57 protein-coding genes and 3 pseudogenes (1 of these 60 cut by a window edge) are annotated in these 54,599 nt (G+C 66.1%); 18 read left to right on the top strand and 42 right to left on the bottom strand.

Annotated features, from left to right (window positions below; all coding sequences use genetic code 11):
• Positions 1-64: 64 nt before the first annotated feature.
• The 3 genes from prpF (at position 65) to AC1Q7H_RS33790 (ending at position 4,088) form a co-directional block, all read left to right on the top strand.
• The gene (gene prpF, locus AC1Q7H_RS33780) at positions 65-1,255 is read left to right on the top strand and encodes a 2-methylaconitate cis-trans isomerase PrpF (protein ID WP_013956857.1); all 1,191 of its coding nucleotides are present in this window, start codon (positions 65-67) and stop codon (positions 1,253-1,255) included.
• Between the two features lie 26 nt (positions 1,256-1,281).
• Positions 1,282-2,736, top strand: a complete 1,455-nt coding sequence (locus AC1Q7H_RS33785) for a bifunctional 2-methylcitrate dehydratase/aconitate hydratase (RefSeq protein WP_492382202.1) — start codon at positions 1,282-1,284, stop codon at positions 2,734-2,736.
• A gap of 227 nt (positions 2,737-2,963) precedes the next feature.
• Entirely contained in the window at positions 2,964-4,088 is a 1,125-nt protein-coding gene (locus AC1Q7H_RS33790) for an asparaginase (RefSeq protein WP_013956859.1), read from the top strand.
• A 28-nt stretch (positions 4,089-4,116) separates the two neighbouring features.
• On the opposite strand, the pseudogene AC1Q7H_RS33795 reads toward AC1Q7H_RS33790, so the two are convergent.
• The 3 genes and pseudogenes from AC1Q7H_RS33795 to AC1Q7H_RS33805 all read right to left on the bottom strand — a co-directional run.
• Positions 4,117-4,554: pseudogene (locus AC1Q7H_RS33795) on the bottom strand (helix-turn-helix transcriptional regulator); the annotation flags it as partial.
• Positions 4,555-4,621: 67 nt separating this feature from the next.
• Positions 4,622-4,900 (bottom strand): cation diffusion facilitator family transporter, encoded by a 279-nt coding sequence (locus AC1Q7H_RS33800; protein ID WP_153955946.1) that lies wholly within the window; start codon positions 4,898-4,900, stop codon positions 4,622-4,624.
• A gap of 225 nt (positions 4,901-5,125) precedes the next feature.
• Positions 5,126-5,596, bottom strand: a complete 471-nt coding sequence (locus tag AC1Q7H_RS33805) for a PaaI family thioesterase (protein ID WP_013956862.1) — start codon at positions 5,594-5,596, stop codon at positions 5,126-5,128.
• A 211-nt stretch (positions 5,597-5,807) separates the two neighbouring features.
• On the opposite strand from AC1Q7H_RS33805, the gene AC1Q7H_RS33810 reads away from it, so the two are divergent.
• Complete coding sequence (locus tag AC1Q7H_RS33810; protein ID WP_013956863.1) at positions 5,808-6,059, top strand: DUF1289 domain-containing protein; 252 nt, start codon at positions 5,808-5,810, stop codon at positions 6,057-6,059.
• Positions 6,060-6,070: 11 nt separating this feature from the next.
• Here the strand turns inward: AC1Q7H_RS33810 and AC1Q7H_RS33815 are convergent, their stop codons facing one another.
• The 4 genes from AC1Q7H_RS33815 to AC1Q7H_RS33830 all read right to left on the bottom strand — a co-directional run bounded on the left by AC1Q7H_RS33815 (position 6,071) and on the right by AC1Q7H_RS33830 (position 11,634).
• Positions 6,071-6,790 carry an MOSC domain-containing protein gene (locus AC1Q7H_RS33815; RefSeq protein WP_211979758.1) on the bottom strand — a complete coding sequence of 240 codons (720 nt, stop codon included), beginning with the start codon at positions 6,788-6,790 and terminating at the stop codon, positions 6,071-6,073.
• A complete protein-coding gene (locus AC1Q7H_RS33820; RefSeq protein ID WP_153955948.1) occupies positions 6,787-7,494 on the bottom strand; it encodes a glutamine amidotransferase in 708 nt (235 codons plus the stop codon). Before AC1Q7H_RS33820 ends, AC1Q7H_RS33815 begins: the two co-directional genes overlap by 4 nt.
• A 121-nt stretch (positions 7,495-7,615) precedes the next feature.
• Positions 7,616-10,078 carry a penicillin acylase family protein gene (locus AC1Q7H_RS33825; protein WP_211979759.1) on the bottom strand — a complete coding sequence of 821 codons (2,463 nt, stop codon included), beginning with the start codon at positions 10,076-10,078 and terminating at the stop codon, positions 7,616-7,618.
• A gap of 122 nt (positions 10,079-10,200) precedes the next feature.
• The gene (locus AC1Q7H_RS33830) at positions 10,201-11,634 is read right to left on the bottom strand and encodes an aldehyde dehydrogenase family protein (protein WP_153955949.1); all 1,434 of its coding nucleotides are present in this window, start codon (positions 11,632-11,634) and stop codon (positions 10,201-10,203) included.
• A 206-nt stretch (positions 11,635-11,840) separates the two neighbouring features.
• On the opposite strand from AC1Q7H_RS33830, the gene AC1Q7H_RS33835 reads away from it, so the two are divergent.
• Entirely contained in the window at positions 11,841-12,470 is a 630-nt protein-coding gene (locus tag AC1Q7H_RS33835) for a hypothetical protein (protein ID WP_153955950.1), read from the top strand.
• A 46-nt stretch (positions 12,471-12,516) separates the two neighbouring features.
• Here AC1Q7H_RS33835 and AC1Q7H_RS33840 read toward each other — a convergent pair whose 3' ends face one another.
• From AC1Q7H_RS33840 to AC1Q7H_RS33865, 6 genes and pseudogenes are all read right to left on the bottom strand, one after another.
• Positions 12,517-14,139, bottom strand: coding sequence for an ABC-F family ATPase (locus AC1Q7H_RS33840; protein ID WP_013956869.1), 1,623 nt, complete (start codon positions 14,137-14,139; stop codon positions 12,517-12,519).
• 274 nt (positions 14,140-14,413) lie between these two features.
• Positions 14,414-15,373, bottom strand: a complete 960-nt coding sequence (ldcA, locus tag AC1Q7H_RS33845; protein ID WP_492382203.1) for a muramoyltetrapeptide carboxypeptidase — start codon at positions 15,371-15,373, stop codon at positions 14,414-14,416.
• A complete protein-coding gene (tadA, locus tag AC1Q7H_RS33850; RefSeq protein WP_013956871.1) occupies positions 15,370-15,972 on the bottom strand; it encodes a tRNA adenosine(34) deaminase TadA in 603 nt (200 codons plus the stop codon). Before tadA ends, ldcA begins: the two co-directional genes overlap by 4 nt.
• A 9-nt stretch (positions 15,973-15,981) precedes the next feature.
• A complete protein-coding gene (locus AC1Q7H_RS33855) occupies positions 15,982-16,458 on the bottom strand; it encodes a 6-pyruvoyl trahydropterin synthase family protein (RefSeq protein ID WP_013956872.1) in 477 nt (158 codons plus the stop codon).
• Between the two features lie 123 nt (positions 16,459-16,581).
• A complete protein-coding gene (gene queE / locus AC1Q7H_RS33860; RefSeq protein ID WP_013956873.1) occupies positions 16,582-17,217 on the bottom strand; it encodes a 7-carboxy-7-deazaguanine synthase in 636 nt (211 codons plus the stop codon).
• A 286-nt stretch (positions 17,218-17,503) separates the two neighbouring features.
• A pseudogene (locus AC1Q7H_RS33865) lies at positions 17,504-17,742 on the bottom strand (hypothetical protein); the annotation flags it as partial.
• 137 nt (positions 17,743-17,879) lie between these two features.
• Between AC1Q7H_RS33865 and AC1Q7H_RS33870 the strand changes: the two are divergent.
• The 3 genes from AC1Q7H_RS33870 (at position 17,880) to AC1Q7H_RS33880 (ending at position 19,848) form a co-directional block, all read left to right on the top strand.
• The gene (locus AC1Q7H_RS33870; RefSeq protein WP_013956875.1) at positions 17,880-19,088 is read left to right on the top strand and encodes an MFS transporter; all 1,209 of its coding nucleotides are present in this window, start codon (positions 17,880-17,882) and stop codon (positions 19,086-19,088) included.
• 12 nt (positions 19,089-19,100) lie between these two features.
• The gene (locus AC1Q7H_RS33875) at positions 19,101-19,388 is read left to right on the top strand and encodes an aldo/keto reductase (RefSeq protein ID WP_371827371.1); all 288 of its coding nucleotides are present in this window, start codon (positions 19,101-19,103) and stop codon (positions 19,386-19,388) included.
• Positions 19,389-19,620: 232 nt separating this feature from the next.
• A complete protein-coding gene (locus tag AC1Q7H_RS33880) occupies positions 19,621-19,848 on the top strand; it encodes a hypothetical protein (RefSeq protein ID WP_080569570.1) in 228 nt (75 codons plus the stop codon).
• A 517-nt stretch (positions 19,849-20,365) separates the two neighbouring features.
• Here the strand turns inward: AC1Q7H_RS33880 and AC1Q7H_RS33885 are convergent.
• From AC1Q7H_RS33885 to AC1Q7H_RS33915, 7 genes are all read right to left on the bottom strand, one after another.
• Positions 20,366-20,839 carry a hypothetical protein gene (locus AC1Q7H_RS33885; protein ID WP_492382208.1) on the bottom strand — a complete coding sequence of 158 codons (474 nt, stop codon included), beginning with the start codon at positions 20,837-20,839 and terminating at the stop codon, positions 20,366-20,368.
• Positions 20,840-20,974: 135 nt separating this feature from the next.
• Positions 20,975-21,748 carry an anti-sigma factor family protein gene (locus tag AC1Q7H_RS33890; RefSeq protein WP_013956878.1) on the bottom strand — a complete coding sequence of 258 codons (774 nt, stop codon included), beginning with the start codon at positions 21,746-21,748 and terminating at the stop codon, positions 20,975-20,977.
• Positions 21,745-22,266, bottom strand: coding sequence for a sigma-70 family RNA polymerase sigma factor (locus tag AC1Q7H_RS33895; RefSeq protein ID WP_013956879.1), 522 nt, complete (start codon positions 22,264-22,266; stop codon positions 21,745-21,747). The genes AC1Q7H_RS33890 and AC1Q7H_RS33895 overlap by 4 nt, the downstream gene beginning before the upstream one ends.
• A 37-nt stretch (positions 22,267-22,303) precedes the next feature.
• The gene (locus AC1Q7H_RS33900; protein WP_153955951.1) at positions 22,304-22,462 is read right to left on the bottom strand and encodes a hypothetical protein; all 159 of its coding nucleotides are present in this window, start codon (positions 22,460-22,462) and stop codon (positions 22,304-22,306) included.
• Positions 22,463-22,673: 211 nt separating this feature from the next.
• Positions 22,674-23,180: a DUF1993 domain-containing protein gene (locus tag AC1Q7H_RS33905; protein ID WP_492382204.1), complete on the bottom strand. Its 507-nt coding sequence runs from the start codon at positions 23,178-23,180 to the stop codon at positions 22,674-22,676.
• 103 nt (positions 23,181-23,283) lie between these two features.
• Positions 23,284-24,027 (bottom strand): LysR substrate-binding domain-containing protein, encoded by a 744-nt coding sequence (locus AC1Q7H_RS33910; RefSeq protein ID WP_319609857.1) that lies wholly within the window; start codon positions 24,025-24,027, stop codon positions 23,284-23,286.
• Complete coding sequence (locus AC1Q7H_RS33915; RefSeq protein WP_319609856.1) at positions 24,014-24,226, bottom strand: LysR family transcriptional regulator; 213 nt, start codon at positions 24,224-24,226, stop codon at positions 24,014-24,016. The genes AC1Q7H_RS33910 and AC1Q7H_RS33915 overlap by 14 nt, the downstream gene beginning before the upstream one ends.
• 93 nt (positions 24,227-24,319) lie before the next feature.
• On the opposite strand from AC1Q7H_RS33915, the gene AC1Q7H_RS33920 reads away from it, so the two are divergent.
• A complete protein-coding gene (locus AC1Q7H_RS33920; protein ID WP_249221176.1) occupies positions 24,320-24,454 on the top strand; it encodes a hypothetical protein in 135 nt (44 codons plus the stop codon).
• 168 nt (positions 24,455-24,622) lie between these two features.
• A complete protein-coding gene (locus AC1Q7H_RS33925) occupies positions 24,623-25,024 on the top strand; it encodes a hypothetical protein (RefSeq protein WP_013956882.1) in 402 nt (133 codons plus the stop codon).
• An 18-nt stretch (positions 25,025-25,042) separates the two neighbouring features.
• On the opposite strand, the gene AC1Q7H_RS33930 is transcribed toward AC1Q7H_RS33925, so the two are convergent.
• From AC1Q7H_RS33930 to AC1Q7H_RS33955, 6 genes and pseudogenes are all read right to left on the bottom strand, one after another.
• Positions 25,043-25,663, bottom strand: coding sequence for a DUF2239 family protein (locus AC1Q7H_RS33930; protein ID WP_211979765.1), 621 nt, complete (start codon positions 25,661-25,663; stop codon positions 25,043-25,045).
• 94 nt (positions 25,664-25,757) lie between these two features.
• Positions 25,758-27,371 carry an ABC-F family ATP-binding cassette domain-containing protein gene (locus tag AC1Q7H_RS33935; RefSeq protein ID WP_492382205.1) on the bottom strand — a complete coding sequence of 538 codons (1,614 nt, stop codon included), beginning with the start codon at positions 27,369-27,371 and terminating at the stop codon, positions 25,758-25,760.
• 182 nt (positions 27,372-27,553) lie between these two features.
• On the bottom strand, positions 27,554-29,326 hold the full coding sequence (locus AC1Q7H_RS33940; RefSeq protein WP_492382209.1) for an alkaline phosphatase D family protein: 1,773 nt from the start codon (positions 29,324-29,326) through the stop codon (positions 27,554-27,556).
• A gap of 179 nt (positions 29,327-29,505) precedes the next feature.
• Entirely contained in the window at positions 29,506-30,447 is a 942-nt protein-coding gene (locus AC1Q7H_RS33945; protein WP_013956886.1) for a nucleotidyl transferase AbiEii/AbiGii toxin family protein, read from the bottom strand.
• On the bottom strand, positions 30,431-31,252 hold the full coding sequence (locus AC1Q7H_RS33950; RefSeq protein ID WP_013956887.1) for a type IV toxin-antitoxin system AbiEi family antitoxin domain-containing protein: 822 nt from the start codon (positions 31,250-31,252) through the stop codon (positions 30,431-30,433). The genes AC1Q7H_RS33945 and AC1Q7H_RS33950 overlap by 17 nt, the downstream gene beginning before the upstream one ends.
• Positions 31,253-31,369: 117 nt before the next feature.
• Positions 31,370-31,561, bottom strand: a pseudogene (locus AC1Q7H_RS33955) (Zn-dependent oxidoreductase); the annotation flags it as partial.
• 19 nt (positions 31,562-31,580) lie between these two features.
• On the opposite strand from AC1Q7H_RS33955, the gene AC1Q7H_RS33960 reads away from it, so the two are divergent.
• Positions 31,581-32,162, top strand: coding sequence for a TRAP transporter substrate-binding protein (locus AC1Q7H_RS33960; protein WP_371827372.1), 582 nt, complete (start codon positions 31,581-31,583; stop codon positions 32,160-32,162).
• Between the two features lie 137 nt (positions 32,163-32,299).
• Here the strand turns inward: AC1Q7H_RS33960 and scpA are convergent, their stop codons facing one another.
• The 9 genes from scpA to AC1Q7H_RS34005 are packed head-to-tail and all read right to left on the bottom strand — an operon-like array spanning position 32,300 to position 41,004.
• Positions 32,300-34,393 carry a methylmalonyl-CoA mutase gene (gene scpA / locus AC1Q7H_RS33965; RefSeq protein ID WP_153955955.1) on the bottom strand — a complete coding sequence of 698 codons (2,094 nt, stop codon included), beginning with the start codon at positions 34,391-34,393 and terminating at the stop codon, positions 32,300-32,302.
• Positions 34,390-35,226 carry a Pnap_2097 family protein gene (locus AC1Q7H_RS33970; protein ID WP_153955956.1) on the bottom strand — a complete coding sequence of 279 codons (837 nt, stop codon included), beginning with the start codon at positions 35,224-35,226 and terminating at the stop codon, positions 34,390-34,392. Before AC1Q7H_RS33970 ends, scpA begins: the two co-directional genes overlap by 4 nt.
• A 1-nt stretch (position 35,227) precedes the next feature.
• On the bottom strand, positions 35,228-36,514 hold the full coding sequence (locus AC1Q7H_RS33975; protein WP_153955957.1) for an MSMEG_0569 family flavin-dependent oxidoreductase: 1,287 nt from the start codon (positions 36,512-36,514) through the stop codon (positions 35,228-35,230).
• A gap of 35 nt (positions 36,515-36,549) precedes the next feature.
• Positions 36,550-36,837 carry an MSMEG_0570 family nitrogen starvation response protein gene (locus AC1Q7H_RS33980; RefSeq protein WP_153955958.1) on the bottom strand — a complete coding sequence of 96 codons (288 nt, stop codon included), beginning with the start codon at positions 36,835-36,837 and terminating at the stop codon, positions 36,550-36,552.
• Positions 36,838-36,845: 8 nt separating this feature from the next.
• Positions 36,846-37,841 carry a sll0787 family AIR synthase-like protein gene (locus AC1Q7H_RS33985; protein WP_492382206.1) on the bottom strand — a complete coding sequence of 332 codons (996 nt, stop codon included), beginning with the start codon at positions 37,839-37,841 and terminating at the stop codon, positions 36,846-36,848.
• Positions 37,838-38,392 (bottom strand): MSMEG_0567/Sll0786 family nitrogen starvation N-acetyltransferase, encoded by a 555-nt coding sequence (locus AC1Q7H_RS33990; protein ID WP_153955960.1) that lies wholly within the window; start codon positions 38,390-38,392, stop codon positions 37,838-37,840. The genes AC1Q7H_RS33985 and AC1Q7H_RS33990 overlap by 4 nt, the downstream gene beginning before the upstream one ends.
• Positions 38,389-39,492, bottom strand: coding sequence for an MSMEG_0568 family radical SAM protein (locus AC1Q7H_RS33995; RefSeq protein ID WP_228772643.1), 1,104 nt, complete (start codon positions 39,490-39,492; stop codon positions 38,389-38,391). The genes AC1Q7H_RS33990 and AC1Q7H_RS33995 overlap by 4 nt, the downstream gene beginning before the upstream one ends.
• Positions 39,485-40,501: a Nit6803 family nitrilase gene (locus AC1Q7H_RS34000; RefSeq protein WP_153955962.1), complete on the bottom strand. Its 1,017-nt coding sequence runs from the start codon at positions 40,499-40,501 to the stop codon at positions 39,485-39,487. Before AC1Q7H_RS34000 ends, AC1Q7H_RS33995 begins: the two co-directional genes overlap by 8 nt.
• 20 nt (positions 40,502-40,521) lie before the next feature.
• Entirely contained in the window at positions 40,522-41,004 is a 483-nt protein-coding gene (locus AC1Q7H_RS34005; RefSeq protein WP_022537350.1) for an MSMEG_0572/Sll0783 family nitrogen starvation response protein, read from the bottom strand.
• A gap of 415 nt (positions 41,005-41,419) precedes the next feature.
• Between AC1Q7H_RS34005 and AC1Q7H_RS34010 the strand changes: the two genes are divergently transcribed.
• A complete protein-coding gene (locus AC1Q7H_RS34010; RefSeq protein ID WP_249678722.1) occupies positions 41,420-42,811 on the top strand; it encodes an aminotransferase-like domain-containing protein in 1,392 nt (463 codons plus the stop codon).
• 87 nt (positions 42,812-42,898) lie between these two features.
• On the opposite strand, the gene AC1Q7H_RS34015 is transcribed toward AC1Q7H_RS34010, so the two are convergent.
• From AC1Q7H_RS34015 to catA, 6 genes are all read right to left on the bottom strand, one after another.
• The gene (locus tag AC1Q7H_RS34015; protein WP_013956899.1) at positions 42,899-43,594 is read right to left on the bottom strand and encodes an alpha/beta hydrolase; all 696 of its coding nucleotides are present in this window, start codon (positions 43,592-43,594) and stop codon (positions 42,899-42,901) included.
• Between the two features lie 96 nt (positions 43,595-43,690).
• On the bottom strand, positions 43,691-44,476 hold the full coding sequence (locus AC1Q7H_RS34020) for a 1,6-dihydroxycyclohexa-2,4-diene-1-carboxylate dehydrogenase (protein ID WP_211979770.1): 786 nt from the start codon (positions 44,474-44,476) through the stop codon (positions 43,691-43,693).
• A 17-nt stretch (positions 44,477-44,493) separates the two neighbouring features.
• A complete protein-coding gene (gene benC, locus AC1Q7H_RS34025) occupies positions 44,494-45,513 on the bottom strand; it encodes a benzoate 1,2-dioxygenase electron transfer component BenC (protein ID WP_211979771.1) in 1,020 nt (339 codons plus the stop codon).
• 21 nt (positions 45,514-45,534) lie between these two features.
• Entirely contained in the window at positions 45,535-46,050 is a 516-nt protein-coding gene (gene benB / locus AC1Q7H_RS34030) for a benzoate 1,2-dioxygenase small subunit (protein WP_013956902.1), read from the bottom strand.
• Positions 46,047-47,471, bottom strand: coding sequence for a benzoate 1,2-dioxygenase large subunit (gene benA / locus AC1Q7H_RS34035; protein WP_492379692.1), 1,425 nt, complete (start codon positions 47,469-47,471; stop codon positions 46,047-46,049). Before benA ends, benB begins: the two co-directional genes overlap by 4 nt.
• A gap of 103 nt (positions 47,472-47,574) precedes the next feature.
• Positions 47,575-48,498 (bottom strand): catechol 1,2-dioxygenase, encoded by a 924-nt coding sequence (catA, locus tag AC1Q7H_RS34040; protein ID WP_041227938.1) that lies wholly within the window; start codon positions 48,496-48,498, stop codon positions 47,575-47,577.
• 147 nt (positions 48,499-48,645) lie between these two features.
• On the opposite strand from catA, the gene AC1Q7H_RS34045 reads away from it, so the two are divergent.
• The 5 genes from AC1Q7H_RS34045 to AC1Q7H_RS34065 all read left to right on the top strand — a co-directional run bounded on the left by AC1Q7H_RS34045 (position 48,646) and on the right by AC1Q7H_RS34065 (position 52,823).
• Positions 48,646-49,563, top strand: a complete 918-nt coding sequence (locus AC1Q7H_RS34045) for a LysR family transcriptional regulator (protein ID WP_010811734.1) — start codon at positions 48,646-48,648, stop codon at positions 49,561-49,563.
• Between the two features lie 113 nt (positions 49,564-49,676).
• Positions 49,677-50,822, top strand: a complete 1,146-nt coding sequence (locus AC1Q7H_RS34050; protein WP_013956905.1) for a muconate/chloromuconate family cycloisomerase — start codon at positions 49,677-49,679, stop codon at positions 50,820-50,822.
• A 45-nt stretch (positions 50,823-50,867) separates the two neighbouring features.
• Entirely contained in the window at positions 50,868-51,146 is a 279-nt protein-coding gene (gene catC, locus AC1Q7H_RS34055; RefSeq protein WP_153955966.1) for a muconolactone Delta-isomerase, read from the top strand.
• A gap of 13 nt (positions 51,147-51,159) precedes the next feature.
• On the top strand, positions 51,160-51,942 hold the full coding sequence (gene pcaD / locus AC1Q7H_RS34060; RefSeq protein ID WP_013956907.1) for a 3-oxoadipate enol-lactonase: 783 nt from the start codon (positions 51,160-51,162) through the stop codon (positions 51,940-51,942).
• A gap of 26 nt (positions 51,943-51,968) precedes the next feature.
• Positions 51,969-52,823, top strand: coding sequence for a 3-oxoadipate:acetyl-CoA acetyltransferase (locus tag AC1Q7H_RS34065; RefSeq protein ID WP_013956908.1), 855 nt, complete (start codon positions 51,969-51,971; stop codon positions 52,821-52,823).
• A gap of 241 nt (positions 52,824-53,064) precedes the next feature.
• Here AC1Q7H_RS34065 and AC1Q7H_RS34070 read toward each other — a convergent pair whose 3' ends face one another.
• Complete coding sequence (locus AC1Q7H_RS34070; protein WP_013956909.1) at positions 53,065-53,760, bottom strand: TetR/AcrR family transcriptional regulator; 696 nt, start codon at positions 53,758-53,760, stop codon at positions 53,065-53,067.
• A 291-nt stretch (positions 53,761-54,051) separates the two neighbouring features.
• Here AC1Q7H_RS34070 and AC1Q7H_RS34075 point away from each other — a divergent pair, with 291 nt between their 5' ends.
• A protein-coding gene (locus AC1Q7H_RS34075) for an AMP-binding protein (protein WP_153955967.1) crosses the window boundary here: on the top strand, positions 54,052-54,599 show its beginning. The gene runs 1,177 nt beyond the window's last position; the window shows 548 of its 1,725 coding nt (coding positions 1-548); it begins with the start codon at positions 54,052-54,054; its stop codon lies off the right edge, out of view.

A 54,599-nucleotide genomic window follows, 5' to 3' on the forward strand; every position in this document is an offset into this window, starting at 1 on the left:
ACAAGCTGTGACGTGGGCCTGGGCGGCGGGGCTCCCCCCCGGGCCAACCAGGACAATGATTTCCATGGCTCACGTACCCCAGATCAAGATTCCCGCCACCTATATCCGTGGCGGCACCAGCAAAGGCGTGTTCTTCCGCCTGCAGGATTTGCCGGAAACGGCACAAGTGCCCGGCCCGGCGCGCGACGCGCTGCTGATGCGCGTGATCGGCAGTCCCGACCCCTATGGCAAGCAGATCGACGGCATGGGCGCGGCCACGTCCAGCACCAGCAAGACGGTGATCGTGTCCAAGAGCAGCCGGCCCGACCACGATGTCGACTACCTGTTCGGCCAGGTCTCGATCGACCAGCCCTTTGTCGACTGGAGCGGCAACTGCGGCAACCTGTCGGCAGCGGTCGGTCCCTTTGCCATCAGCGCCGGCCTGGTCGATGCCAGCCGCATCCCGCGCAACGGCGTGGCCGTGGTGCGCATCTGGCAGGCCAATATCGGCAAGACCATCATCGGCCATGTGCCCGTCACCAACGGCGAAGTGCAGGAGACCGGCGATTTCGAGCTGGATGGCGTGACCTTCCCGGCCGCCGAAGTGCAGCTTGAGTTCATGGACCCGGCCGCCGAGGAAGAAGGCGCCGGCGGCGCGATGTTCCCCACCGGCAACGTGGTCGACGACCTCGAAGTGCCGGGCGTGGGCACGCTCAAGGCCACCATGATCAACGCGGGCATCCCGACCATCTTCGTCAACGCCGAGAGCATCGGCTACACCGGCACCGAGCTGCAGGACGCCATCAACAGCGACACCAAGGCGCTGGCGATGTTCGAGACCATCCGTGCCTATGGCGCGCTGCGCATGGGCCTGATCAAGAACGTGGACGAGGCCGCCAAGCGCCAGCACACGCCCAAGGTGGCCTTTGTCGCCAAGCCGGTCGACTACGTCGCCTCCAGCGGCAAGAAGGTGGCCGCGGCCGATGTGGACCTGCTGGTGCGCGCGCTGTCGATGGGCAAGCTGCACCACGCCATGATGGGCACGGCAGCGGTGGCGATTGGCACCGCCGCGGCCATCCCCGGCACGCTGGTCAACCTGGCCGCCGGCGGCGGCGAGCGCAACGCGGTGCGTTTCGGGCATCCGTCCGGCACGCTGCGCGTGGGCGCCGAGGCGCAGCAGGTCGATGGCGAATGGGCGGTCAAAAAGGCCATCATGAGCCGCAGCGCGCGCGTGCTGATGGAAGGCTGGGTGCGCGTTCCCGGCGACGCGTTCTGAGCTGAGCCGCACCCGCGAGGCCGTTCATGTCCACCGACACACCGTCCGCGCAACGCCCCGATCCGGACCAGGTGCTGGTCGACATCGTCGACTATGTCACCCGGTACGAGATCAAAAGCGGCCTCGCCTACGACACCGCCCGCAACTGCCTGATCGACACGCTCGGTTGCGGGCTCGAAGCCCTCTCCTACCCGGCCTGCACCAAGCTGCTGGGTCCCATCGTTCCGGGCACGATCGTGCCCAACGGCGCGCGCGTGCCGGGCACCCAGTTCCAGCTCGATCCGGTCCAGGCCGCGTTCAGTATCGGGACGATGATCCGCTGGCTGGACTTCAACGACACCTGGCTCGCGGCCGAATGGGGTCATCCGTCGGACAATCTCGGCGGCATCCTGGCCACCGCTGACTGGATCTCGCGCAACCACATCGCCGCCGGGCGCAAGCCGCTGACGATGAAGACGGTGCTGGCGGCGATGATCAAGGCGCACGAAATCCAGGGCTGCATCGCGCTGGAGAATTCGTTCAACCAGGTCGGGCTGGATCACGTGGTGCTGGTCAAGGTGGCTTCCACCGCCGTGGTCGCGCAGATGCTCGGCCTCACGCGCGACGAGATCCTCAATGCCGTGTCGCTGGCCTGGGTCGACGGCCAGAGCCTGCGCACCTACCGCCACGCCCCCAACACCGGTAGCCGCAAGAGCTGGGCCGCCGGCGACGCCACCAGCCGCGCAGTGCGGCTGGCGCTGATCGCCCGCACCGGCGAGATGGGCTATCCGTCGGCGTTGACGGCAAAGACCTGGGGCTTCTACGACGTGCTGTTCAAGGGGCAGCCGTTCCGCTTCCAGCGGCCGTACGGGTCGTATGTGATGGAGAACATCCTGTTCAAGATCTCGTACCCGGCTGAATTCCACGCGCAGACCGCGGTGGAGGCCGCGATGCAGCTGCACGGTGCGCTGGCGCTCGCGGGGCGCAGCGCGGCGGATATCGCCGCCATCACCATCCGCACCCACGAGGCCTGCCTGCGCATCATCGACAAGCAGGGTCCGCTCAGCAATCCGGCAGATCGCGACCACTGCATCCAGTACATGGTGGCCGTGCCGCTGCTGTTCGGCCGCCTGACCGCCGCCGACTACGAAGACAAGGTTGCAGCCGACCCGCGCATCGACGCGCTGCGCGGCAAGATCACCTGCGTGGAAGACCCCTCACTGACGCGCGACTACCACGACCCCGGCAAGCGCTCGATCGCCAACGCGCTGACCGTGACGCTGGCAGACGGCACCGTGCTGGACGAGGTGCTGGTCGAATACCCGCTCGGCCACAAGCGCCGCCGCGCCGAGGGCGTCCCGCTGCTGGTGGAAAAATTCCGCACCAACCTCGCCCGCCGCTTCCCGCCGAAACAGCAGCAGGCCATCCTGGCCGCGTCGCTGGACCAGGCGCGGCTGGAGGCCATCCCGGTCAATGAGTACCTCGATATGTATGCGATTTGAGTTATCGCCCAGGCATCTTCATGCCGAATCGGCATAACCCTTGCAGCGCCCCTCCCGCGCCAAATTCTCCTCACGTATAGTCACTGCCGCTGCCTGAACGGGCCCTGCACCACAGGCCCCGCTGCCGGCAGCCACCGACTGAACACGGACGGCACCATTCCACCCATAAGGTATGTCGTGCCGATTCCAGTACGGGCCACACGTTCGTATAAATACCGAGGAGAAACATGAAACACTTCGCCCGCGTCACCACGCTGGCCGCCGCCCTGCTGTCGGCGAGCCTGATCACCGGCACTGCCCACGCGCAGCTCGCACCCGCCGCACAACCAGGCGTCGCACCCGCCACGGCCCAGGCCGAAGCCCGCAAGGCCAATATCGTCATCATCGGCACCGGCGGCACCATTGCCGGCGCCGGCGCATCGGCGACCAACACCGCGGCCTACCAGTCCGCCGTGGTGCCGGTCGACAAGATCATCGCCTCGGTGCCCGAGATCTCCAAGGTGGCCAACGTCAAGGGTGAGCAGATTTTCCAGATCGGTTCGGAGAGCTTCAATAACGAACGCCTGCTGAAGCTGGCCAAGCGCGTATCGGAACTGCTCAAGCAGCCGGACGTGGACGGCATCGTCATTACGCACGGCACCGATACCATCGAGGAAACCGCTTACTTCCTGAACCTGACGCTCAAGAGCGACAAGCCGGTGGTGGTGGTGGGCTCGATGCGCCCGGGCACCGCGCTGGGCGCCGATGGCGCGCTCAACCTGTACGACGCCGTGCTGGTCGCGTCCAACCCTGCCTCCAAGGGCAAGGGCACGCTGGCCGTGCTGAACGACGAGATCCACACCGGCCGCGACGTCACCAAGAGCAACACCTTCAAGACCGAGACCTTCCGCTCGCCGTTCGGCCCGCTGGGCTACGTGGTCGAAGGCCGCACGCTGTTCTATCGCCTGCCGGCGCGTCCGCACACGCAGCAGACGCAGTGGGACATCGACAAGATCGACAAGCTGCCTGAAGTGGCAGTGCTGTACGCCTACGGCAACGCCAATCCGGCCGCGGTCGACGCCGCGGTGAAGAGCGGTGCCAAGGCCATCATCTATGCCGCCACCGGCAACGGCAGCGTCGGCGACTACATGGTCGAGTCGCTCAAGGCCGCGCGCGCCAAGGGCGTGCAGATCGTGCGCGCCTCGCGCACCGGCAGCGGCGTGGTGGTGCGCAATGCCGAGCAGCCGGACGACAAGTACGACTGGATCGTCACCGACGACCAGCTGCCGCAGAAGGCACGCATCCTGATGGCGCTGGCGCTGACGCAGACTAACGACTCCAAGGCACTGCAGCAGGTCTTCTGGAAGTACTGATGGGGTCGTGGAGCAAGCGGTATCGCCGCTAGACGCTCCTGCCCTCTCCCCCCGCCCCTCTCCCGCACGCGGGAGAGGGAAGCAAACCGGCGGCTGCATCGGCTGGCACCAGTTTCCCGGCCTCCTCCCCTGCGTTTTCCCCTTCTTCCCGTTCCAGCCATTGCCTTGGCGATTGGCCCATCCGTGCCGTAAACGCGCGCGACAGCGCCGACGCATTGGCATAGCCCAGCTCCAGCGCCACGGATTTAACCGGGCGGCCCAGCCGCAGTTGCGCCTGCGCCAGCGTCAGGCGCCAGTCGGTCAGGTAGTCGGCCGGCGGCTGCCCCACAGTGCGCCGGAAGCTCGCGGCAAAGGCGCTGCGCGACATGCCTGCGCGCGCCGCCATGCGCGGCAGGTCCCACGGCTCGCCCGGCGCCTCGTGCAGCGCCACCAGCGCACGTGCCAGGCGCGGGTCGGACAGCCCGGCTGACTGGACCGCGGGGTCGTCCAGCACGATCTGGCGCATCGCCACCGCCATCTCCTTGTCGATTCCCTCACCCACCAGCAGGCAGGATCAGCAGCGTGGCCACGCCCGCCAGCAGCAGCCCGATCAGCAGTGATGGCGCCCCATCCAACACCGGCATATTGAGCCGATGGCTCACATACACCCCCAGTGCGGCGATCACCAGGCCGGCCAGCGCCGTGGCGTCCTCGGCCAGCACGGTCACCGTGGTCGGATCCTTGCTATTGCGCACTGCCCGCCAGAACGGCACATCACGCTTTTCCTGCAGGAACGCGCGCAGCGCAATGCTGAAGCTGATGCTTTCGAACACCAGCGCAAAGCCCAGCGCGATGTAGTTCCAGTACGGCTCATAAGCCGAGATGCCGCCGCCGTTTCAGGCCCATGCTGCATCGCTTTCCTCCAGGAAGCTGCCCCTTTGCATTGGAAGCAGTTCGCGCCAGCGTACTGGCGCGCTTGGGTGTGAAGGTGAAAATACGGCGGTTAATTGCGTTTTATGGACTGAAAAAAACGGACCTCCGATGCATCCACTCCGGAATCAGAACATGGCGCTGCTCATCAATGCCTTGGCCACCAGAACGCCCTCGTCCGGGGCTTGCGCATAGACCGACACGTCCGTGACCACCTGCCGGCGCCCACGCCGCACCACCATCGCCACCGCGCGCAGCGCCGCTCCCTGTGCCGGGGCCAGGTACTGGATAGACAGCGAACTGGTCGCCCCGCCCTTCACGTCGTCGGCACTGGCGCCAGAAGCTGCCGCCGCGGCGCCGGCGATATCGATCAGCGTGGCAATGACGCCGCCATGGACGATGCTGCCGTGGGTCACGTTGGTCGGCAGGAACGGCATTTCCAGCTCGACATGATCGGGCGCCAGGCTGGCCAGCCGCACGCCGAGGGCGCGCGCCACCGGGGAGCCTATCAGGACGTTGTCGATCATGGCACGCATGCGGGGGGCAACGGAGGCTTGGCGATCACATTGGCGAGGGAAGCTGGCAAGGGCTTGGGACATGGCTGGGCTCCTGGTTCAGGGTGGAGCGTAGCGAGTGAGAGGAACTCGCTCAATTACATAAGACGTAGTTGTCCGTCCATGCATGCCAGCCGTTGGCAGCTCTCACCACATAGACGACGGGACATTGCGGGCGCAGTAGCGACCCCAGAGAGCCGCCCCCTTCCGACCCCGTATAATATCCCCCCGTTTCACCCCAATCCCTCCCGCCATCATGCCGTCGCCCTCAGAATCCGCCCCGCTCCGCTCTGAACCGGATCACGGCACCACGGATTCCACGCTGTCCGAGCGCCCGGACAGCCCCTGCATCGGCATCTGCTCGACGCTGTTCGACGATATCTGCCAGGGCTGCGGCCGCACCGCGGCCGAGGTCAGCAACTGGGTGTTCTTCAGCGAAGAGGAAAAGCAGGTGGTCTGGGAGCGCATTACCCGCGAGGGCACGGGGAAGCGGTTCCGCCAGGGCTGAGGCTGCGGCATTCAGCCGCCCGCCAGCCGCCGCTCCATATCTTCGATTTCGCGCCGTTCCACGCGCTGCCGGGCAAGCTTGCGCCAGTTCTCGGCCAGCGGTGCCAGCTCTGACATTTCCGCGAGCGCGGCATAGTCCAGCCGGTCGACATACAGCACCTGCAGCAGGCGCTGCAGCGACCATCGCGGACAGGGGCGCGCCACCAGTTCCAGCGTATCCCCCGCCGCCACGTCGCCAGTCTCCAGTACACGGTAGTACCAGCCGGTGCGCAGGCTTTGCTGCACGGCGCGCGACATGCCTGCATAGCCGAATCGATGATTGAGCTTCCAGCATGGCTGGCGCGCCTGCGATACCTCCACCAGCGCCGTGCCCAGACGGAAGCGGTCGCCGATGCAGACGGCGGCCTCGGTCAGCCCGGTGGTGCTCAGGTTCTCGCCGAAGGCGCCCGCAACGTCAAGCACACCGTTGCCTTGCGCACCCTGCGCAGCCAGTTCCTCACGCCACGCCGGGTAATGATCGAAGGCGTAGTGGTGCAGTGCCTTTTCCGGGCCACCGTGATGGCGCGGATCGCCCTGCCCATCGCCTTCAAGTCCAAGCGCAGTCACGCGAATCCGATCGAATGCCGCGGTCTTGGCGATGCCGCTGGGCACGCCCTTGGGCCCGAACGGGCGCACCTGTCCCATCAGCACAGCGCCGATCACCGCGCGCACGGGCGATGCCGGCTGGCTCATAGCCCGGCTTCCTCCAGCCAGCGCGCGAACATGCGCTCGCCCGCGGCCGCCACGGTGGCGCCGACTTCGGCAGTACGCGCGCGGATGGTGCGCGGATCGACGCCGGCCTTGGCCAGCTCGACGGTATGGCCGATCAGCCAGGCCTCGATATCGCGCGGCATGACCTCGGGGTGGAATTGCAGCGCCAGCACCTGGTTGCCGATGGCATAGGCCTGGTTCTGTACCGCGGCGGTGGACGCCAGCAGTTGCGCGCCGGGAGGCAGGTCGAAGGTATCGCCATGCCAGTGCAGCACCTCCCAGTGGGCGCTGGCCAGTTCGGCCAGCGCGGAATCCTGTCCCGCCGGCGTGGGCAAAATCGGCGCCCAGCCGATCTCGCGCGTGCCCGCGTAGACCCGCGCGCCGGCAGCACGCGCGATCAGCTGCGCGCCCAGGCAAACCCCGATCATCTTGCCGCCAGCCGCCAGGCGTTGGCGGATCAGGGCGATCTCGGCCTCCAGCCAGGGATAGGCATCGGTTTCATAGACACCGATGGGGCCGCCGAGGATCAGCAGCAGGTCGGCGGGATTATCCGCGATGGGTGCCAGGTCATCGACACCGGCCTGAAACACCTGCAACGTGTGCCCGCGCGCGCGCAAGGCATTGCCGATCACGCCCGCATGTTCAAATGCGACGTGCTGGATCACATGAGTGGTACGCGTTGCCATCCGGGACTCCTGCCAGTCGAAAGGGGTCCCCATGGTAGCGTCAATTGCTGCGCCCCGCGAAGACCATGGCAGGATCTCGCCTATTTGCGAGCATTCTCAGCACGACATGTCATGCCCTGCGCTATTTTTTCCCAGCCGGCACCAGGATCAGCGTATCCGGCGCAGCCTGCTGCGGCAGCGATGGCACGGGCGGGATGGTCACGTACTCGACCGCCGCCCATTTTCCGGTCCAGTCGCGGTAGCGCGGCAACAGCGCGTTGCCTGACTGCCCGGTGGAGTCCATGAACCGCGACGCCTCCAGGTTCGCCAGGTCATAGAGCGCACGCACGCTGGCCGCGTGGGTGTTCTCGAACGGCGCCTTGTCGTCGCGCAGGTTATGCCGGCCGACATTGACCGTATAGGTATCGCCGCCGGTCGGCACGCGCAGGTTGAACAGCGGCGACAGGTGCGCGATCTTGCCGAAGGGCTTGTGCTCGGAGCGGGCCGTGTGCGCCTCGCCCCAGCGCCAGCGGGCGGCGTCGTCGCCGTAGCGGCGCGACAGGTCCGCCATGGCCTGGGTCCAGGCGTCTGCGATGGCGTCGTCGCAGGTCTCGGCCGGGCGCGTATGCTGCCGGTCGCACCAGAACGCGCCCAGTGTGCGCGGATCGCGCAGGATGTTGAGCATGGGCTGCTGGACGTTACGCTGCTCCCACAGGCGGACAAAAATCGCCTCGCCCGCTTTCTCCTCGAACAGCCGCCGCGACAGCTCGCGCAGCCAAGCGGTGACCACCAGCGGCTCGGCGCGCGCCGGGTCCATGGTGCCGTCCCACTTGCGCAGCGCTTCCAGCAAGGCGCGTTCGCGCTCGGGCCGCGCTGCGTCCCGGCCGACGGGCGCGGCCAGCAGCAGCGGCAAGGCATCGCGCACGGCCAGCGAGACTACGTCTTTCTGGATCGCCGCAAAGCTGTCGAAGCTGTGCCTGGGCGTGGCCGCCAGCAGCGACTGGATCCGGTCAAAGCGATACGGCACGGTCCATTCGCTGGTGATGAAGTACGGGTAGTCCGGCGCAACGATGCGCTGGTTGGCCGTCACGATCACGCCGTCGGCCGGGTTGTAGCGGTGCGGCAGTGCCTCGAACGGAATAAAGCCGGTCCAGTCGTAGCGCGCATCCCAGCCGGGCGCCGGAGCCAGCCCCTTGAGGTCGTTGTCGGCACGGCGCAGCGGCACGCGTCCGGGCGCATAGAAGCCGATATTGCCGTCGACATCGGCATAGACAATGTTCTGCTGCGGCGAATGGAAGTCGCGCAGCGCCGCGGTGAAGCCGGCCCAGTCGCGCGCTTCGTTCATGCGTAGTCCGGCCTGGAAGGTGCGGTCGTCCGGGCGCAGCGCGGTCCACTGGAAGGCCACCACATACTGTGCGCCCAGCGGTCCTGCGGCAGCCGAAAGCGGCTCGGCCACATCGGAAATCACCGGGCCGTGGCGCGTGGCGCGGACCTTCAGCACCACGTCCGGGGCGCCCTTGACGCGGATGGTCTCGGTGCGGGTCTCGAATGCAGCCCAGCCGTCCGGGGTCTGGTACTGCGTGTCGTTGCCGGGGCGCAGCCGTTCGATATACAGGTCCTGCACGTCGGGCGCGGTATTGGTCAGCCCCCAGGCGATGCGGTCGTTGTGTCCCAGCACCACCAGCGGCATGCCGGGCAGCGTGGCGCCGGTCACGTCCAGGCCGGGCGCCGTCATCCTGGCGAAGTACCACAGCGCGGGCGCCTGCAGCCCCAGGTGCGGGTCATTGGCCAGCATCGGCTTGCCCGATTGCGTATGCGCGCCCGACACCACCCAGTTGTTCGAGCCCATGCCCTCGACATAACCCGGCGGCGCCTTGTCGCCGACGCTGGCCATGGCATTCGCCAGCGGTGCCAGTTGCTTGTAAAGGTGGCCGTAATCCATGGTGCGCACCGGCTGCTCGCCCGGATACGGCGCCAGCAACTCGCTGATGCGGGCCACCGGCAGCACTTGCGCCAGCCGCATGCGCAGGGTTTCCTGGGTCCAGTTGCCGCCCAGGTCCCAGGCCATCATGGTCTGCCAGCCCAGCGTATCGGCCGGCTCCCAGCGCTCGGGCTGCGCGCGCAGCAGCAGGAATTCAGGCGGCAGCGGGCCCTTGCGATGGTCGATCCAGGCATTGACGCCGTCGGCATAGGCCTGCAACGCGGCACGGGTCTCGGGCGAGGCCTGCGCCAGGATGGCCTCGGCATTGCGCCGCACGCCCAGCGTTCGCAGGAACTTGTCGGTATCGAGCGCGGACGGCCCCAGGATCTCCGCGAGCCGGCCTGCCACGACGCGCTTGTTCATCTGCATCTGCCACAGCCGGTCCTGGGCATGGACGTAGCCCAGCGCAAACCAGGCGTCCGCCTTGCTGGCGGCGCGGATATGCGGCACGCCATGGCCGTCGCGCACGACCGCGACCTGGCCGCGCAAACCCGCCAGCGCTTCCTGGCCGGAAGCCGGCGGCTGCGCCGCATGGCGATACCAGACCAGGGCCCCGACGGCGCCGGCCACCGCCAGCACCAGCAGCCCCACCACAAACCTGGCCAGCCGACCAAACCAGCGCATCGTTGCTCCCCCAATGACTTTTGTCGTTATGTTTTGCGTGTTTTCCGTGCATTATCCGCACGAAAAAAATGCCCGGGCCAGCCGGGCATTTCCCATATTGCATCAACGCGCTCAGCGCCGCATCAGGCTGCCGGCTTCTTCAGCTGCAGCGACTTGTACTCCAGGAATTCCTCCAGGCCGTACTTGCCCGCTTCGCGCCCGTTGCCGGACTGCTTGTAGCCGCCGAACGGCGCCTGCATATTGAACGGACCGCCGTTGATATCGACCTGGCCGGTGCGGATACGGCGCGCCACGCGGATCGCGCGTGCCTCGTCACCGGACCAGACCCCGCCGCCCAGGCCATAGATGCTGTCATTGGCGATGCGCACCGCGTCTTCCTCGGTGTCATAGCAGATGATCGACAGCACCGGCCCGAAGATCTCTTCCTGCGCCACGGTGGCACGCGGCTCCACGTTGCCGAGCACGGTCGGCTTGACGTAGAAGCCCTTGTCCAGCCCTTCCGGGGTGTCCGGACCGCCAGCCACCAGTTCGGCACCCTCATCCAGGCCCCGGCGGATATAGCCGGTCACACGGTCCTTCTGCACCGCGGAAATCAGCGGTCCCAGCTTGCTGGTTTCCTGCAGCGGATCGCCCACGGTAAAGCCCGCGACCACCTTCTGCGCGATCGCCTTCACTTCATCGTAACGGGCCCGCGGCACCAGCATGCGGGTATGCGCCGAACAGGTCTGGCCGGAATTCAGGAAGCAGGCATTGATGGTGCCCTTCACCGCCGACGGCAGGTCGGCGTCGTCCAGGATCACCGAAGCGGACTTGCCGCCCAGCTCCAGCGCAACGCGCTTGACGGTCTGCGAGCCCAGTTCCGAGACGCGCTTGCCGGCGCGGGTCGAACCCGTGAACGACACCATGTCGACTTCCGGATGGCTGGCCAGCACCTCGCCCACCACCGGGCCATAGCCGGTCACCAGGTTGAACACGCCCGGCGGCAGGCCGGCGGCCTCGATCACCTCGGCCAGCACGAAGGCATTGAGCGGCGCCACCTCGGAGGGCTTGAGCACCACGGTGCAGCCGGCGGCCAGGGCCGGCGCCACTTTCAGCGTGATCTGGTTGAGCGGGTAGTTCCACGGAGTAATGGCACCCACCACGCCCACGGGCTCGCGCACCACCAGGGAGTTGCCGACCTCTTCCTCGAAGCGGAAACCGTCCAGCAGCTTGGCGGCCTGGCCCCAGTTGTAGACCGGCCCGCCCACCTGGATCGCGCGCGCCAGCTTGATCGGCATGCCGACTTCGCCGGCAATCAGCTGGGCCAGCTCTTCGCTGCGCGCCTTTAGGCCTTCGGCGATCTTGGCGATATAGCCGGCACGCACCGCCGGCGGCGTGGCCGACCAGCTGTCGAAGGCCGCGCGGGCCGCCTGGATGGCATCCTCGGCGTCGCGCGCCGAGCCTTCGGGGATGGTGCCCATCACCGCCTCGGTGGCGGAGTGGATGACGTCGATCTTGCCGTTGCCGTGGGGAGCGACCCACTTGCCGTTAATAAAGAGTTTGTCTCGTTGTTGCATGGCCACAGTTCTCGGTTTGGTGAATTGGCGATTGCAATTTTTTGTTACTTTTATGGTGCACGCACATTGTAGAGCGGATTCGGGACTATGTTTTTGCGCCGCGGAAAGCCGCGCATACCGCTCTGGACAAGAAGATGGCGATAATCGGCCGCAGCACCTGACGGGGACTCTCGCCAAAAGCGGCCGGACATAACAAGGGGTGAGACATGGTCGATCCGATCTACCGCAAGACGGATGCGGGACAGGACGAGATCCGGACGCGTGCACGCAAGCTTGACCACAAGCTGCGCGCGCTGCTGCTGATGGTCAACGGCGAGCGCCGCGGGCAGGAATTGCTGGCGCAGGTAGCCGGCATGGGGGTGGCCCCCGAGGCCATGGACACACTGGTGGCACAAGGCCTGGTCGAAGCCGTCCCGGAGCCGGCACGACCGCCCGCTGCAGTGGCACAGACGCAGGCACCGGCGCGTGTCACGCCTGCCGCCGACACCAATATGTTCTCCGTGTACGCAATGCGGCACGCGCCCGCCAGCGAGGTGCCGGAGGCACCGCAACCGGCCGATACCGCGACCCATTCGCCCGCGGACATCGCGGCCTTCGAGAGCCTGTATCACTTCTATACCGACGTGATCGGGCAGCATCTCGGCCTGCGCGGCTACATGATGCAGGTGAAGGTCGAAAAGGCCACCGACCTGCCCGCGCTGCTGGCGCTGCGCGAACCGCTGCATGCGGCGCTGCTCAAGGCCAAGGGCGACATCACCGCGCGTGCCATCACGAGCCAGCTCGACCAGATCGCCGATCGCATCGCCGCTGGCTGGCATTCCGGCGCAGCAATGTAAAAGGCCGCCCGGAGGCGGCCTTCTTGCATCATCAAGGTCCCGACGCTCAGCCGTCGATACCCTGCGACTGCAGGTACTCGTCATACGTACCCAGGTAGTCCGTCAGCGTGCCGTCCGTGCGCACTTCAATCACGCGCGTCGCCAGCCCGCTGATCAGCTCGCGGTCGTGCGAAACGAAGATCAGCGTGCCCGTGAACTTGTCCAGCGCGATCTGCAGGGATTCGATCGACTCCATGTCCATGTGGTTGGTCGGCTCGTCCATGGCCAGCACGTTGTGGCGGCCCAGCATCAGCTTGCCCCAGATCATGCGGCCCTTCTCGCCGCCGGACAGCACCTTGACCGACTTCCTGATGTCGTCGGCCGAGAACAGCAGGCGGCCCAGGGTGCCGCGCAGCGAGGTCTCGTCGTCGCCGGCCTGCGTCCACTGGCTCATCCAGTCCATCACGTCACGGTTGTCCGGGAATTCCTCGTAGGTATCCTGCGGCATGTAGCCGACGTTGGCGTTCTCGGCCCACTTGACCGTGCCGCGGTCCACTTCCACGCCGCGCTGCACGCCGGTCTGCACCGCGCCGTTGAGCAGGCTGCGCAGCAGCGTGGTCTTGCCGGCGCCGTTTTCGCCGATGATCGCCACGCGCTCGCCGGCCTGGATCGCAAGCGACAGGCCGTCGATGATCTTACGGTCGTAGGTCTTGGTGATGTTCTCCACTTCCACGGCCAGGTTGTGCAGCTTCTTCTCGAACTCGAAGCGGATGAACGGGTTCTGGCGCGACGACGGCTTGATGTCGTCGACCTTGATCTTCTCGATCTGCTTGGCGCGCGAGGTGGCCTGGCGGGCCTTGGACTTGTTGGCCGAGAAGCGGCGCACGAAGTCCTGCAGTTCGCTGATGCGCTCCTTGGCGCGCGCGTTGGCGGCGACCTGGCGCTCGCGGGCCTGCATCGACGCTTCCATGTAGTCGTCGTAGTTGCCCGGGTAGACCTTGAGCGTGCCGTAGTCCATGTCGGCCATGTGGGTGCAGACCGAGTTCAGGAAGTGGCGATCGTGGGAGATGATGATCATGGTGGAGTTGCGCTCGTTGAGCACGGTCTCCAGCCAGCGGATCGTGTTGATGTCCAGGTTGTTGGTCGGTTCGTCCAGCAGCAGCACGTCCGGGTTCGAGAACAGTGCCTGTGCCAGCAGCACGCGCAGCTTCCAGCCGGGGGCCACGTCGCTCATGTTGCCCTGGTGCTGAGTGGTGGGGATGCCCACGCCCAGCAGCAGCTCGCCAGCGCGGGCCTCGGCGGTGTAGCCGTCGTATTCGGCGTACTTGGCCTCCAGCTCGGCGGCCTTCATGTAGTCTTCGTCGGTCGCTTCCGGGTTGGCGTAGATGGCGTCGCGCTCCTGCGCGGCACCCCACATTTCGGTGTGGCCCATCATCACCACGTCCAGCACACGCATGTCTTCATAGGCGAACTGGTCCTGGCGCAGCTTGCCCAGGCGCACGCCCGGCTCCAGCATGACGTTGCCCGACGACGGTTCCAGGTCGCTGCCCAGGATCTTCATGAACGTGGACTTGCCGCAACCGTTCGCGCCGATCAGGCCGTAGCGGTTGCCCTCGCCGAACTTGACCGAGATATTCTCGAACAACGGCTTGGGGCCGAACTGCATGGTGATGTTTGCGGTAGAAAGCACGTCTTGAACCTTGTCTGGAGATTGTGGCGCCGCGGCGCTGGCCGCGGCTTGCCGGTTTTGCACACGAGGCGCACCCCATGCCGCTCAGGGACGGGCCTTGCCGGAGATGCATCGCGCTGGCTCGGAGTATTCCGGCGGCCATGGCTGGCGATGCGGCACGGGCCGCGCCCGGTTCATGTGAGAACCCGGCAGGAAGTCAGGAAATAACCGCACATTCTATCATCCGGACGCATTCCTTGCGACCCGGATGCGCGGCATCGGACGATGCGGCCGGTTAGGCCAGTGGCGGCAGCACCGGATAGCCGGAAAACGCCATGCTGAAGCCATCCGCACGTGCGGCCAGCCGCACCTGGGCGCCGACCGGCAGCGTCAGCTTGCGCGCGCAGTGGCCGAACGGCAGCCCGGTCAGCACCGGCACCGGCAGCTGTTCGTGCAGGTAGGCCACCACTGCGTCCATGTCGTAGCCGTTATCGTAGTCGGTGACGCGGTAATTGGAGAAATCGCCCAGCACGATGGCGCGTTGCGCGCCCAGCACGCCGGCCTGCTGCAACTGGATCAGCATGCGCTCCACCCGGTACGGCGGCTCGTTGATGTCTTCCAGGAACAGCACCCCGCCCTCCACCTGCGGCATGAAAGGCGTGCCCAGCAGGCTGCACAGCATGGCCAGGTTGCCGCCCCAGAGCGTGCCTTCCACGCTGCCGGAGAACGGTTGGCCGCCCGGCTGCGGCGCTGCCACGTCGACGCTGTACGCAGGGTTGCGCAAGATGCCTTCGAAATGCTCCCACATGAAGGGATCCACCACCTCGGCACCAAAATCCGCCAGCAGCATCGGCCCGGCAAAGGTGACGCCACCCGTCGCCACCAGGTAGGCCAGTTGGAACGCGGTGAAGTCGCTGTGGCCGACGATGGGCGTGCCGCTGGCACTGGCCTGCGCGGCGATGCGGGCAAAGTCGACTTGCGCCAGCAGCCGCGCGATGCCATAGCCGCCGCGCACCGCCAGCGTCAGCGCGTGCGGCGCGCCAGTGCCGATGGCATGCAGATCGGCCAGCCGCTCCGCATCCGTGCCGCCAAAGCGCAGGTAGCGCCGCGCCAGCACGTCGGGGTTGGTCATGTGGTAGCCATGATGCTTGAGCCAGGCACAGCCGCGCGCGGCGATGGCGACGTCGTGCGGATACCCGGACGAGGCGATCAGTCGGACTTCGGTATGCGGCGGCCTGCTGTTCGGCGTGCTCATGCTTCAATATCGTTGTTCTTGTCGGGATCGGTGACAGGCGCGGCGGCGTCCTGCTGTGCCGCCTTCTGCGCGGCTTTCTGGGCCCGGCGGCGCGCGCCGAAGAAATCCTTCAGCATCTGGCCGCAGGTGTCGGCCAGCACCCCGCCGGCAATGGTGGTCTGGTGGTTGAGCTGCGCCTGCTCGAACAGGTTGAGCACGCTGCCGGCCGCGCCGGTCTTGGGGTCGGTTGCACCGAACACCACGTGGCGCAGCCGCGCGTGCAGGATCGCGCCGCTGCACATGACGCACGGTTCCAGCGTCACGTACAGCTCGCACTCTGGCATGCGGTAGTTACCGATCACCTGGGCGGCGGCGCGCAGTGCCTGCATCTCGGCATGGGCGGATGGGTCCACCGAGCGGATCGGCAGGTTGTGGCCGCGCGCGATGATGGTGTCGTTCCAGACCACCACCGCGCCCACCGGCACCTCGCCGGCGGCTTCGGCCAGGCGGGCTTCTTCCAGCGCGGCGCGCATGTAGCGCGCATCGCGCTCGGCAGCCTCGACCGGGTCTTCAGGCAGGGCGCGCAGCGCGCGCAACGGCAGCGGTGGCGTCTCTGTCATCGTCCCCGCTCAGTCCTGCGCCGGCAGCACGGCGGGCGCGCTCACTTCCGCCCAGCAGTTGGGCGTTTCGAACAGCACCAGCCTGGTCAGCTGCAGCTGGTGGCCGAAGCAGTCCTTGAACACCGGCGCCAGGATGTCGAACGCGACCTGGGCCAGGTTCTCGACCGTCGGGATCGCGTCCAGCACCACGGTCTTGTGCCCTTCCATCGATTGCAGGAAGTTCAGCAGCGCGGTGTCGCCACGGTAGATCAGGAAGGCGTGGTCCCACTTGTTGACCAGGTGCTCGTTGGCCAGCGCCTTGATGTCGCCGAAGTCCAGGATCATGCCGTCATCCGACGCGCCCTCGCGGTGCAGGACCTCGCCCGACAGCGTCAGGTCCAGCCGGTAGCGGTGGCCGTGGATATTGCGGCACTGGCCGCAGTGGTTCGGGATGCGGTGGCCGGAGTCAAACTCCAGCCGGCGGGTAATGGAAACTTGTTTGCTCATGTGTACCGGCGCCGGTGCCGGCCGCCTGCGTTGGAACGGACGCTGCGCGCGCGCCCGAAGCCTGTATTGTGTACGTTTTGCCGCCCCTTGGGCGACCTGTCGATACCGTCGATGCCGCGCCGCTCAGCGGATGCCCAGCAGCTTGTGGGTCTGCAGCGACAGCCGCCAGCGCGGATGGCGCTGGCAGAACGCCACCGCGGCGGCGGTATTTTCCCTCGCCAGCGGGCCATCCATGGCCTGCACCAGGAAATGGCGGAAATCAAGCTGCTCGTATGCGGCAAAGTCCTGGCCCTCCTGCGGGATCACGACCTTCAGCTCGTCACCACGCGTGACCACCAGTTCCGAGCCCATCTTGGGGCTGACGCAGACCCAGTCGACCCCCGGCGGCACGGCGATGGTGCCGTTGGTTTCGATCGCGATCTCGAAGCCCTGCGCATGCAGCGCGTCGATCAGCGGCGCGTCGAGCTGCAGCAGCGGCTCGCCCCCGGTGCAGACCACCAGCGGCTGGCCGCCGGCGCCCTGCGGCCATTCCGACGCGACCACCGCGGCCAACTCTTCGGCCGTGCGGTACTTGCCGCCGCGGGTGCCATCGGTGCCGACGAAATCCGTATCGCAGAACTGGCACACCGCGCTGGCGCGGTCGTCTTCGCGGCCGCTCCACAGGTTGCAGCCCGCAAAGCGGCAGAACACCGCGGCGCGGCCGGCGTTGGCGCCTTCGCCCTGCAGCGTATAGAAGATTTCCTTGACGGCGTAAGTCATGCGTGGGGGTCTCTCTGGGACCGTTCTGGGACCGTTTTTGGACCGTTAACGGGCATTCGGCCGCCCTTGGGCTGGCCGGGGTTTCAACAGGTATTGGGCAAAGGCCGGATAACAAGTATCACGGATCCGGGCTCGGGCTCCCGGATCGGCGCCGCAGGGCTGGCAGCGCGGGCGGTGTGCACCGGGTTTTCCGTGCAGGGCTCCGGGCACTGCCGGAGGAACCGCCTGAGGCCTGTCGCAGGCTGCGTCCGGCCGGTCCGGACGTAGCGCAAGTATACCAGAGGGGTCAGGGTTTTCGCTTAGAGGCTGGCGGGATGCGGTCCCCACCGCCGGCCAGGGCCAGGTGGCGCAAGGTTTCGCCGCTGGGTGCCGCCAGATGTGGCCGGATCGGCAGCTCCAGGCCGTCGTCGGTACGCAAGGGCAGCGGTTGAGCCCCTCCGGCTGCGTAAAGCCCAGCAGCGCATGCAGCGTTGAATCGCGCAGCCTGCCGATGCGGATGGCGACATCGGTGCGGTGCTCGATCAGGCATGGTCAGCTTCATTCTTGAATTTTAGTCAAATATCTTCTGCAGATCACCGGGTTTTTCTGCAAAAGCATCCCAGGCACACTCCGCCCTGTTCCTGGCTCCTTTTGCCATTGTTGCCCTTACCGGAGACTGCATCATGCCCATTGCCCTGTTCGCGCTGACCATCAGCGCCTTTGCCATCGGCACGACCGAGTTCGTGATCGTTGGCCTGATTCCCACCATTGCCGCCGACCTGCATGTTTCCCTGCCATCGGCCGGGCTGCTGGTCAGCCTGTATGCGCTAGGTGTCGCGATCGGCGCCCCGGTGCTGACCGCGCTGACCGGCCGGCTGCCGCGCAAGCTGCTGCTGTTGTCGCTGATGGCGCTGTTCACCCTCGGCAACCTGCTGGCGTGGAAGGCGCCCGGCTATGAATCACTGGTGCTGGCGCGCGTGCTGACCGGCCTGGCCCACGGTGTGTTCTTTTCGATCGGTTCGACCATCGCCACCGGGCTGGTGCCGCGCGAGAAGGCCGCCAGTGCCATCGCCATCATGTTCACCGGCCTGACCGTGGCGCTGGTGACCGGCGTGCCGCTTGGTACCTTCATCGGCCAGCACTTCGGCTGGCGCGAGACCTTCCTGGCCGTCTCGGCGCTGGGCGCGGTGGCCTTTGTCGGCAGCCTGCTGTTCGTGCCGCGCACCATCGCGCATACGCCGCCGGCGTCGCTGCTGCAGCAGGCGCGCGTGCTGGCCGAGCCGCGGCTGCTGCTGGTCTACGCCAAGACCGCGATCGGCTATGGCGGTTCGTTCATCCCTTTCACCTTCCTCGCCCCGATCCTGCAGGACGTGTCCGGCTTTGACGCCGGCGCGGTCGGCCTGGTGATGCTGGTGTATGGTGTCTCGGTCGCCGCCGGCAACATCTGGGGCGGCCGCCTGGCCGACCGCCACGGGCCGATCCCGGCGCTGAAGCTGGTGTTCCTGCTGCTGGCCCTGGTGCTGTTCGTGCTGACCTTCACCGCGCCGCATCGCTGGCTGGTGGTGGCGACCGTGCTGGCCTGGGGTGCCGTGGCCTTCGGCAACGTGCCCGGCCTGCAGGTCTATGTGGTCAAGCAGGCGGAGCGCTTCACGCCTGACGCCGTGGACGTGGCTTCGGGCCTGAATATTGCCGCCTTCAATCTCGGCATTGCCGGCGCGGCATGGGCCGGCGGGCTGATCGTGACCCACCTGGGGCTGATGCAGACCCCGTGGATTGGCGCGCTGGTCGTGCTGGTGGCACTGGCCCTGACCGAGCTGAGCGGGCGCCTGGACCGCGCCGCCGGCTTCGATGCCCGCAGCGGCGGCGTTCCGGCCAGTGCCATGACGCACTGATAGCAGATCGAAATGCCCCCGTTCCTGCAGAACCGCAAGCTTGCCGACTTCACCCGCGCGCAAGGCATCCACATCACCGCATACGTGCCGCTGGCCTACGCCAAGGTGATGCACGACCCGGTGCTGCAGCGGATTGCACTGGCGCACGACGCATCTCCCGCGCAGGTCGCGCTGGCCTGGCTGCTGCAGCAGGGCTGTGCGGTGATTCCGTCGTCGACCAGGCGCGCCAAACTGGAGAGCAACTGCCGGAGTTCGCGCCCTCGCGGCGTGGGGCATTGTCAATGCTTTGCAAGCGCATGATGCGCTGTCGAATGTACTTCGCGTCGACACCAGTGGGCTGTTAAAAGGCAAGGGTCAACCTCCGGCAAATTCTGGCCGTTACCCCGATGGGAGCATGACGATTTGTGCTCGGTCGCACATTCCGCATGCATCAATACAGCGCCCTGGAGGCGCATGGAGGGGGCGATTCTGACAATTGTTGGGCGCTCTAGGAATGCTGCGACAGACAAGAACCGGGGTAATGGAGGGGGACATGAAAAGCACAAATGAGCAGTCACTGCGCTTTCAGGTCGATAAATGGCTCGCGCCTAGCCCAACGTCGTCCATCCACGTAGTCGAATTCAGTCGCACCCTATCGGGCCGGCGACGCTACGTATGCGTTGAGACCGTGCATCCGGCCGGTTTGCGCGCGTTGTTCTTCTTTAGGCACGATGACGGCTGCTGGCACGTGTTTCCGCCTGCAGTCGATGCCTGCCAATGAGTACTGACATTGTGCCGTTGTGAGCAGCCATTGCCAGTTCGTTTCAAATAGTCCGCCTCTGGTCGGCCGAATTGCCGCGCGGCAACTCGTACTGGACCGGGGCATGGTTGCGCACCACATCAAGGTCTCCCTCGGCTGGCTCGACGGGCGTACAGCTTGCTTGCGCCAATCCAGGTGCGCGAGAAATTCCTATGCTTGAAGCGTCCCCTCTAGTCTCGTTCACTTTGGCAGGACAATATGAAGCCGACAATTCACTATTTCCATACGCATCCACCCCATCACGGTGCACGGTACTACTTGACGCTAGCAGCTTGTCTTCTGATGCCCGCCGCTATCTACGCGCTCGTGGCGCTTTGGTCAAAGCTCTAACGGGCTTCCACGCTGGAATCACCAGGCACCGGGTTCACATCTGAACCGATACGCGCCTCGCGGACGGGAGAATGCCATCGGCCCTACAACCTGATCTCAGCGTTGGTTGGCCGTGCCGGCCGGGCGCTCAGCGCGCTGTGGATAGCCATCAGTGGTGCATGCCGCCGCCATGAAAGCCACCATGCGAGCCACCTCCACCCCCACCGTGGAACCCCCTATGGAAACCGCCATGGGAGCCGGAATGAAAGCCGCCATGGAAACCACCACGAACGATCACGCCCGGCCTGCGGACGAACACATGGTGCATATGGTGGAAGTGATGGAAGCGGTCAACAAAGATCACGCTGGCACCAAAGCCCACGCCGACCGGCGCCCAGTACCAGGGATCATAGTAATAGGCCGGGGCCGCATAGGTGACCACCCCGCTTGCTCCGTCGACCAACTGCCACGTCCCGTCCGGCTGCAAGCAAGCCACCCCCGAGATCACCTGCAGCACGCCGTCAATCTCGGCCTGTCCAACCACTTGCTGGCAGGGCGCCGACACCAGTTCCTCGGCCGGCGCCGCCACGCCAAAGCTGAGGCCTGCGCACACGGCCGCTGCGGCCGCCAAAACCTTGCCCATGATTGTCACCCTGACCTCAAAGTCCCGACGTATGTCCTCGCGGAGCGCATGGCACATCGGTTTGCCGCCGGCCCGCACTGCATGAAGTAAACGGATTAGCGGCACGTTTTATTCCACAGGCGGTGAGGTTGCGCCTCACTGCCATCCCTGCGGATTTCCGCCCACGCTGCTGCAGACGTCCATCGCGATCTCGCGCAGGCGCGGCTCGCTGCGCTGGCCCGAGAGCGCGTAACCGGCACCCGCGCTGGCCCAATAGAACGTGCGCCGGTCCTCCTGGCGCAGCAAACGGAAGGAGGCGTGCTGCGGCGCAGCCTCGGTGATATACAGCGTGAGGCGCCTGCCCGCCTGGTTCTGATACATCAGCTGTGCCGCCGGGCCGGCCGCGCCGGGCAAGAGCCGCCCACCCATCAGCGTGTAGCCGTATTCGTTCAGCGCTGGAATCGTCAGCGTGCGCGCCAGCCGGCGCGACAGCCACTCCACCAGGTGCGCCTGATCGGTGGCAGCCACTTCTACCGGGTGGCGCTGCTCCGGCGCGTAGACCGCGTAGGCAAGGTCGGCATGGCGGGAGAAAGCCCAGGGATCGGCCTCGCGCGCCGACAGCCACACGCCGCCGGTGCCGAGGATCATCCCCGCGCCGGCCCAGGCCAGCGCAGCCGACACGCGCCGCCACCACGTACGGCGCGGCAGCACCAGTACATAGCGCACATCCGTCGGCAACGGAAACAACGACCTGAGTGCGGCACCCTGACGCCGGTAATCCTCCACACGTGCGGAGGCCTGTACATCGTGCGCCAGCGCGGCCGCGACCTCGGCCTGCTCGTGCGGCGCAAGCTCGCCATCGACCAGAGCCGAGAGCCGCTCCAACTCCGGGCCTGTCGTCAGCGCGGTGGAACTTCGATCATCAGTCATGGCCTCTGCCTCACGACTTTGAAAATCCCGGGCCGGCTTCCAGCATCGCTGCCGAGCAGCACGCGCAGGTGCTCGCGTGCCCGCGACAGCCGCGACATCACCGTCCCCACCGGCACCTGCAGGATGGCGGCAGCTTCCCGGTAGCTCAGTTGCTCCAGCGTCACCAGCAGTAGCACGTCGCGCTGCTCCAGCGGCAGGCGGTACAGCGCGCGCTGCAAATCGAGCAGCAGCAGCCCACCGACCTCCCCGACCGGCGCTTCCAGCCTCTGCCACACAGGGTCATCGGCATCAAGCGCTAGCTCGCGGTGCTTGCGCAACTGATCGATATAGAGGTGACGCAGTATGGTCATCAACCAGGCGCGCGTATTGCTGTGGGCGCGCAGCATCGAGGTGCGCGCGAGCGCGCGCTCGAGCGTGTCCTGCACCAGGTCATCCGCCCATGCGGCATCACCCGTCAGCGCGCGCGCGTAACGGCGCAGCTGCGGCAGGCAGGCGGCGAGGTCGTCGCGCAAGCTCACCGGGATGGATACTCCTCGGGCTGGCGGCCAGGACCAATTAGTAGCCGCCGCGATACATTGCGCCGCCAGAGCTCCGGCTACTGCCACTGCGAGATGAGGACGAACCGCCCGCCGGATCCGTGCCACTGTCGGTGGAGCACGCCGCCACCGCCATCATGGCAAGCAGCAGGCCAGAAATCAGATGGGGCACTTTCATTTCAGTCTCCAGGAGGCAGGCCGCGGCGCAGCATTCTCCACGTCGGGAACGCCGCGCCCGGGCAGCGCGATGTTGCTGCCGCCGGAGCCTGTCAACTGAGTAAACGCGCCGCGGCGGCGCTTTATTCCACTGTCATGGATTTTGTCCCACAAGCCCCGCCGCGTGGGAGGCTTCGCGCCCGGCATTTTTCCTACTGGCCCTGCTCGGCTTCTTACTTCAGCCCCAGATAGTCGCGCTTGCCGATATGCACACCCTTATGGCGCAGGATGTCGTAGGCCGTGGTCACGTGGAAGTAGAAATTGGGCAGCGCAAAGCCCAGCAGGTAGGACTTGCCGTCGAACGTCATCGGCCCCTGGCGCAGCTTCAGCTCGATCGTGCGCTGCTCGCTGCCTTCCAGCTGCTCGGGCGCGATCTGCTCCAGGAACACGATGGTGCGGGCGATGCGGTCCTGCAGTTCGGCAAAGGTGGTTTCGGTATCGGCGAACGACGGCACCTCGATGCCTGCCAGCCGCGCGGCACAGCCCTTGGCGGCGTCGCTGGCGCGCTGCACCTGTGCCGGCAGCGCATCCATGTCGGCGATCAGGCGGGTCTGGATCAGGTCGGCCGGGTCCATGCCCTGCGCCTGGGCGTGGGCCGCGCCCTTGTCCAGGATCTCGGCCAGGTTGGCGAGTGCGCGGATGAACGGGGGAATCGAAACGTCGTACATCGAGAGTGCCATGGGGGATCTCCTGTGCAGGCCTTGGTTGGAAATTCTCATCGTCGGGGGCCGTCGGGCCGCACCGCTGCCGCGAGCATAGACCGGATCGGCATTTGCTGCCGGACTACCCCTGCGCACACGCGGCAGGCGGCTGGATGTCGCGCAGCACCTTGCCGACCGCGGCCAGGAAGCGGCGCCCCGCCAACGGCAACGGCGCCAGGCTGAAATGGGTCGCCCAGATTTCCAGGCCGACCGCGGGCAACACCGGCCGCACCGCCAGGGCCGCGCGCATGGCTGGCGTCACGCTCCACGCATCCACCAGCGCCAGCCCCAGGCCCTGCTGCACAAAGGCGCATGCCGTGACCGGGGAATGCACCTCGATGGCGGGCGCGCCGCTGTCGCTGTCGCCGAAGAAGCCGGCCAGCGCACGGCCCAGCGGCGTGTCGGGCGGATAGCCGATCCACGCGCTGCCGGCGAAATCCTCCGGCGTCACCGCCTCGCGGCCTGCCAGCGGATGGTCCGGCGGCAGGACACACAGCATCGGCTGGCGCCCGAGCAGCGTGGACGACAGCGTCAGATGCCCGGCCGGCACCATCGACACGCCGACATCGGCCCGACCGCTCAGGAAAATGCCGACCAGTTCGTCGAAGGTGACGCTGCGGTAGTCAATGCGCGTGGGCACGCCGCCCGCGCGCAGCTGCGCCAGCGCACGCGGCACCAGCTGCTGCGCGAACGCGGCGCTGGCCACTACGCGCAGCGTGCCGGCGCCTTCGCGGTGCAACGCCGCAGCCAGCTCGTTGACGCGCCGTACGCCGCTGTAGACCTGCTCGACCTCGGCAAACAGGCGCCGCGCTTCAGGCGTCGGCAACAGCTTGCCGCGCGCGCTCGAACAAGGGGTAGCCGAGCCGGCTTTCGGTCAGCGCCAGCACCCGGCTGACCGCGGGCTGCGACACAAGCAGCATGCGTCCGGCACCGCTGACCGAGCCCGCCAGCATGATGGCCTGGAACACCTCGATCTGGCGCAAGTTGAGCGGCCGGCCCGATGGCGCAGCCACCCCTGCTCCCATGCACTCGCCTGTGCCTGCCACTGCGTCCGACCGTCCGCGCTGCCTCATGCCAGCCCTAACGCAGCGCTGCAAGCTGCGCTGCAGGCATCGGACGTGCGCAAGGGCCTGGCGGCGCTGGGCGCCGAGCCGGCCGGCGGCTCGCCCGCGCAGTTCCGGAAGCTGATCGATGCCGAGACCGCCAAATGGCGTGCCCTGATTAAGTCGGCCCATATAGAGCAGCTGGACTGAACCATGCCCGCGCGGCCAGGCCAGGTGCCGCGGCCGGGGACCTGAGGGGCGCCTGAGGGGCGGCGGGCAAGATGGCGCACCCGCAGCGGGCAACCGGCGACCGGCAACCTGAATTAACATATCCGGTCATCGTCCCCGCTATCTTGCGGCCTTGTGGCCGCGCCCCACATGAATGCGCCGCTCCCTCTTCGCACGGAATGCCCGCCCGGCGCCTGCATCTGCGGGCGCGAAGCCTTGCTGAGTGACCCCAACGCCGACTTGCGCGTGCTGCGGCTCACCCGCGCCGAGGAAAAGCGGCTGGTCGAACGGCTTGAGAGCCTGACCAGCCTGGCGGAATTGCAGCGCATGGAAAGCCTGATGCAGGCCCAGCTGGGCATCGTGCTGACCATCACCCCCAGCGCCCGCGGCGTGCGCACAGTGCGCGGCATCAGCATCCAGGTGCAGGAGCAGCCCGGCCTGTGCCGCAAGATCCGCCAGTCGATCCCCGCCGCCATCCGCCGCAGCATGGAAGAGCATCCCGAGATCGCCTATGCGATCGTGGATGCGCATGACCTGCTGGGCGGCATCTGAACGGGACCGCGCAGCCGTTCAGGCGTTGCTGTCCGCAAGGCGCATCACGTGCTCGCGGATATCCACCGGCCATGTCTCGAGCCGCTGCGCAAAGCCCGCCACATCGCCCGCGAACAAGGCCCGCGTAGCTTCCTCGAAGCCGGGCAGATCTCCCGCCATCACCACCATGAAGTGGTAGGCGCGTTCGCTGGCGCGGCGGCCGCGGTCCTTGTCCGCGTTGTCCCGGCGCGCCTGCTCGACCAGCTTGCGCAGGGCCACGGATGCCCCGCCTGGCTGGGCGGCCAGCCATTCCCAATGGCGCGGCAGCAGCGTCACCTCGCGCGATACCACGCCAAGCTTCGGGCGCCCTCGGCCCCGCGGCTCGGCCACATCCGCTGCTTCGTCGTTGTCGCCGGCTGGCTGCCGCGGGGATTCGAGCTGCGCGGCGCGCTCGGCAGTCCGCTCAAGTAAGGCGGCCTCCGTCCCGCTCGTATCCAGGTCGATCGAGCGCCCGCTGCTGTCGTCGAAAACCAGCACGGGTCCGCCCGCGCCGGCTTCCAGCGCGCGCTTGAGCGCCAGCGCATTGGCTTGCAGCGAGCCCGTGGCGATACGCCGGTGGCCGTCGAAGGTGGTGTAGTTGTGAAGCGTTGCGTTGGTCATGGGGATATCCCTTGGAGACGATTCCCGAATATTACCCGGATAAAATAAGATGTAAATATCATCCGGGTATAAATAAAACCACCCCGCTGTCGGGTCACCAGGGTTCCAGGTTCCAACCATCCGACGTAGCCGCCAGGCGATGGGTCAGCCCCAGGCTGCCCATGAACACATCGTCGTGGGACACCACCACCAGTGTGCCCTGATAGCCGCGCAGCATCGTTTCCACTGCCTGCACAGACGCCAGGTCCAGGTGGTTGCTGGGCTCATCGAACAACAGCAGCTGTGCCGGCGGATCGGCATACAAGGTACAAGCCAGCGCGGCCTTCAGGCGCTCGCCGCCACTGAGCAGGCCGCTGGGTGCGGTGACCTTCTGCGCATCGAGATCCAGCAGCGCAAGCCGCGTGCGCAAGGCCGCCTCCCCGGCGGTGTGGTTGGCGGCCAGCATCTGTTCGATGGCTGAGCGCTGCGGCAGCAGGCCGGCCAGCTGCTGGTCGAGGTAGGCGTTTTCGACATGCACCGCGCAGCGGCCAGCCAGCGGCTGCAACTGGCCGGCAAGCAGCTTGAGCAAGGTAGATTTGCCGCAACCGTTGGGGCCGACGACGCCCACGCGCTGCTGGCCAGTCAGCACCAGGCTGATGCGGCGCGTGGCGGCCGGCACGAACGGCAGATCGACCTCCTCCAGTTCAGCTACGCGGCGTTGCGCGGTCTGGCTGACAGGCAAGGCGAGCAATACGATCGCGGCATCGTCCTCCACCTGTTGCGCGGCGTCGCGCACGCGCGCATCGAGCGCTTCGCGCGTGGCGGCTTGCTGCAGGCGCAGCCTGCCTGCCGATGCCTGGCTGCGCTCCTTCTGCCGGCCCAGCAGGATGCTGGCCTGGTTGGCATCGTGCGCCTGCCGGTTGCCACGGGCCTGCCGCCGCTCCTGGCGTTCACGCTGCGCACGCAGCGACTGTTCTTCCCGCTTGCGTTCGAGCTTGCGCTGGTCCAGCTGCCGCAAGGCGTTCTCTCGCTCCTGCGCCTTGCATTGCGCATAGAACGAATAGCCGCCGCCATAGCTGCGCAACCCGAGCGACGACAGCTCGACGATGCGCGCCATGCCCTCCAGCAACCGCCGGTCATGGCTGACCACCAGCAGGCCGCGCTGCCAGCGTTGCAGTTGCGCGATCAGCGCCAGCCGGTTCGGCCGGTCCAGATGATTGCTGGGTTCGTCGAGGATCAGGAAATCGGCATCCGACAGCAACGCGCCGATCAGTGCCACGCGCATGACTTCGCCGCCGCTCAGGGTGCTCGCCGGGGTATCCGCCTGCAGGTGGCCCAGGCCATTGCGTTCCAGCTCCTGCCGCAGCCGTTGCGGCATGTTCCAGTGCTCGCCGACGTCATCGAAGTCTTGTGCCGCGGTGCTGCCGGCCTCAAGGCGTTGCAGCGCATCCAGCACCGGTTGCACGCCAGCCAGCCCCGCCACCGACGTCTGCACGGCATGCGCAGCCTGCTGGGACAGGTAATGCAAGCTGCCCGACCGCACGCAACGCCCCGCGGAGGGCTCAAGCTCCCCGCCCAGGATGCGTGCCAGCACGGACTTGCCGATACCGTTGCGCCCGACCAGGCCGGTGGGGCGAACGTCAAATTGTTCGGACAGTTCAGAGAAGAGCGTCCGGCCGTCGGGCAGGACATAGGAAACGCTTTCCAGCGTCAGCTTGGGATTTGACATGCAAGATTCCAGGGATGCCAGGAACTCCCCCTGCTTTGGGGGCGGTGGAGACTGGCCGTCATGCAGACGGCGGCATCAATGGCGCATGGCAGGAATCCTCCGCGGATGGGGTTTGAATCGGCGAGGCATGGGGACGCATGCCTGAGTACGTCGCCCTGCCCTACTCTCTGACTCGGCTAAAACTATAAGTTCACCGGATCGGTAGCCAGCAGGTGATTGGAGAATGCTGCCTTGGTCTCGCACCGCCACGTCGCCCACAGCTTGCAGCCGTTCGGGTTGTCCGTGCCCCGGTCCAGCTCAATGGCAAGCCAGTTCCTGGCCGGCATCACGTACCGGTTGGATCCGGGAAAGAGCATCATTTCCGCAGACAGGTTGACATCCAGCGCCTGCTTCGACTGGGCAACGTTGTTCAGCACATGGAAGAACAGACGCTCCATGACCCCGACCAGCGAGGGATGCACCACGGCAGTACTGGTCAGCTGCTGTATCTGCGCCCAGTTGTCCTTCGGCCCCACGTCTTTCCTGTAGGCGACACCCCAGGCCGCGACATGGACATCACCAGAGATGATCGTCACGCGCAGCTGCTTCTGGCTGGCTGTCTTGAGCAACGTCTCTACCAGGCGCTTCCTCTCGCCCTCGTGATCGTCGTGGGTCCAGTGGTCCTTCAGGTCATCGGCACTGCTGTCGAGCACATGATCCTGGCCAAAGTTGTCCAGGAAGGCTTCGGCCAGCGACAGCTTGGGATGGACCACCGGCACGGAGGACAGCAGCAGCAGATGCTGGCAATTGATGCCGCCAGGGTTGGCGGCGTGGCCCGATTCGACACCCGACAGCCACCGCTGCAGTGCGCCCCAGGTACCGGGTCCAAGCACCTGCTCCTGGGATCGTTCGGTCCTCAGGTCAGCAACGATCAGACTGACTGGGCCAGCCGAATGCGTGAACGTGAACCCCGGCTGCTCGTCCAGCAACGGCAGCGCAAGCTTGTCACCGGACAGCACCTGAGACCACTTGACCGGTTCGAACAATGGATCGTCAGACCGGACCCTGACGTCAGTGCGCGGCACCAGGTCGGGAAGCTGTTCGACAGCATGCTGCATCTGGAAGACCCAGAACGCCCGGCGCGCATGGAAGAACAGCCGCTGGAACAATGGACTGCGCTGCATCTCGGGGCTATAGGAACCCCAGCCGTCGAAGATGTCATGGTCATCCCACATCATCACCGTGGGGATCCGTGCCATGGCCTGGGCAGCGTCGAGCGGCTTCTCTGCACTACCCCACCCTGACCTGGCATGAGGCAGCCAGCGCTCGCTGTAGAGCTTGAAATAGTAGTCCTCGATTTCTTTCTCGAGGTCAGCGTCCACCGGGTACTGCAGCTGCTCCTCCCGCGCCAACCCGATCCAGCGCTTCAGCAGCTTGATGTCTTCCCAGATCGAATCGAAGTAGATCTGGTCGCCGCCCATCAGCATCAGATGGAAGCGCTGATTGCCCTGGTCATGGGTACGCGCCTCGTGCCAGAGCTGCTCCTTGTCCAGCTCATAGCCTGGCGGACGGATTTCCTTGTCGTGGTTGCACAGCAAGTCCGCCCATACCGCGTTCTCGGCCTTGACCAGCTTGCGCATGCCGCCCGGGTCGGAGAATCCGTTGCACGAAACATAGGCCATGCGCGGCGCGTAGCCCTTGCCGGGCACGGTAAAGTGCCACGCCTCCCCGACACCTTCGATGCTGTACGGTACCCGCCGTTCGTTCTTGCGCAGCTTGCAGGACAGGTCGTAGCGCAGATAGGTGCGGCCCGCATGCTGCAGCAGGGTCACCGGCTTGCCGGCCTTGCGGCCTTCCACGGTGACCTGAGGAACCCTGGCTTGATCTTCTATGCCAACGAGCGCCGTCACCTTCCATGAGCCATCCGTTCCGAGGCCACGAAACGACAGCACGGGTCCGAGCAGTAGCTTGCTCATTTGTGATGGTCTCCCTTTGGTCACCTTTTGTTGTTCGCCCGCGGGCTGCGCTGGCGCGATCGCCGCGAAAGGCCTGGCGCCGGCAATGGGACGCCTGGCCATCCATGCCGGGGACATAAGGTGAACGAAGAGAGAATGCGCGTCAAGCGCCACCTGCTGGCTCGCCAGGGGCCTGTGCTTCAGGCACCCCGCCCTGTGAGCCGCGCCAGCGTCTGTTCCAGCTCGCGACGATCCGCCTGCCGCTTGGCTGGCGAGCGCTGGGCCAGGTTATGCAACTTGCGCCGTATGCCCGGCAACTCAACTGCGTGAGGAAGCCCGATGAGCCCGAAATCCGGCTTTTCATCCTCCACGGATCCAAGAAACGCACGGGATGGCTCATCCAGCCACTCCGCCACTCGCGCCAGCAGGCGCTCGCGGCTTTCCAGCAGCGCTTCCGCACTGACAGGCTCGGCAGTCATCCCTTTGAAATGCGCGTCGAACGTTGCCGCGAAATCCGCCGGCGCGCGAGGGGCCAGCATCTCCCAGGCAGGTTTGGGGCTGCAGGTCAGGTACACCAGGAAAGTCCGCCAAAGCCTCTCATCCGCACGTTCGTCCTCCAGCAGCAGACTGACATCAAACAGATCGCGCGGATGCTGCCTCGACAACGCTGCGGCCAGCTTGCCGGCATAAAGATCGGCGAAATCAAGCACCTGCACGGAGGCGAAGCCAAAAGCCTCCTCCACCTTCGGCCTGACCACCATGCTGCGCACCGGATGCACTGTGCCGCGCATGACCGGTGTTGTCTCGACCTGCACGCGCGCGCGGCCACGGCTGGCCACCAATCGCGTCACCGACCGCGTACCCTCGCCCGCCGACGACTGCACCTGCAGTTGTAGCGGGCGGGCGCGCAGTGCATCGGCCAGTTGCTCCAATGCCGCAGCAATCGAGGCCGCATCCTCGGCGAAGTCATGCACGGGCAACCAGGCCAGGTCGATGTCCACCGACAACCGCGGAAGGTCATGCTCGAACAGGTTGATCGCCGTGCCCCCTTTAAGTGCGAAGCGCGGCTCTTTCGCCAGGACCGGCAGGATCTCGACCAGCAATTGCACCCGGTCGGTATAGCGCTTATCCCAGATGCTCATCCAGGTCTCCAGGCAAAGTAATCTGGTAGGTCGGATGCAGGCGTCCACCGGGCACCAGCGCGCGCTTGCCCCGGCCCAGATCGACGCCATCGAGTGGCACATGCGCTAGCCATGCATGCCGGTGGCGTTCGGCCAGCGCCAGGAACAGGCGCTTGGCCTTGATGCTGCGGCAATGGCGCAGCATCATGCCGACCCGTTGCGGCCGCAGCGTCGTCATCGCCTGCATCAGCGCATCGACCTCATAGACCAGGGCCGCATTTGCCACGCCATCGCACAGTTCCAGCATGGCCCGCTCCGGCGTGGAACAGGCCAGGGCATCGGTGCCTGGGCTGACCTCGTGCCATGTCAATCCCTGATCGAGCAACGCCTTTTCCGGCAGCTCGGGCATGAAGTGCAACGCAGTCAGTTCGAAAGGCCCCTTGCCGTGAAACTCGAAGTGTTCGTTCAATGGCAGCTTGCCCACCCAGCCTGGCAGCCGTTGTGGCCCGTAAAGCGTGATCGTGCCCGCTTCGCCCAGGCGCAGGTAGTGCTCATGCCCCTGCATGGCCAGCGCAAAGCGCCCACCGACGTGCACAGCCAATGCCTCGTTGGCCTGAAGGGAATGGACCACGCCTTGCCACTGCAGGCGCCCGCCCTGCCTCATGTAGACACCACGCGCTGGCGAAACCAGCCAGCCACTGGCCACATAGCGTGCGACAAGGCTGTTGGAATACCCATGCGCGCGCAGCCATCGGCTGGATACCAAGGTGGTATCACCAAGCCTTACCAGAAGCTGGTTTAGTTTTCCGTGATTTTGATCACTCATGGTGTTCAAAATACACGCTTAGCAAACCCTTGCCAACGAAAGGTTTATCCCGATGCCGATTTGAGCACTATAAGTGATCTTTTTTCAACAATTATAAACCAGCGTCGTTGTGCAATGTCAGCCACCATGGCCAAAATCAAGCAGCACCTTGCAGCATTCGCCCGGATTGCCCTCGGCCAGTGCAAACGCGCCGGCAACATCGCGAAAATCGACGTGGTGCGTGACAATTTGCCCGGGATTGACCAGGCCTTTCGCGATCTAGTCAATCACCGTCGGGAACATCGCGCAGTTCAGCCGCGAGGCCGGCAGTCTCGCGCTCGCATTGCCGGTGCGCCATGGCTTTGCCCAGGCTGCCAGCATCCGGCTCAAATACGGCACGGCATTTCTGGCGGACCACCCTGGCACGTTGCGCATCAAGGAAGCCGCGGAAGCCATCCGCAAGGACACCGGCGGCAAGGTGGATCTCCAGGTATATCCCGCCAGCCAGTTGGGCACCGAGCCCGACATGATCTCGCAGACCCGCGCCGGGGCCATGGATTTCATGTCCACCGCCGGTACCAACCTGCAGACACTGGTGCCGACCGCCGGCATCAACGGCGTTGCCTTTGCCTTCAAGGACTACGACACAGTCTGGGCGGCCATGGATGGTGACGTCGGCGCGCACGTGCGGGCAGCGCTGGGCAAGGTCAACCTGCACGTGTTCGACAAGTGCCTGGACAACGGCTACCGCAATATCACCTCGGCCAGCCGGCCGGTTCAGACACCTGCGGACCTGAAGGGCTTCAAGATCCGCGTGCCCGGCATCCCGCTCTGGATCTCGATGTTCAAGGCGCTTGGCGCCTCGCCGACCGCCATTGCGTTCGGCGAGCTCTACTCCGCGCTGCAGGCGTCTATCGCCACCCACTTCTAGGGATTGGCTGTGAGGCCTTACCGTCACTCTTACCGCCAACTGCACTGAGGATTTGCTGGCGCGGGAGGTGGCGCGATTTGCGGGGCGACGACTCCTGGACGCATGACGGAGGCGCTTGCCCACCGAACGCGCCGGTGTCAATGAAAGGGCGCGGACGCGGTAGGCATCCTAGACAACGTGAGCGCAGCCACGATGGTGCTCACGATGATCTCCATCGGCGTGCCCGGTCCGAAAATTCCCTGCACACCGCACTGGCGCAGCAAGCGCCTGTGGTCTGCCGGAACAATGCCGCCGACGAAGACCGGCACATCGAGCGCGCGCTGCCGCAAGGCGTGTAGCAACGCCGGCAGCAGTTCCAGATGCGCGCCGCCCAGCGTGGAGATGCCGATCGCATCGAAGTCGCCATCGCAAGCAGAAGACGCAACCGCCTCGGCGGACTGGAACAGCGGTGTCAGTTCGACCACGAACCCGGCATCGGCAAGCCCGGCCGCCACCGCCCTCGCACCACGGTCGTGGCCGTCCTGGCCGAGCTTGGCCACGAGGATCCGGGGCGCGCGGCCAAGCCGCTCGTGCAGCGCACTGACGCAATCGCAGGCCGCCAGCCATTCCGTGTTGCCGGCGCGAGCCGTGCCATACAGCGCTGCGTCGTAGGACGACTGGACAGTATGGCGCGGCCAGACCTGGAGCAGCGCCCGGGTACATTCCCCGACCGTGGCGCGGCAACGCATGGCGTCGATCGCACAGGCCAGCAGGTTGCGCTTGCCCCGCCTGGCCGCCTCGGTCAACGCCGCCAGCGCATGCCGGACCGCCCCGTCATCGCGGCGGCTGCGCAGCGCGTCCAGGCGGCATGCCTGTTTCACGCGCACCTGGGTACCGTCGATCTCCAGGCATTCCTGACCATTGTCGTCGGGCTCCTGGTAGCGGTTGACACCCACCACGACCTCTTCCACCGCATCGAGCCGAGCCTGCGTCCGCAGCGCGGCCTGGTGGATGCGCCGCTGCACCCAGCCGGATTCGAGGGCTGGCAGGATGCCACCCTGGGCATCGATGTGCGCCAGCACCGCGCGAACCTCCGTCACCATGCGGCCGGTCAGCGACTCGATCAGGTAGGAGCCCGCCCACGGGTCCGCCACCTCGCACAGGCCAAATTCATGCTGGAGGATCAGCTGCGTGTCGCGGGCCAGCCGCGAGGCCTGCGCGCCCGGCAATGCCAATGCCTCGTCAAAGCCGTTGGTATGCAGCGACTGCGTACCGCCAAAGATCGCAGCCATCGCCTCGACCGTGGTGCGCGCGATATTGTTGAGCGGCTGCTGCGCGGCGAGCGTCCAACCCGAAGTCTGGCAATGCATGCGCATGGCGGTGGCGCGCGCGCTGGTGCCGCCCAGCTCGCACACGATGTCGTGCCACAGGAGCCGCGCGGCGCGCAGCTTGGCGATTTCAACGAAGAATGGTTTGCCGACGCCGAAGAAGAAGCTCAGTCCGCCGCAGAACGCATCGACATCAAGGCCGCGCTCACGCAGCAGGCCGACATAGGTCCTGGCATTGGCCAGTGTCAGCGCCAGTTCCAGCACCGGATCGGCGCCCGCTTCCTGGAAGTGATAACCCGAGATCGACATGCCGTTGAATTTCGGCGCATGCGCGGCCAGCCATTCGACCACGTCGGTGGCGATGCGCAGCGACGGCTGCGGCGCATGGATCCAGGTGTTCCGGACCATGAACTCCTTGAGGATGTCGTTCTGGATGGTGCCGCGCAGCTGTTCGAACGGGACGCCCGATTCCTCGGCCGCGACAAAGAACGCTGCCAGTACTGGGAGCACCGCACCACTCATGGTCATCGATGCTGACACACGGTCCAGCGCAATGCCTTTGAACAGGCGCCGCATATCGTCGACCGAGTCGATGGCCACGCCGGCCATGCCGACATCGGCCTGCGCCTGAGGGTCGTCGGAATCGTAGCCGCGATGGGTCGGCAGGTCGAAGGCCACCGACAAGCCCTGCGCGCCCTGCTTCAAGGCCTCGCGATAGGCGAGATTCGACGTCGCGGCGTCGCCGTATCCCGCGTACTGGCGGATGGTCCATGGCCTGCCGCGGTACATGGTGGAATAGGGGCCGCGAACGAACGGGGCCTCGCCGGGCATGTCGCCCAGGTGGCCAAGGCCAGTCAGATCGTCGGGCCCGTAGACCGGCTTCAGCTCCAGGGCGCCTGCCAGGTCGATCCGGTTCGCGTTCATCGTTGCCTCCAGCGTTTCTGCGTGACCACATCGGCGATCTTCTCGCCGTCGCGGCTGCGCCGGATCTCACACCAGTGCGTCAATCCCTCCTTGTCCTCGCGCAGTGCGGAAATGGTCAGCTCCAGCGACTCGCCGACATTGGCGTTGCCATGGAAGAACAGGTCCCGCGCGAACACCGAGGGCGGATCCGCGTCGCGGCGCCATTGCCATTCCGCGCGATCGACCATGGCCTGGAAGCTGGCGAAGTACAGCAGGTCGGCACCATTGAAGTCGTTGCAGGGGCACGGCAGGTATTCGGCCGCGTGGCAGACACGATGCCGGGCCTGATCGAGCCCGAGATGCGTGCCCCAGTCCCCGCAGCGAAACCGCCGTGCTAGCAGCGACAGTTCCGCCGCCTGTGCCGACGGGCCGGCGCCGGCCCACTTCGCGGCCACGGTCGGCATGGTGCGCACGACCGAGCGGTTGTCCCGCTCACGCGTGCGACGGATGAAGGTGGACAGCATCGTCACGCTGGCGCGGCGGTCCCCCTGCATGTCGACCGCATGTTCGCTGAGGTGCTTCACGCCGCCCGCTGGCAAGATGCGCGAGTCGATGCTGAACTCGGCGTGCTCGCCGACCGTTTGCGGCGCGGCATCGCGCACGCGGATCGCGGTGAACGCCGCATACACCGGATTGCCCTCGGCATCCCGGAAGTCCGGCACCGCCAGGCCGACGCCGGCGGCCAGCAGGCGCCAGTGCAGGTCGCCGCAGGTCTTCAGCAGCCAGTTCTCTGACAGGCCGGTGTATGCCAACTGGGGCATGCCGGCGACATGGCGCGAGACAAGGGCTTCCATGTCAGGCGGCCAGCGCGGTGTCGCTCTCGCCCGCGGCAATCAAACCCGCGAGGTATTCGGCGTCGCGCGCGATGCCGGAGAATCGCCCCGATCCCCACGTGTGCAACCACGGCAGCCCGAGGAAATACAAACCGGCGTGCGCTGTCACGCCACGTTCATGGCCTGGATAACCGCGGCCGTTGAATACCGGCACTTCGAGCCAGCTGAAATCCGGTCGGAAGCCGATGCACCAGATGATCGAACCGATGCCGGCTGCCTTGGGATCGAGTTCGGTGCGCTCGGCCGGTGGCGCCCATACGGGCGCATAGACGCTCGGCGGCGGCGCCTCCATGCCTCGCTCCGCGATGAACTTGTCGATGCTCGCGTTGATGCGGTTGTAGGTTGCATCGGCATCGTCCAGGTTGTGACGAAGGTCCGGCGCAAAACGAAGCTGGCCGTCGCGGTAGTCGCCCAGCACGCCGTAGAGCTCCATCCCCTCGGTGGCGAACTTGCGCAGGTCGATATCGCGGCCGCCGTCGCGACCGGTGACGTAGTGATTTGTGTTATCGCGCACGCCCTCGCGCAGCGGATGCTCGGTAACGGGCAGATCGTAGTACTTCATGTCCGCGAGCCAGTCCACGACGTCCCGCCCGCGATAGAAGCGCGCGCAACGCGGCGCCTCGCCGACGGCCAGATACACCTTGCGCCCGCCCAGGTGCAGGTCTTCGGCAATCTGCGCGCCCGACTGGCCCGAGCCAACCACGAGCACCGCACCCTCGGGCAGCGACCCGGGATTCCTGTATTCGGACGATTGCAATTGCCGGATCGACGTCGGCAGGCGCTCGGCCATGCGCGGCACGATCGGCGTGTGATAACCACCCGAGGCCGCCACCACCTGGTCCGCGGTGAATGCACCCTGGCTCGTCACCACGGAAAATCCCCCCTGGGCGCGCGCCTTCACTTGCCGCACCTCGGTATGCTCGAGTACCGGCGCGCCGACCGTCCGGATAAAGCCATCGAGATAGGCCGTGATTTCATCCTTCTTCATGAAGCCGTGCGGATCATCTCCCTGGTAGGGATAGCCCGGCAGCGCGCATTGCCAGTTCGGCGTCACCAGGCAGAACGCATCCCAGCGTTGCGTGCGCCAGGCGTGCGTGACGGTGTGCTTCTCGATGAGCAGATGGTCGATGCCGGCCTGCTTCAGGAAGTAGCTCATCGATAGTCCGGCCTGGCCGCCGCCGACAATGATGACGCCGTAGTGCCTGGGCTCTGCGGCCTGGCCCGGATTGGTGTTGATGATGTGGGACATGTTGGATCCTTTGAGGCGAGAAATTTGAAGAACGGTTAGCTGCCAAAGCCGAGAAAACGGACGGTGGCGCCGTCCTGGCCCCGGAACCGCTGCGCGGCAATTTCCAGGATGCGGAGCTGATCCATTGCGGAGGAGCAGGCGTAGCCATACCTGGCCCGCACCCGCTCGGATGCGGCGCCCAGCGCGGTACGCGCACGCTCGACGAACTCGTCCAGCGGATACGCTGTCCCTTCGACAAAGTGCTCCGTGACGATGGAGGATGGGGAATAGCAGGCCATCTCGGTCTGGTCAGGCCAGCGGATGCGGAAATGGGTAACCGGCATGGCAGTTCTCAGGTTGGGGAATCGATCGGCGTGGCCAGGCGCGTCGGCAGGATGAACCCCGCCTCGCGCAAGTCCCACAACGTGGCCCGTTCGCCGGCGTGCGTGAGCGTGGCGACACGGGAATCGTCGATGGCGCCGATCTGGGCGCAGGCAATGCCGCGATCGAGGAAGCGGCGTTCGACCGCCTGCGCATCGTCGTCATCGACGGCCAGCAGGAAGCCATAGCTGGGGAATGCCGTCAGCCACCGCTCCAGCGGCACGCCAGCGGGCCGGGGAATGCGCTCCAGCGCGATGCTCGCGCCCACCCCGGAGCATTCGAGCAGCATCAGCGCGGTGCCAAGCGCACCCGCCATGCTGATGTCCTTGGCTGCGGCGCAAAGGCCCTCTTCGGCCAGCACAGGCAAGAGTTCGAGATCCGCGCGCAGTCGTTCGCCCGGTGCGCCGGTCGAGGCGTTCCAGAACGGGTACGGTTCCGCGAACGCGCCGCGCAGGTCCACGGCCATCAACAGGCGCTGGCCGGGACGCGCGGCGAAGCTCGACAGCAGCTTGCGCGCACGACCGAGGATGGCCACGGCAAGCTGGCTTTGCTCGCTGCGAGCATTGCTGTGGCCGCCGACGATCGGCACGCCATAGGCGGCAGACGCCGCAGCCATGCCCTTGAGCACCTCGGCGGCATCGGCGGCGCCATGGCTCCATAGCGCATCGACCACTGCCGTCGGCCTGCCGCCCATCGCATAGATATCGCTGACGTTCACCATGACCGCGCTGTAGCCGGCGAACCACGGCATCGTGCGAATGAAATCGCTGACCAGTCCTTCGATGGCGAACAGCAGGTAGCCGTCGCCATCGCGCAATGCCGCGCAGTCGTCGCCGACGTCCACGGCCATGGCCGCGTTGCGTCCGGCGGCCGCGGCGCCGAGCGGCGACAGCATGGCCGGGATATCGGTCTTATGCGCAAAACCGCGGCTGCTGCGCAGGGTGCGTACGAGATCGTCGAGGTTCATCGCACGGCCCTGCCTTCGGTAATCAGGCCCGCGTGCGGGGTATGGCAAGGCGGGTAATGGTTCAGGTCCGCCTGCATCAGGTGGTGCGGCCGCCCGAGCAGCGTCTCCTCCGCCAGGACGTTCCAATGCAAGCGCCTGAACAAGGGCACGTTCTGGCTCTGCACGTGCGCAAGGAAGCGACGGCAGCCGATCGCGTGGGCGCTGCTCACCGCCAGGCGGATCAGCGTCGCTCCGATCTTGCCCTGGCTGCGGTATGCCGCATCCACCGCTAGGCGCGAGCCGAACCACACGCCCGGCTCGCTTTCGTGGATCCGAACGGTGCCGACCACGGTGCCGGGATGGCCCGGCAACTCCGGCTCGAACCGCACCGCCACCAGCAGTTGCGCCACGTCGTCCACCGCGTCCCGGTCGTCGCCCGCGAAGATGCCCTGCTCCCCGCAGAACACGGCCTGGCGCAGGCGATAGGCCTGCTCCGCCTCCCAGGCGTGCTCCGCCCAGCGGATGCGGAACATCGGGATGCCCGGCACCTCGACGCAGAGATCGCTTTTCATGATGTCGCTCCGTCGTTCGCCAGTGCCGCCTCGCGCTCGTAGGTGGCCAGCGACGAGCACGCGCCGCACTTGCCGCAACCCGCCTTGATATCGGACGAGCGCATGCCGGCGGCGCTCAACATGGCGCCGAGCGGCTGCAGGATCGACTGCATGAAGGCCGGCGAAGGAGCCGGGTGGTCCTCCAGCGGCGTGCCGGAGATCGGCACGAAAGGCACCACGAACGGATACACCCCGAGTTCGATCAGCTCCCGCGAGATCGACAGGATGGCTTCCGCGGTGTCGCCGAGTCCCGCAAGGATGTACGTGCTGACCTGCCCCCTGCCGAACACGGCAACCGCGGCCTTGAAGGCTTCCATGTAGCGGCTCGGCGGCACCGACGCCTTGCCCGGCATGACGCGCTCGCGCACCGCCGGCGTGACGACCTCGAGGTGCATGCCGAGCGTGTCAATGCCGGCGGCCTTCATGCGCTCAAACCAGCGGTCGTCGTCGGGCGGCTCGCACTGCGCCTGGATCGGCAGGTCGACCGCGGCCTTGATGGCGAAGGCACTCTCGCAAAGAATAGCCGCGCCCCGGTCCGGCGTCGGCGGCGTGCCGGTGGTCAGCACCATATGCCTGACGCCGTCGAGCAGCACCGCGGCGCGCGCCACTTCGGCCAGTTGCTCCGGCGTCTTGCGCGCGATCGTGCGGCCCGCCGCAAGCGACTGGCCGATCGAGCAGAACTTGCAGGTCTTCTTGCGGCTTTCGTAGCGGATACAAGTCTGCAGCACCGTGGTGGCCAGCACATCGGCGCCATGCAGCGTGGCGATATGCGAGTACGGGATACCCTCCAGCGTCTGCAGCGCATGGAAACGCGGTGCCTTCGGAAAGCTGATGCTGGCGATCGGGATGGTTCCGCGCATCAGTGCGCTGCGCCCCGTTCCATCGGGCGCTTGCGCCACGAACGGCGAGTGCCACGCGGTACTGGTATGCACCGGCACCATGATGGTCACGCCGTCGATGGTGACCGCCTTGTGATCGGACGGACCCGCCCCGCCGCGCCGGCTGGCTGCGCCGGCATTCGGGGCTTCCAGGCGCAGCCCGACGGACTGCAGTTCAGTCATCAATTGTCGGCTCGAAGCCGGCACGGTCGCGCTGGATGTCATCGCGGATGCTCCCATGGAAGTTGGAGAAGGCGTCTGCCATCGGCACCGCCGTCACCGCCGGCCGCTCATTGATGGCCAGGCTTAGCAGTTCCGGCCGCGCGTAGTGGCCCACCGAATCCATCATTCGCTTGCGCTTGGTGATGAGCGACATGTCGAGGTCGGCGATGACCATGCCCTCGCCCTCGCGCAACGGCGGCGCCAGGTGCTGGCCCTCCGGCGAGATGATTGCGGTGTTGCAGCCGCCACGCAGCGCCTTCTGCAGCGCCGGATCGGTGGTCACGGAGGCGATCTGCGCTTCGGTCAGCCAGCCGGTTGCGTTGACGACGAAGCAGCCGGATTCCAGCGCGTGATGCCGGATAGTGACTTCGATCTGCTCGGCAAAGATCGGCCCGACCAGTGAGCCCGGGAACTGGCTGCAGTGGATTTCCTCGTGCTGGGTCATCAGCGCATAGCGGGCCAGCGGGTTGTAGTGCTCCCAGCACGCCAGCGCGCCGACGCGGCCGATCGCGGTGTCCGCGACCTTCAGGCCGGCCGCATCGCCCTGCCCCCAGATCATCCGTTCGTGGAAGGTGGGCGTGATCTTGCGGCGCTTGACCGCGAGGTTGCCCTCGGTGTCGAAGATAAGCTGCGTGTTGTACAGGCTGCCGTGGTCGCGCTCGTTCACGCCGAGCACCACGACCATGCCGTGCCGGCGTGCGCGCCCGGCGACGGCATCGGTGACCGGGCCGGGCACCACCACGGCCTGCTCGTACAGCCGCATGTGGTCGCTGCCGGAGTGCACCGGCGGCCGTACGAAGGAGAAGTACGGGTAGTACGGCACGAAGGTCTCCGGGAAGACGATCAGCTGCACGCCTTTCCCGGCGGCCTCGTCGATTGCCTCGCAGACCTTGGCCAGCGTGCCTTCGCCGCTCTCGAGGTCGGGCGCGATCTGGACCGCGGCCGCGCGCACAATGCGTTTCTGTGACATGGTGGCACCTGCCCTTTTGCTCAGACCGTCCAGGTGTCGATGATCAGCGCGTTCTCCTTGCGGTGCAGCAGCTTGAGGTCGAGCACATCGAGCGGATTGATCGGGCGGATGCCCTCGATCAGCGAGGCCTCGCCGTGGCCGTACAGGGCCTGCAGGGCGAAGCGGCAGGCGTAGACCTTGCCGCCCTCTTCCATGAACTTGGTGAGTTGCTTGTTGAAGTTCATGTGGCCGGGGAATGCCTCGTCGCCAAGCGTCGGGAAGCCGCGCTGAACGCCAAGGTTGACGCCGGGGCCGTACAGCAGGATCGAAGTCTCGAAGCCCTTGCGCAGCAGGCGTGTGGCCTGCAGCATGTTGACGAAGCCGATCGAGCCTTCGAAGGCGACGGTATGGAAGGTCACCAGCGCCTTCTCGCCGGCTTCGGCCTTTACGTCCTCGAATACCTTCTCTTCATAGTCGACCAGGAAATCGCCCTTCTTGTGGGCCGGTTTGCTGACAGCAGGCATGCTTCTCTCCTTTGCGTTGATGGGGCAGTGCGGTCGCTCGATCCCATGCCGATCGACCGTTCGGCGCCAGGCCGAACACGCCAACATCCGCAACCGATGTGCCACGCAATGCCCGCAGTCATGCGATCAATCTCCAATCAAGCCGAAGCCGACCAAATGATCGGCCCAATGATCGCAACGGCTTTGGCCATGGATGCCACCAAAGGCGCACAGCGCACGCCATGACGGCTTCGCCACAATGCACGTTTTTGAACGGGAGCAAGCCGCCTGGGTGCGCACGCGTGGTGCATGAGCGTTGATATCGCACCATCATTGAGAACTTCAGATGCGATCGCCTGCGCGGCTTGGTAAGCGATCATTCGGATGCTACCCTCAGGGCACTGAATTCCATCGCATCGCGCAGCGGGAGACCACGGTGTCCAACCTGACCAGCCATTGGGTAAAACGTATCGCCGGCAGTGCCAAGCCTGCCTATCTGCTGATTCCGGACCTGATCGAGGAGGCACTGGCCGACGGCCAGCTGCGCGCGCGCGACCGGCTGCCGCCGCTGCGCGACCTGGCCGAAGCGCTGCAACTGAACTACACCACCGTGGCGCGCGGCTACAGCGAAGCGAGGAAGCGGGGATTGATCGACACCAAGACAGGAAGTGGCACTTACGTGCGCGGACGTGCGCCCGCGATGCCGCTGCGCGGCGGCACGGGTGCGGAGATGACCATGAACATGCCGCCGGAGCCGCCGGCGATGACAGCGCGGCTTCGTGCCGCCATGGCGCAACTGCTGGAGGCTGCCGATCCCTACACGCTGCTGCGCTACCAGGACTTCGGCGGAACCCCGGCCGATCGCTGCGTGGCCGCGAAATGGCTGCGCCGCTGGGTGCCGGCATGCAGCGCGGACACCGTGCTGGTCACGCCCGGCATCCACAGCGCGCTGGTCGCACTGCTGTCGCAGCTCGCGCGCCCGGCGCAGACCATCTGTGCCGACGCGCTGGCCTACCCCGGCATCAAGGCCATCGCAGCGCAACTCAACATCCGGCTGCTGGCGCTGCCCGGCGACGAGGATGGCCCGTTCGCCCACGCCTTCGAAGCCATGTGCAAGGCACAGAAGCCAGCGGCGCTCTATTGCAACCCGACCATCCAGAACCCGAGCACGCGCACCATGCCGCAGGCACGCCGCGAGCAGCTCGCCGAAGTCGCGCTGCGCTACAGCGTGCCGATCATCGAGGACGATGCCTACGGCATGCTGCCGCTGCGGGCACCACAGACGTTTGCCGCGCTCGCCCCGGAACTCACGTATTACGTTACCGGTTTGTCCAAATGCCTGGGCGCCGGGTTGCGCATAGCGTTCCTGCACGCCCCCACTGCCCGGCAGGCGCAGCGCCTGGCTGGCACCCTGCGGGCAACGACGGTGATGGCGAGCCCCATCAACACATTGCTCGCTACATCCTGGATCAAGGACGGAACGGTAGACGACATGCTCAAGGCCATCCGCGCCGAAAGCGCAGCGCGGCAGCTGATTGCGCGCCATGTGCTCGAGGGCCTGGCCTATGACGCGGACCCGGAAGGCTTTCACCTGTGGCTGCCGATCCCGGCGGCTTCAGCGTGGAGCCCGTCGGAACTGGCGCTCCACCTGCGCTCGCGCGGCATCGGCGCGGTGTCGGCCGCCGCCTTCTCGACCGACGGCAACCCGCCCGATGCGATTCGTGTCTGCCTGGGCGGCCCGGGCGAGCGCGATGAGATCGAGGAGTCGCTGCGGATCATCGCGGAAACGATCGACAATCCGCATCATTTGCATTCAGCGATGCTGTAGCCGGGGGGCTCCCCTTGATTCCCGCGCAGCTTTCCGCTGTTCGGCGCACTGCGCAGCCTGGTCCGGCGGGCGCCGGCGTTCAGGGCGCTATCCTTTGACCGAGTCGGTCGCGGCTTCGTCGATCAACGCTGCAACCTCGGCGGGCTTCGAAGCCAGCGAAGCATGGCTTGCCGCCAGAGTAATGACCTTCCGGGGATTGAGGCGGGCCGACATCTTCAGTTGGTTTTCGGGGGCGATCATTCTGTCTTCGCTGGAAATCTGGTACCAGGACGGCTTCTTTTTCCAGGCCGGCGTCGTGATGATGTCGCCGAAGGTGCTTGCAAGCGGCGCCTTCTGCGTCACCGCCATCACCAGCGCGTCGTCGGGCGAAAGATCCTGGCAGAAGCTCTCATGGAACTTATCGGACTTGAGCCACAAGTAGCCGTCGCTGTCGGGTTCGAGATTGGGAGCCGCAACCGGAAGATGCTGCTGCGTAAGGCCACCAGGGCTCTCCCCCGCATCTGGCGCAAACGCCGCGATATACACAAGCCCCACCACATTGGGCTGGTCACCCGCCTGGGTTATCACAGCACCACCGTATGAATGCCCCACTAGGAGGACCGGCCCTTTCTGCTGGGCAATCATCTTGCGGGTACGCTCGACGTCGTCAGCAAGCGATGTCAGCGGCATTTCAACGGCGCGGACGCTCGTATACCCCTTTCGCGCCAGTTCAACGATGACTTTTCCCCAATGCGCGGCACCTCCCCAGAAGCCGTGCACCAGAATGATCGAGGGCTTGCTCATGATCTGACTCCTATCTGCTAATGAAAGCTGTAAGCCGAGCAATGCAACACGCTGCAGTCCCTCGGCGGTTGGACTGCGCTCCAATCGATGCCACCGTCAACCCTGATCCCCGCCGCCGACCGGCAGGACCGTGCCGGTAATGTACGAAGCCTCGTCCGAGGCCAGGAACAAGATGGCATGCACCTGTTCGTCGATCGTGCCATAGCGGTGCATCAGGCTCGAGGCCCTGGTCTGGTCGACGATGGCCTGGTACCAGATGGCCTCCTGCTCGCTCTGAGCTGCCATGTTGCGCGGAATCCTGCGCGGCGGTGCCTCAGTGCCGCCGGTGGCCACTGCGTTGACGCGCACGCCTTCGTGCGCATGCTCGAAGGCGAGGCTGGCCGTCAGTGCGTTGACGCCGCCCTTGGCCGCCGCGTAGGGCACCCGGTGGATGCTGCGCGTGGCAATCGACGACACGTTGACGATGACGCCCTGCCGGCGCGCGACCATGCCGGGCAGCACCGCTCGGCAGCACCACAGCGTGGGGAACAGCGAGCGCCGGATCTCGGCTTCGATCTGCTCCTCCTCATAGGCCTGGAAGGGCTTGGCCCAGATTGTGCCGCCCACGTTGTTGACGAGGATGTCGATGCGGCCGAAGGCTGCTTCGGCCGCTTGCGCCATTTGCGCGGCGCCGGCATAGCGCTCCAGGTCAGCGTGCACTGCGATGGCCTGCCCGCCTGCGGCAACGATCTGCGCCGCGACTTCATCGACCAGCGCCGAGCGGTCGACCAGCGCTACCGAGGCGCCCTCGGCGGCGGCGGCCAGTGCGACGCCGCGGCCGATGCCTTGCGCGGCCCCGGTCACGATCATGGCTTTGCCGGCAAAGCGTGTAGCAGTTCTCATGTTGTCGTGCTCCTTGCTCATGCCGCGTTGCTGGCCGAGAACTTCTCATAGTAGAAGCCGGCGGGCGTGATGCCGCTCTGCTGCAGCCAACCGCGCACGGCCTCCACCATCGCCACGGGGCCACACAGGTAGATGTCGACATCGCCGCCGTTAAGCCATTCCGGGTCCACATGGGCTGTGACATAGCCCTTGCGGGCGTGATTGCTGGCGGCGTCAGCAACACAGGTACGGTATTCGAAGCCAGGCAAGGCATCCTGGGCCGCATTGATGCGCGACAGCACCACCAGGTCGATGTCGTTGGTGACCCCGTAGACCATGCGCACCGGCTGCGCACAGCCGCTGGCGGCCAGTACATCGAGCATCGACAGGAAGGGGGCGATGCCGGTGCCCCCGGCCAGGAACAGCACCGGCCGCGCCACCTCGCGCAGGTAGAAGCTGCCGTAGGGGCCCGAAATAGCCACGCGCTCGCCGGCCTTCGCCTGGCTGGTCAGCCACGTACTCATCCGCCCTTCCGGCACGTTGCGCACCACGAAGCCGGTGCGCGCGCTGCCGGGCGCCGAGCTGAAGGAATAGGAGCGCGTCTGGCTGGTGCCCGGGATCTCGACATTGACATACTGGCCGGGCAGAAAATCCAGGCCGGCGGCCCCGTCCAGGTCGATGGAAAAGCCAATGGTCGAATCGGAGAGCTGTTCCAACTCGGCCAGCGTCCCCTGGTAGGTGGTGACGCCGGTCTTGCACGCGGCCGACGAGGCGGGCACGCGAATGACGCAGTCCGAACGCGGACGGGTCTGGCAGGCCAGCACGTAGCCCTCGGCAGCTTCCTCTGCGGTCAGTGCATCCTCGATATAGCTCGAGGCCGGCAGGTCATAGCTGCCCGACTCGCACAGCCCCCGGCAGGTACCGCAGGCGCCGTCGCGGCAGTCCAGCGGGATATTGATCTGCTGCCGGTAGGCGGCATCGGACAGGGTCTCGTGCTCGCCGCAGGTGATGAAGCGGGTGACGCCGTCCTCGAATTGCAGGGCGATGGTGTGTTCCATGGCGCGGTCCTCCAGCCTGGATCAGATGTGATAGATGTCGATGACCTGGTTGATGTAGTCGTTCTTGAGCACGACATACTTGTCCAGGATGCGCGGCTGCCCGCCGGAGAGGTCGAGCGTGTAGCGCGACATGCCGAAGTAGCTGTAGGTGGTCTGGTAGCGATGGCTGAGCGTGTGCCAGTTGAAACGCACGGTGCAGGTGTCGCCCTCCACCCCGAGCACTTCGACGTTGCTCAGGTTGTGGCTGGTGCGAGTGTCCGGAATGGTGGCGCTGGAGCGCTCGGTCTTGATGCGAAACACGCGATCCTCCAGGCCCTGGCGGGTCGGGTAATAGATCAGCGAGATCTCGCGCTGCGGGTCGGTAATCAGCTTGCCGTCGTCATCCCAGCAGGGCATCCAGAACTTTGCGTCGGGGTGATAGCACTCAATCCATGCGTCCCACTCTTCGTCATCCAGCAGCCGTGCCTCGCGGTACAGGAAGGACTGGATGGCGGCCACGTCGACCGGTTTGTCGAAGGTGATGTCGGCGGTGCTCATGCTGCGCTCCCTGCGGCGGCGTCGGTGGCTTCATTCGCGGCTTCGGCGGATTGCTCTGCCACGGCCTTCTTCATCACGTCCAGCCAGTAGCGGTGCTGCACTGTGTAGAGGCCCTCGTCCTCGGTACGCACCCCGCTCATCACGGGCTTGAGTCCGATGCGCTGCGCGGCCTCGTCGGCACCGTCGATCCAGTGCTTCGCGCCGCGGCACATGTCGTTCCAGGCCAGTGCCTGCCCGGCGTAGCCCTGCTGGCAAGCGCGGAACTCCTCAAGGTCGTCGGGCGTGGCCATGCCGCTGACGTTGAAGAAATCCTCGTATTGGCGGATGCGGCGCGCGCGCGCCTCGTCGGATTCGCCCTTCGGCGCGATGCAGTAGATGGTGACCTCGGTCTTGTCGACGGCCAGCGGACGCAGCAGGCGGATCTGAGAGCCGAACTGGTCCATCAGGTAGACGTTGGGGTAGAGGCACAGGTTGCGCGAGTTCTGGATCATCCAGTCCGCGGTCTCCGCGCCGCAGCGCTCGGCGAATTCCTCGCGGCGGCTGAAGTTGGGGCGGTCCTCCGGGTTGGCCCAGCGCGTCCACAGCAGCATGTGGCCGTGCTCGAAGGCGTAGAAGCCACCGCCCTGCTGCCCCCACTTGCCGGCGTCCATGGCGCGGATCTTGTCTTCCTGCGCGTTCTTCTGCTTGCGCTGGCTGGTGGTCGCAGCGTAGTTCCAGTGCACCGCCGACACATGGTAGCCATCGGCGCCGTTCTCGGCCTGCAGCTTCCAGTTGCCCTCGAACGTGTAGGTGGACGAGCCGCGCAGCACCTCGAGCCCGTCGGCCGACTGGTCAACGATCATGTCGATGACGCGCGCCGCTTCGCCGAGGAAATCCTGCAGCGGCGGCACGTCCGCGTTCAGGCTGCCGAACAGGAAGCCGCGGTAGTTTTCGAAGCGCGCCACCTTCTTCAGGTCGTGCGAGCCTTCCTTGTTGAAGCAGTCAGGATAGCCGGCGTTCTCGGGATCCTTCACCTTCAGCAGCTTGCCGCTGTTGTTGAAGGTCCAGCCGTGGAACGGGCAGGTATAGGTGGCCTTGTTGCCGCGCTTGTGGCGGCACAGCATGGCGCCACGGTGGCTGCAGGCGTTGATGAAGGCGTTCAGCTCGCCCTGGCGATTGCGCGCGATCACCACCGGCTGGCGGCCGATATGGGTGGTGTAGTAGTCGTTGTTGTTCGGGATCTGGCTTTCGTGCGCCAGGTAGATCCAGTTGCCCTCGAAGATGTGCTTCATCTCGAGTTCAAACAGGTCTTCGTCGGTAAAGGCCTGGCGGTGCAGGCGGTAGTCGCCGCTTGCCTTGTCTTCCACCAGGAAGGCATCGAGGTCGAGGCGCCTGGCGCTGGGGCGAACGGGGGCCTTGCCCTCCGGATAGATGGGGATCATGGAGTTGTCTCCTGCCGATGTCTGTCTGCGGGACGGCGCTGCGCATGGCGCTGCCGCCCGGACTGGATCTGCCGGCCCGCGCGGCGGGCGGCACTACGGAATATCAGGCAGCGGCGCGCTGGCGCTCCACCTCGGCGGCGGGGGCGCCGGCCTGCTCCGGCAGCAGCCGGAAATCGAAGTCGATCGAGGCAAACGGCTTGTCCACGCCGTGTTTGTCGAGCGCGGCGGCGTCGGTGACGCGGGTCACCGCCGGCACCAGCCCCTCGCGGCTGGCGAAGGCGAAGTCGTCCCACAGGTATTCGTCGCCGTCGATGTTGATCTGCGTGGTCAGCTTGCGGTGGCCGTCCGCCGACACGAAGAAGTGGATGTGGGCCGGGCGCCGGCCGTGGCGCGCGAGCTGGTCCAGCAGGCGCTGGGTGGTGCCTTCCGGCGGGCAGCCGTAGCCGTTTGGCACGTTGCTGCGGAACTGGTAGCGGCCGTTGGCGTCGGTGACGATGGTGCGGCGCAGGTTGAAGTGCGACTGGGTCTTGTCGAAGAACGAGTAGTTGCCCATCAGGTTGGCATGCCACACCTCGACCCTGGCACCGGGCAGCGGCTTGCCGTCGGCGCCGTACACCGTGCCTTGCATGAACAGGACCTCGCCCTTGCCGTCGTCGCTGCCGTCGTCGAGCCGGGCAAAGCCGGTGCTTTCCGGGGCGCCGGCCACGTAGAGCGGGCCTTCGATGGTGCGCGGCGTGCCGCCGGTCAGGCCGGCGCGGGCTTCAGCCTCGTCGGCGCGGACGTCGAGGAAGCGTTCCAGCCCCAGGCCAGCGGCGAGCAGGCCCAACTCCTGGGTGGCGCCCGCCTCGGCGAAGTACTCAATGCCCTTCCAGACCTCGCTGGCGCTCAGGTCGAGGTCCTCGATCGCCTTGAACAGGTCCGCGGTCAGGCGGACTACCACCTGCTGCACGCGCGGGTCGGGGGTGCCTTGCGTGCCGGTGGCGACGATAAAGCTGTGGACCAGGGCGTCGATTTCCGAGTGAGTCATGGGGGTCTCCATAGTTGTGGTTGCGGTCCGGGTTCATGCTTTGCAGGTATCGAGCTTGTCTTCCGGGCACGGATGGAGCATAGTCAACGGCAGTTTTGGCAGTCCAACACTGATTTAGTATCCGCTCGATACTCAGGAGGTATAGTCTTGGAATTGCGGCACCTGCGTTACTTCGTGGCCGTGGCAGAGGAACGCAACTTCACCCGGGCGGCCGAGCGGCTGCATATCGCACAGCCGCCGCTGTCGCGCCAGATCCAGCAACTGGAGGACGACCTGGGTGTGCAACTCTTCGAGCGCCACTCACGCCCGCTGAAACTGACCGACACCGGGCGCTTCTTCTATACCCACGCGCTGCAACTGCTGGCCCAGACCGCGGAACTGCAGGCGATGACCAAGCGGGTCGGCAAGATCGAGCACAAGATGTCGGTTGGCTTTGTCGGCTCCACGCTGTACGGGATGCTGCCGCGGATCATCCGGCGCTTCCGGCAGATGCACGCCGATCTCGAACTGAGCCTGCACGAGATGTCGACCATGGACCAGATCAAGGCGCTCAAGGAGGGGCGCATCGACGTGGGCTTCGGGCGCATTCGCCACGAAGACCCGTCGGTGCGGCGCGTGGTGCTGCGTGAGGAGCGCATGATCGTGGCGCTGCCGGTCGGCCATCCGCTGGCTGACGCCAAGCCCGAGCTCGCGCTGCACGACCTGGTCGGCGAGCCGCTCATCATCTTCCCCAAGGCGCCGCGCCCGAGCTTTGCCGACCAGGTGCTGGCCGCCTTCCACGACCGCGCCCTGAAGCCGCGCCGCCTGCACGAGGTGCGCGAGCTGCAGATCGCGCTCGGGCTGGTGGCGATGGGCGAAGGCATCTCGGTGGTTCCGAGCAGCGTCTACGGGCTCAAGCGGGGCGACGTGACTTACAAGGAACTGGACGATCCCAAGCTGGTGTCGCCCATTATCATGAGCACGCGCATGCTGGACGAGTCGGCCGACCTGCGCTCGCTGCGGGACATGATCTACCAGCTCTACGAGGATGAGGGTATGGCCTACCTGCCGCCGCCGAAGGAATAAGGCGCAACGGGCGGTCCATACTCTGGAGGTATCGAATCAGATGCCAACGGTCTTGGACACCCAAAAAATAGCCATCCATACTCCGATGCAACATCCAACTGCATCAGGAAGGTATGAAAGTGGCGACGCAGCAAAGCATCACGGCCATCGAGTCCATCGAGGCCATCCTGGTCGATCTTCCGACCATCCGGCCGCACCAGCTCGCCATGGCGACCATGCAGCGGCAGACGCTGGTGATCGTCCGCCTGCGCTGTGCCGACGGCATCGAAGGCCTCGGCGAGGCGACCACCATCGGCGGTCTTTCCTACGGCGACGAGAGCCCCGAGGGCATCAAGCTGACCATCGACAGCTACCTTGCACCGGCGCTGCTGGGCCAGGATGCGGCCAATGTGCATGGCGCCATGGCGCGCCTCGCCAAGGTCGCACGCGGTAACCGCTTCGCCAAGTCGGCGCTCGAGACCGCGCTGCTGGACGCGCAGGGCAAGCGTCTCGGCGTGCCGCTGGCGACACTGCTGGGCGGCGCCGTGCGCGACACCCTGCCGGTGCTGTGGACACTGGCCAGCGGCGACACCACGCGGGACATCGACGAGGCAGAGCGCCTGCTCGCCGAGCGCCGCCACGACACCTTCAAACTCAAGATCGGCCGGCGCAGCGTGCGCGAGGACGTGGCACACGTTTCCGCGATCAAGCGCGCGCTGGGCGAGCGGGCGCGCGTCACGGTGGACGTCAACCAGGCCTGGAACGAAGCGGATGCCGCCACCGGCATTGCCATGCTGGAGGCCGCCGGCATCGACCTGATCGAGCAGCCCACGCCACGCGAACAACGCGCCGCGCTGGCGCGCCTGGCGGCGCGTTTCGTGGTGCCCATCATGGCCGACGAAGCCGTGTGCGGGCCCGAGGACGCGATGGAACTGGCCCGCATCGGCGGCGCCGACGTGTTCGCACTGAAGATCGCCAAGTCGGGCGGCATCTTCGGCATGCTGCGTACGGCCGCGGTGGGCGATGCGGCCGGCATCGCGCTGTATGGCGGCACCATGCTCGAAGGCAGCATCGGCACCATAGCCGCCGCCCACGGCTTTGCGACCTTGCCGCAACTGGCATGGGGCACCGAACTGTTCGGCCCGCTGCTGCTGAAGGACGACATCGTGGCCGAGCGCCCCGTCTACCGCGAATTCGCGTTGCACCTGCCGCAGGGCCCTGGACTCGGCATGGCCTTGGACGAGGACAAGCTCGCCCACTACCGGCGCGACCGTGCCTGAATACCTGCAATCAGACCCCATCAGAATCGAAGCGAGGAGACACCAATGCTGTATCTGGTACGAATGGACGTAAACTTGCCGCACGACATGCCCGCCGCGCAGGCGGAGGACATCAAGGCGCGCGAGAAAACCTATGCGCAGGACCTGCAGCGCCAGGGCAAGTGGCAGCAGCTCTACCGCGTGGTCGGCGAGTATGCCAACTACAGCGTGTTCGACGTCGAGTCCAACGAGGCGCTGCACACACTGCTGTCGGGGCTGCCGCTGTTCCCATACATGAAGATCGCCGTCACGCCGCTGGCGCCGCATCCTTCATCGATCCGCTGAGGGAGCCCACGTCATGCGCTTTGCCACCCGCGACGGGCTTCGCCTTCACTATGAACTTCACGGTCCGGCCGGCGCGCCGGTGCTGGTCCTGTCCAACTCGCTGGGCACCACCCTGTCGATGTGGGATCCGCAGATGCCGGCGCTGCTGGAGCGCTTCCGCGTGCTGCGCTACGACACGCGCGGCCATGGCGCCTCCGGCGTGCCGGCAGCGCCGTTCGGCATGGCCGAGCTGGGCGCCGACGTGCTGGCGGTGATGGACCATGCCGGTGTCGAGCACGCCCACTTCTGCGGCCTGTCGATGGGCGGCATGACCGGCATCTGGCTGGCACGCCATCACCCCGAACGCTTCGGCCGCTTCGTGCTGGCGAATACCGCGGCGCTGATCGGCCCGGCGTCCGGGTGGAACACGCGTATCGAGCGCGTCCGCAACGAGGGCATGGCGGAGATTGCCGGGGGCGTGCTGGCACGCTGGTTTACGCCGGCCGCGCTGGCAGGCGATCCGGCGCGTATGGCACCCGTCCTCGACATGCTCGCAACTACGGATGCCGACGGCTATATCGCCAACTGCGCCGCCGTGCGCGATGCCGACCTGCGCGGCCTGCTGCCAGGCATCCGCTCGCGCGTGCTGGTGATCGCGGGTGCGCAGGATGCCGCTACCACGCCGGAACAGGGCCGCGAGCTGGCGCAAGGCATTGCCGACGCCGAATACCTCGCGCTCAACGCCGCGCATTTGTCCAACTGGGAGTTGCCCGAGGCGTTTTCGCACGCGGTGATCCGCTTCCTGTCACAGGCGTGATGCCATACATCCTTACCGGAGCCGACATGACCCAGCCCTGCATCATCTCCGTCGCCATCACCGGCTCGCTGCCGCGCAAGCGTGACAACCCTGCCGTGCCGATCACGGTCAGCGAGCAGGTCGAATCCACCCAGGCCGCCTTCGAGGCGGGCGCCACGCTCGTCCACCTGCACGTGCGCAATGACGACGAGACGCCCTCCTCCGAGCCGGACCGCTTTGCCCGCGTGCTGGAGGGCATCCGCAAGCATGCGCCGGGCATCATCACGCAGGCCTCCACCGGCGGCCGCTCCGGCGCGGGAAGGGAGCGAGGGGGGATGCTGTCGCTGCGGCCGGACATGGCCTCACTTGCCACCGGCTCGGTTAATTTCCCGACACGCGTCTATGACAATCCGCCAGATCTGGTGGACTGGCTCGCCGCGGAAATGAAGGCCTACGCCATCAAGCCCGAGATAGAGGCCTTCGACCTGTCGATGATCTTCCAGGCAGTGGCCATGCAACAGGCCGGCAAGATCGACGGCGCGCTGCATATCCAGTTCGTGATGGGGATCAAGAATGCGATGCCGGTCGATCGTGAGGTGCTCGCCTTCTACGTGCACACCCTGCGGCGCCTGGCACCCGATGCGACCTGGACCGGCGCTGGCATCGGCCGGGACCAGTTGACGATGGCGCGCTGGTCGCTCGAACTGGGCGGCCACTGCCGCACCGGCCTCGAAGACAATGTGCGGCTTGACAAGCAGACACTGGCGCCCTCAAACGCCGCCCTGGTCAGCCAGGTGGCGGCCTTGTGCGAGGAATATGGGCGCCCCGTGGCGACAGTGGCCCAGGCGCGCGCGCTCCTGGGGCTGCCATCAATGGAAATCGGCGGACGTTCGCCCTTGTAGATTAACGCCTATTCGAAGACGTGCAGGGCCGCTGCGCCTTGCTGGCAGACCAGCAACCCCGCCGCGTAGCTCGACACGCGGGTTTCCCGTTCAACGCGCCCCCGTTTCTCTGCAGAGAGGTGTCGCGCTCACGGCGCTTCCAGCAGGCGATCGCGCATGGCGGCGCATGAATCCGGCAAGGGTCCCTCGCAAGAACTAGATCAGTGGATTAGTGGACCGCCGCTTCAAGGCGCGCCGCACGTCAACCGTTGCCCGCCCGTCTCAACGCCGCGCCGACTTCTCCATAGAATGCGCGCAATTTCTCCACCTCGACGTCTACAGGCAGCAAGGCGGGCCACAACAACGCCACCATATCCCTGGCCGTCTTCTCGATATCCACTTGCCGCTGCCGGGCGATCGCGTCCCACAGGATGTGCTCCATCGGGCCGAGGATTGCCGAGCGCAGCAGGCTCAACGGCAGGTCATCCCGGATCTCGCCGTTGTCCCGCGCCCGCGCCAGCAAGTCCATCAACGGCGCCGTATAGCGGCGCTGCAGCGGTACGAACACCTCTCCCAGCCCCGGCCCTTTGGCACGCCCCTCCGACAACACCAGCGCACACAAGCCCGTTCCCTGGATCAGGAACAACCTCAGGTGTGTCCTGACATAGAACTCCAGCTGCACCTTTGTGCTCTGCCCGTGCGGCATGCCTTGTTCCACGGTGCCGATGATCTCGTCATACCAGTCCTCGATCACGCGTGCGCATAGCTCGCGCTTGCCATGGAAGTAGGTGAACACCGTGCCCTCGGAGATGCCCAGGCGCTGGGCGATCTCGGTGGTCGTGGTCCGCTCATAGCCGAGTTCGGCGAATACCTCGCGGCTGACGCGCAGGATGTCCCGGATGCGTTGTTCCGCCTTGGCGCCCGCCGGCACACGGCGGGGCGATGTGACGTCTTCCATCTTGATTGAGTCCTTGCTTGCCCGAAGGCGAGATTATAGGGCCGGCTCAACCCTGACTTGAGCTTTACTCAATTTTAGGTTGCCATTTCGATTGGCACCATGTATTTTTCGATTATCGCAGCAACGAGCGTCAGGCGAACGTCGAAGGAATAGCTCAAAATAAGACAACCGCGCCGCAAATATCCGGGAAAACCCGGGGACGCCACCCCAGAATCCATCGATACGCTGTTTATTGAGTAACACTCACAAATATCCGACGTGACGAACCACAACCGGGCTTTGGAGACAAGTATGACGATGCAGGCCGAGTCCTCTCCCACCATCCTGCCGATTGGCGGGCTTTCGCATGTGAGGGGGGACACCACCATTCCGCTGTCGGAACAGACCGTGCCGGAGTTGCTGGCGCAAGCGGTGGCTCGCTACCCCGAGCGGGATGCCGTTGCCTTTCGCGAGCAAGGGGTGCGCTGGAACTGGCGCGAATTCTGCGATGCCGTGGACGCGCTGGCGGCAGGCCTGCACACGCTTGGGCTGGCCAGAGGCGACCGAGTCGGCATCTGGTCCCCCAACCGGGTCGAGTGGCTGGTCACCCAGTTCGCCACGGCGCGGCTGGGGCTGGTGCTGGTGAACATCAATCCCGCCTACCGCCTGTCCGAGCTGGAGTACGCGCTGAACAAGGTGGGCGTCAAGGCGATCGTCGCGGCGGAAGCCTTCAAGACCTCACGGTACCTGGAGATGCTCCAGGTACTCGCCCCGGAACTGGCCACCTGCGCGCCGGGCGAACTGCAGGCGGCGCGGCTGCCGGCACTGCGCTGCGTCATCCGCATGGGCGACGACCATAC

This window comes from Cupriavidus sp. GW823-FHT06D04 (assembly GCF_058795055.1).

Excerpts from the sequence above, each read along its gene's own strand:
- AC1Q7H_RS33935 (WP_492382205.1), bottom strand. The coding sequence starts at position 27,371 with ATGTCAAATCCCAAGCTGACGCTGGAAAGCGTTTCCTATGTCCTGCCC.
- AC1Q7H_RS33880 (WP_080569570.1), top strand. The coding sequence starts at position 19,621 with ATGAAAAGCACAAATGAGCAGTCACTGCGCTTTCAGGTCGATAAATGG.
- AC1Q7H_RS34005 (WP_022537350.1), bottom strand. The coding sequence starts at position 41,004 with ATGCCTGCTGTCAGCAAACCGGCCCACAAGAAGGGCGATTTCCTGGTC.
- benC (WP_211979771.1), bottom strand. The coding sequence starts at position 45,513 with ATGGAACACACCATCGCCCTGCAATTCGAGGACGGCGTCACCCGCTTC.
- AC1Q7H_RS34065 (WP_013956908.1), top strand. The coding sequence starts at position 51,969 with ATGACCCAGCCCTGCATCATCTCCGTCGCCATCACCGGCTCGCTGCCG.
- AC1Q7H_RS33915 (WP_319609856.1), bottom strand. The coding sequence starts at position 24,226 with ATGGGAGCAGGGGTGGCTGCGCCATCGGGCCGGCCGCTCAACTTGCGC.
- AC1Q7H_RS33940 (WP_492382209.1), bottom strand. The coding sequence starts at position 29,326 with ATGAGCAAGCTACTGCTCGGACCCGTGCTGTCGTTTCGTGGCCTCGGA.
- AC1Q7H_RS34070 (WP_013956909.1), bottom strand. The coding sequence starts at position 53,760 with ATGGAAGACGTCACATCGCCCCGCCGTGTGCCGGCGGGCGCCAAGGCG.
- AC1Q7H_RS33815 (WP_211979758.1), bottom strand. The coding sequence starts at position 6,790 with ATGAGCCAGCCGGCATCGCCCGTGCGCGCGGTGATCGGCGCTGTGCTG.
- AC1Q7H_RS34050 (WP_013956905.1), top strand. The coding sequence starts at position 49,677 with ATGAAAGTGGCGACGCAGCAAAGCATCACGGCCATCGAGTCCATCGAG.
- AC1Q7H_RS34020 (WP_211979770.1), bottom strand. The coding sequence starts at position 44,476 with ATGAGAACTGCTACACGCTTTGCCGGCAAAGCCATGATCGTGACCGGG.
- AC1Q7H_RS33830 (WP_153955949.1), bottom strand. The coding sequence starts at position 11,634 with ATGCAACAACGAGACAAACTCTTTATTAACGGCAAGTGGGTCGCTCCC.
- AC1Q7H_RS33810 (WP_013956863.1), top strand. The coding sequence starts at position 5,808 with ATGCCGTCGCCCTCAGAATCCGCCCCGCTCCGCTCTGAACCGGATCAC.
- AC1Q7H_RS33885 (WP_492382208.1), bottom strand. The coding sequence starts at position 20,839 with ATGGGCAAGGTTTTGGCGGCCGCAGCGGCCGTGTGCGCAGGCCTCAGC.
- AC1Q7H_RS33925 (WP_013956882.1), top strand. The coding sequence starts at position 24,623 with ATGAATGCGCCGCTCCCTCTTCGCACGGAATGCCCGCCCGGCGCCTGC.
- pcaD (WP_013956907.1), top strand. The coding sequence starts at position 51,160 with ATGCGCTTTGCCACCCGCGACGGGCTTCGCCTTCACTATGAACTTCAC.
- AC1Q7H_RS33855 (WP_013956872.1), bottom strand. The coding sequence starts at position 16,458 with ATGAGCAAACAAGTTTCCATTACCCGCCGGCTGGAGTTTGACTCCGGC.
- tadA (WP_013956871.1), bottom strand. The coding sequence starts at position 15,972 with ATGACAGAGACGCCACCGCTGCCGTTGCGCGCGCTGCGCGCCCTGCCT.
- AC1Q7H_RS33945 (WP_013956886.1), bottom strand. The coding sequence starts at position 30,447 with ATGAGCATCTGGGATAAGCGCTATACCGACCGGGTGCAATTGCTGGTC.
- AC1Q7H_RS33785 (WP_492382202.1), top strand. The coding sequence starts at position 1,282 with ATGTCCACCGACACACCGTCCGCGCAACGCCCCGATCCGGACCAGGTG.
- AC1Q7H_RS33805 (WP_013956862.1), bottom strand. The coding sequence starts at position 5,596 with ATGTCCCAAGCCCTTGCCAGCTTCCCTCGCCAATGTGATCGCCAAGCC.
- AC1Q7H_RS33790 (WP_013956859.1), top strand. The coding sequence starts at position 2,964 with ATGAAACACTTCGCCCGCGTCACCACGCTGGCCGCCGCCCTGCTGTCG.
- AC1Q7H_RS33905 (WP_492382204.1), bottom strand. The coding sequence starts at position 23,180 with ATGGCACTCTCGATGTACGACGTTTCGATTCCCCCGTTCATCCGCGCA.
- AC1Q7H_RS34000 (WP_153955962.1), bottom strand. The coding sequence starts at position 40,501 with ATGTCACAGAAACGCATTGTGCGCGCGGCCGCGGTCCAGATCGCGCCC.
- ldcA (WP_492382203.1), bottom strand. The coding sequence starts at position 15,373 with ATGAGCACGCCGAACAGCAGGCCGCCGCATACCGAAGTCCGACTGATC.
- AC1Q7H_RS33990 (WP_153955960.1), bottom strand. The coding sequence starts at position 38,392 with ATGAAAAGCGATCTCTGCGTCGAGGTGCCGGGCATCCCGATGTTCCGC.
- AC1Q7H_RS33985 (WP_492382206.1), bottom strand. The coding sequence starts at position 37,841 with ATGAACCTCGACGATCTCGTACGCACCCTGCGCAGCAGCCGCGGTTTT.
- AC1Q7H_RS33835 (WP_153955950.1), top strand. The coding sequence starts at position 11,841 with ATGGTCGATCCGATCTACCGCAAGACGGATGCGGGACAGGACGAGATC.
- catC (WP_153955966.1), top strand. The coding sequence starts at position 50,868 with ATGCTGTATCTGGTACGAATGGACGTAAACTTGCCGCACGACATGCCC.
- AC1Q7H_RS33900 (WP_153955951.1), bottom strand. The coding sequence starts at position 22,462 with ATGAAAGTGCCCCATCTGATTTCTGGCCTGCTGCTTGCCATGATGGCG.
- AC1Q7H_RS33890 (WP_013956878.1), bottom strand. The coding sequence starts at position 21,748 with ATGACTGATGATCGAAGTTCCACCGCGCTGACGACAGGCCCGGAGTTG.
- prpF (WP_013956857.1), top strand. The coding sequence starts at position 65 with ATGGCTCACGTACCCCAGATCAAGATTCCCGCCACCTATATCCGTGGC.
- AC1Q7H_RS33875 (WP_371827371.1), top strand. The coding sequence starts at position 19,101 with ATGCCCCCGTTCCTGCAGAACCGCAAGCTTGCCGACTTCACCCGCGCG.
- AC1Q7H_RS33970 (WP_153955956.1), bottom strand. The coding sequence starts at position 35,226 with ATGGAAGCCCTTGTCTCGCGCCATGTCGCCGGCATGCCCCAGTTGGCA.
- catA (WP_041227938.1), bottom strand. The coding sequence starts at position 48,498 with ATGACTCACTCGGAAATCGACGCCCTGGTCCACAGCTTTATCGTCGCC.
- AC1Q7H_RS33870 (WP_013956875.1), top strand. The coding sequence starts at position 17,880 with ATGCCCATTGCCCTGTTCGCGCTGACCATCAGCGCCTTTGCCATCGGC.
- AC1Q7H_RS33820 (WP_153955948.1), bottom strand. The coding sequence starts at position 7,494 with ATGGCAACGCGTACCACTCATGTGATCCAGCACGTCGCATTTGAACAT.
- queE (WP_013956873.1), bottom strand. The coding sequence starts at position 17,217 with ATGACTTACGCCGTCAAGGAAATCTTCTATACGCTGCAGGGCGAAGGC.
- AC1Q7H_RS33950 (WP_013956887.1), bottom strand. The coding sequence starts at position 31,252 with ATGAGTGATCAAAATCACGGAAAACTAAACCAGCTTCTGGTAAGGCTT.
- AC1Q7H_RS33975 (WP_153955957.1), bottom strand. The coding sequence starts at position 36,514 with ATGTCCCACATCATCAACACCAATCCGGGCCAGGCCGCAGAGCCCAGG.
- benB (WP_013956902.1), bottom strand. The coding sequence starts at position 46,050 with ATGAGCACCGCCGACATCACCTTCGACAAACCGGTCGACGTGGCCGCC.
- benA (WP_492379692.1), bottom strand. The coding sequence starts at position 47,471 with ATGATCCCCATCTATCCGGAGGGCAAGGCCCCCGTTCGCCCCAGCGCC.
- AC1Q7H_RS33980 (WP_153955958.1), bottom strand. The coding sequence starts at position 36,837 with ATGCCGGTTACCCATTTCCGCATCCGCTGGCCTGACCAGACCGAGATG.
- AC1Q7H_RS34015 (WP_013956899.1), bottom strand. The coding sequence starts at position 43,594 with ATGAGCAAGCCCTCGATCATTCTGGTGCACGGCTTCTGGGGAGGTGCC.
- scpA (WP_153955955.1), bottom strand. The coding sequence starts at position 34,393 with ATGAACGCGAACCGGATCGACCTGGCAGGCGCCCTGGAGCTGAAGCCG.
- AC1Q7H_RS33995 (WP_228772643.1), bottom strand. The coding sequence starts at position 39,492 with ATGACTGAACTGCAGTCCGTCGGGCTGCGCCTGGAAGCCCCGAATGCC.
- AC1Q7H_RS33825 (WP_211979759.1), bottom strand. The coding sequence starts at position 10,078 with ATGCGCTGGTTTGGTCGGCTGGCCAGGTTTGTGGTGGGGCTGCTGGTG.
- AC1Q7H_RS33930 (WP_211979765.1), bottom strand. The coding sequence starts at position 25,663 with ATGACCAACGCAACGCTTCACAACTACACCACCTTCGACGGCCACCGG.